Here is a 57,671-nt window from a genome sequence, read left to right as displayed (position 1 = left end):
AGGGCATGTCGGTGCGCGATGCAGAAAAGTTGGCGCAGAACAATATCAGGGCACAATCGGAGCCGCAGCAGCCGGTCCTGCGTCGCGATCAGAAGGATTCGGATACGCTGGCGCTGGAGCGAACGCTTTCCGATGCCCTCGGTCTTGAGGTTGCAATCAATCACAGGAACGGCGGCGGCCAGATCAAGATTGCCTATAAGTCGCTGGAACAGCTCGAGGAAATCTGCCGGCTGCTGGAAAGGCGATGATCAGGTGGATTTGCGGCCGGATTGAAGGGTAGTGGAGAGAAGTGTTTGCATTGCAACGCTGTCTTCCAGCACCTGCCGCCGCCGGCTTTGGAGGATTGCCGCCTGCAGCCGATTGGATTCGCGTGCGATGTTTTCCGCCGACCAATGGCGGAGCGCCTGCTCGATGATCGGCTTGCGGCGAAAATGAAGGTGCCGACCCATCGTCTGCATGATTTGAGGCGCCTGCACCCTTTTTTCTTCCATTTCAGCGCGCATCATGTCCAGAAGCTGGAATTGCTTTAGACAGGCCTGTAGCACCAGAAAGATCGCTGTTTTTGAACTGCTGATCTTTTGCATGGCATGCAGGAAACCGTTGAGATCACCGCTGAGGACGGCATCAACAGCGTCATCAACGGATATCGCGCTGGCGTCGCCAATTATTTCGGAAACGTGATGTTCCTCAACCGTATTGAGGCCGCTGCAATAGAGGGCGAGCTTGCGCACTTCGTTGCGGGAAGCGATGCGATCACCGCCGATCAGTGCGATCAGCGCCTGACGGGCGGCCGGGGTAATGCCAAGCTTCTCCGCCCCGAGTTCAGCGTCGATTAAGCCGTTCAGAGCGCGGCTGTCGTCGGCGTAGGAGGGGATGGTCATGACGGATCGTGCGGCTTCCGCCGTCTTGCGGAGCAGGGATCCTTTTTTCAGATCGCCGGCCTCGACGATCAGGTAAGCGGCTTCGAGCGGCTTTTCGGCCAGCAATGCCAGCGAGTCCACGAGGTATTTTTCGTTGGCTGCACCGCGGATCCAGATGAGTTTCTCGCCGCCGAACAGCCCGATAGACTGTGCCTCGTCAACCAGGCGTCCCGGATCCTTCTGCAGATCGCCGATGTCGAGTTTGGTCAGCGAGAAAGGGTCGTCGAGCGCAACACCGGTCTTGCCGGCGAGCTGACCGGCGCGCTCGGAAACCAGACCCCGATCCGGCCCGTAAATGACGAAAATCCGATAGTTCCCCGCCGATTTCTGCAGGAAAGTCTCGAATTCATGGGACTTGATTTCAGCCACCTCCCCGCCCTCAGCGGCTGAGGGCAGCGGCGAGGTCGGCTCCTACGAATTCCGCTGCCTGGTCGGCCGCGCGGTTTTCGGCATCGCGGATCGCCCTTTGCTTGGCGAATTCCTGCTCGGAGAAATCCACCAGAGCAGTGGTCTGGCGACTGCCGGCCTTGATCACGTGACCGTCGGCTACGGCGCTCAGCGTATAAGTGACGGTGACGGTAACGCGACCGGCGCGCGATGTATCGCCTGATTGACGCAGCAGCGTATCGGCGACGCTCGAGGTAGCACGCATTTGGACGTGATATTGTGGATTTGCCGCTTCGCCGGCGCCGCGCGACGCCAGGAAGATCAAACGATTGCGCACCTGCTGTTCGACGCGGCCTGATGCATCGGAAAAGCCGACCGAGGACAGCTTGTCGACGACGCCGGAACTCTCGGAATAAAGCGGCCGAACCTGGCAGGCCGAAAGAAACGCCGAAGCGGCAAGGATCATGGCGATGCCGGCATTGCGGATGATATCAGACGACAATGTTCACAATCCTTTGGGGAACCACGATGATCTTCTTGGGTGCCTGCCCGTTCAGCGCGTTCTTCACCGCATCCAGATCCAGCACGGCGTTGGTGACGGCATTCTGATCTGCGTCGCGAGAAATTGTCAATTCAGCGCGCTTCTTGCCGTTGATCTGGACGGGCAGAACGACGTCGTTCTCCATCACCAGCGTTTCGTCGTAACGCGGCCAGTCCGTGCGGGCCAGCAGGCCGGCATTGCCGAGCGCGGCCCAGCATTCCTCGGCAAGATGCGGCGTCATCGGTGCGACGAGCTGGATCAGGATCTCGGCAGCGTCACGCACGGCGGCACGATAGGCGATGTCGCCTTCACCCGCCGCAACCCTCGTCAGCGGCGCGGCGAGCGCATTGACGAGCTCATAAATGCGGGCGACGGCCTTGTTGAACCAAAGCTTGTCGTAGTCGTTCTGAACGGCCTTCAGCGTCTTGTGCGCCGCCTGCGAGACTGTCAGAGCCTCCCCTTCGCTTGCCGGTGCGGGGGCAACGGCCGACAGGCAGTCGGCCGCTTCGGAAATCAGACGCCACAGCCGCTGGGTGAAGCGATGGGCACCTTCGACTCCGGCCTCGGACCAGATGACGTCACGCTCCGGCGGCGAATCGGACAGAACGAAGAAGCGGGCAGTATCGGCGCCATAGGAGGCGATAATATCGTCCGGATCGACGACGTTCTTCTTCGACTTCGACATCTTCTCGATCGAACCGATGGCGACTTCCTCATCTGACGCAAGCAAGAAGGCACGGCGTTTACCATCGATCTCTTCGATGCGGATATCGGCGGGAGCCACCCATTCGCGGCTGGCGCCGGCGCCGCGGCTGTATGTCTCATGGACCACCATGCCCTGGGTGAAAAGACCCTTGAAGGGTTCGGTGGCGGCGACATGGCCGGTCTCGCGCATGGCGCGGGTGAAGAAACGGGAATAGAGCAGATGCAGGATCGCATGCTCGATGCCGCCGATATACTGATCGACCGGCAGCCAGCGATTAGCCGCCTCAGGATCGGTCGGCTTGGCTTCCCATGGCGCGGTAAAACGGGTGAAATACCAGCTGGAATCGACAAAAGTGTCCATCGTATCCGTCTCGCGGCGTGCGTCCTTGCCGCAGTTCGGGCAGGCGACATGCCGCCAGGTCGGATGGCGGTCGAGCGGATTGCCGGGCTGGTCGAAGGTTACATCCTCCGGCAGCTTGACCGGCAGGTCCTTCTTCGGCACCGGCACAACGCCGCAGGCGTCGCAATGGATGACCGGGATCGGGCAGCCCCAATAGCGCTGGCGCGAAATGCCCCAGTCGCGCAAGCGGAAATTGATCATCCGCTGGCCCTGGGGCGCATTGCCGAGGGAAGCCGCCGACAGCCGGTCGGCGACAATATTGAAGGCTTCCTCCGTCGTCTTGCCGTCGAGGAAACGCGAATTGATCATGACGCCTTCGCCGTCATAGGCGGTGTCGCCGACGGAAAAACTTGCGGCGTCACCATCCGTCGGCATGACGACCGGCACAACCGGAAGGCCATATTTCCGGGCAAAATCGAGGTCGCGCTGGTCTCCCGACGGGCAGCCGAAGATCGCGCCCGTGCCGTAATCCATCAGCACGAAATTGGCGATGTAGACCGGCAGTTCCCAGGAGGGATCGAGCGGATGCCTGACGCGGATGCCAGTATCCAGGCCCTTCTTTTCGGCGGTCTCGAGCGCGGCAAGCGAGGTTCCGGCACGCCGGCACTCCTCGCAGAAGGCTTCGATCTCAACATTCTTCGCGGCGGCATCCTTGGCCAGAGGATGATCGGCGGCGATCGCCAGGAAGGAGGCGCCGAACAAGGTGTCCGGGCGTGTCGTATAGACCGTGATTTCGGTCTCGCCGGCAGGCGCCGTTTCCGGCACGATCTCCCAGCGGACCGTCAGGCCTTCGGAACGGCCGATCCAGTTCTTCTGCATCAGGCGCACTTTTTCCGGCCACTGGTCGAGCGTATCCAGTGCGTCCAGCAGCTCCTGGCTGAAATCGGTGATCTTGAAGAACCATTGCGTCAGTTCGCGCTGTTCGACCAGCGCGCCGGAGCGCCAGCCGCGGCCGTCGATCACCTGTTCGTTGGCAAGAACGGTATTGTCGACCGGATCCCAGTTCACCTTCGATTGCTTGCGGTAGACCAGGCCCTTTTCCAGGAAGTCCAGGAACAGGTGCTGCTGGTGCTGGTAATAGTCGACGTCGCAAGTGGCGAATTCGCGGCTCCAGTCCAGCGACAGCCCCATAGCCTTCAACTGCGCCTTCATCGAAGCGATGTTCTGGTAGGTCCAGGACGCGGGGTGCACGCCGCGCTCCATCGCGGCGTTTTCCGCCGGCATGCCGAAGGCGTCCCAGCCCATCGGATGCAGAACGTTATAGCCGCGGGCACGCTTGTAACGGGCAACCACGTCGCCCATGGCGTAATTGCGGACATGGCCCATATGGATGCGCCCCGAGGGATAGGGGAACATTTCGAGGACATAATATTTTTCGCGCGGATCCGAATTGTCGGTCTCGAAGACCTTGTCTTCGTTCCATTTCTGCTGCCAGCGAGGCTCAGCGTCGCGCGGATTATAACGTTCGGTAGCCATGGTATTCAAAAATTCCGGAAAATCAGGGGAGTTGGTCGAGACCTTCACCATGAAACCACCGTAGCGTCAAGTTTTGCAGGCGTTGCAAGCGTCCAATCTTCACGCCGCTGAAGCGATTTCGCCAGCGCGGGTCTTGGCAAGCACTGAATGGCTGGCTAGTTCATTGCCAATTCTTTTCACGCTGATATGTCGAGGCAGAATGATGGACCTTCAAGAGCGGTTGAACGACGTGCGCTCGCGGATCGCGGCCGGGGAACGCCAGGCAGGCCGTCCGGCTGGGTCCGTTCAGCTCGTCGCCGTATCGAAGACCTTCGAGGCGGAGGCAATCCGCCCGGCCATCGACGCCGGCCAGCGCATTTTCGGCGAGAACCGGGTGCAGGAAAGCCAGGGCAAATGGCCGGTGCTGAAGGCAGAGAATCCCGATATCGAGCTGCATCTGATCGGACCGCTGCAATCGAACAAGGCGGCGGATGCGGTGGCACTTTTCGACGTGATCGAGACAGTCGACCGCGAAAAGATTGCCCGCGCCCTTGCGGAGGAGATGAAGCGGCAAGACAGGACGCCCCGGCTCTACGTCCAGGTCAATACCGGGCTCGAGCCGCAGAAGGCCGGCATTGCGCCTGACGACACGCCGGCCTTCGTTACGCTTTGCCGCGACGAGCTCGGCCTTTCGATTGAAGGTCTGATGTGCATTCCGCCGGCCGAGGAAAATCCCGGGCCGCATTTTGCCCTGCTGGCAAAGCTCGCGTCGAAATGTGGCGTCGAGAAACTCTCCATGGGCATGTCGGGCGATTACGAGACGGCGATCGCCTTCGGCGCCACCAGCGTTCGCGTCGGGTCGGCAATTTTCGGCGCGCGCTGATACGCTGCTTTGGTCGGGCTTCCCGTTCCCCGCCCCTGTGCCTAGATTAACATCGAGGCTTGCATGTCCTGGGGAGGAGCAGATGCAGAACGGCTACCATCAGACCTATGCGGCCTGGAAAAGCGATCCCGAAGCCTTCTGGCGCGAAGCCGCCGCCGATATCGACTGGTTCAAGCCGCCGGAGCGGGTGTATTCGCCTGATGAGGGTATTTACGGCCGCTGGTTCTCGGGAGCGGAAACCAATACCTGTCACAATTGCCTGGACCGACATGTCAGGGCCGGTCGTGGCGGCGAAACGGCCATCATCTTCGACAGCGCCATGACCGGCGAGAAGCGCCGCTTCTCATATGACGAGGTGCTCGGCGAGGTGAAGGCCATCGCCGAGACGCTGCTGGCGCTCGGCATCGCCAGAGGCGACCGCGTCATCCTCTATATGCCGATGCTGCCACAGGCGGTGTTTTCCATGCTCGCCTGTGCTCGCATTGGCGCGGTCCATTCCGTCGTTTTCGGCGGCTTTGCCGCCAGCGAGCTTGCGGCGCGTATCGACGACAGCGGCGCCAGGCTAGTGATCACCGCGAGCTGCGGGCTGGAGCCAGGCCGCGTCGTCGCCTATAAGCCGCTGGTCGATCAGGCGATCGAAATTGCGCGGATGAAGCCGGAGCGCTGCCTGGTGCTGCAGCGGCCGCAGCTTCGCGCAGAACTTGTTGGCGGCCGCGATGAGGATTTCGAGGCGGCGGTGGCGCCCCACCGCGGCGCCGAGGTAGCCTGTGTTTCCGTCAGGGCGACCGATCCGCTCTACATTCTCTATACCTCCGGCACGACAGGCCAGCCGAAGGGCGTGGTGCGCGACAATGGCGGGCACATGGTCGCGCTGAACTGGTCGATGCGGAACATCTACGGACTGAAACCGGGCGAGGTCTTCTGGACCGCCTCCGATATCGGCTGGGTCGTCGGCCATTCCTATATTGTCTACGCACCGCTGATATCGGGCGTGACGACGTTGATCTTCGAGGGAAAGCCGGTCGGCACGCCGGATGCTGGCGCCTTTTGGCGCATCGTTGCAGAGCACGACGTGCGCGTGCTCTTCACGGCGCCGACCGCCTTTCGCGCCATCAGGCGAGAGGATGGGGACGGCGAACTGATCGCCCGCTACAACATGCCCAATTTGCGGGCGCTGTTTCTCGCCGGCGAGCGGGCGGATCCCGAGACCTTGAAATGGGCCGAACGCATGCTTGCCATCCCCGTTATCGACCACTGGTGGCAGACGGAGACCGGCTGGCCGATCGCCGCAAACCCGCTCGGCCTTGGCGCCCTGCCCGTCAAGCATGGTTCGCCGGCGCAGCCGATGCCGGGATACGAGGTAACGGTGCTCGACGATGCCGGCCATCCGGTCGAGGCGGGGACGCTCGGCAATATCGTCATCAGGTTGCCCCTGCCGCCCGGCTGCCTGCCGACCCTCTGGCATGCGGATGACCGTTTCCGATCGGCCTATCTCGATGAGTTTCCTGGTTATTACAAGACCGCCGATGCCGGCTATGTCGATGAGGACGGCTACCTCTTCATCATGTCGCGGACCGACGACATTATCAATTGTGCCGGTCATCGGCTCTCGACCGGCGCGATGGAGGAAGTCTGCGCGCGACATCCCGATGTCGCCGAATGCGCTGTCATCGGTGTCATCGATGCGCTGAAGGGGCAGGCGCCTTGCGGCTTTCTGGTGCTAAAGCGGCATGTTCTGCGGGAATCGACGGCGATCGAAGCGGAGGTGGTGGCGATGATTCGCGATCAGATCGGGCCTGTCGCCGCCTTCAAGACGGCCATCACCGTGAACCGATTGCCGAAGACGCGATCGGGCAAGATCCTGCGCGGCACCATGCAGAAAATTGCCGACGGCATACCCTGGAAAATGCCTGCGACCATTGATGATCCGGCGATTTTGGAGGAGATCGCCGAGGCCTTGCGCAAGCGCGGTTTCGGCTCGCTGCCAATGTAATAGTTACGTAGTCGATGAGCCTAAATGAGGAATTGTTAACCACGGTGCGCAAGGACTGGTTAACCGCAAAGGCTTGGTAGCAGGCTCTGCATGAAACAGTCGCCATTACCAACAGCAGCTCGGATCAGTCGCCTTCGATTGCCAGCAGCTCGGCACAGAACATCCTCATCCTGTTCCGCAGCTGATCCGGGACAGGCGATCCTCCATCAAAAAACCCCGCCGGGCGGTTCGCTCGGCGTGGTTTTCTTCATGAGGTCGCTGATATCTCAGTATTGATCGTCCTCGTCCTCGTCCTTCGGAGCCGAGCGCAGCGAGCTCAGCTTGCGGAAGACGGCGTCGGCATCGATTTCCTTTTCCTCTTCGCGCTCGTAGCTCGGGGTAAGGCGTTCGGTTTCCTGCGCCGATTGCAGCGTCGCGCCAAGCTCGGCGGCGGTCGGCAGCGGCCGGCCCTTGGAGGCCTTTTCCACTTCCATGTCGAGATCGATCTGGCTGCAGAGGCCGAGCGTCACCGGATCCATCGGCGCCAGGTTGGCGGAGTTCCAGTGGGTGCGCTCGCGGATCTGCTCGATTGTCGATTTCGTCGTGCCGACGAGGCGGGAAATCTGCGCGTCCTTCAGTTCCGGATGATTGCGAACGAGCCAGAGGATGGCGTTCGGTCGGTCCTGACGCTTGGAAACCGGGGTATAACGTGGGCCGCGGCGCTTGGATTCCGGCACCCGCACCTTCGGCTCGGAAAGCTTGAGCTTGTGGTTCGGATTGGCTTCGGCGCGGGCGATTTCGTCGCGGGAAAGCTGTCCCGTCGAGATCGGATCGAGGCCCTTGATGCCCTGCGCCGCTTCGCCGTCGGCGATCGCCTTGACCTCGAGCGGGTGCAGTTTGCAGAACTGCGCGATCTGATCGAAAGACAGCGCCGTATTGTCGACAAGCCAGATGGCGGTCGCCTTCGGCATGAGCAGTGTTTGAGCCATGGATATAGTCCTTCTATCGTCCGCGCCGGTCGCGGTCCGTGGATTGTCACCACAATGTCCGGGAAATATGCCGCTATATAACCGGACTGTCGCAGAATTGCAATTCTTCCGAAATGAAATGACCTTTGTCTAATTGCCGCGACGATGCGACCTGCTATGAATTGCCCTGATTTGAAATCCGGGCCCAATTGCTCGTGGCCCGTCGCATGTCCCATGAGGAGGAGTTACATGTCGGAGAAGATCCATCCGGTGCCGAAGCAGGTGAAGGCGCAGGCCCTCATCGATAAGGAAAAGTACCTGAAATGGTACGAGGAAAGCGTCGAGAACCCGGACAAGTTCTGGGGCAAACACGGCAAGCGGATCGACTGGTTCAAGCCCTATACCAAGGTCAAGAACACCTCCTTTACCGGCAAGGTCTCGATCAAATGGTTCGAGGACGGCCAGACCAACGTTTCCTATAATTGCATCGACCGCCATCTGAAGACGAATGGCGACCAGGTGGCGATCATCTGGGAAGGCGACAACCCCTATATCGACAAGAAAATCACCTATAACGAGCTCTATGAGCACGTCTGCCGAATGGCGAATGTGTTGAAGAAGCACGGCGTCAAGAAGGGCGATCGCGTCACGATCTATATGCCGATGATCCCCGAAGCGGCTTACGCGATGCTCGCCTGCGCCCGCATCGGCGCAGTGCATTCGGTCGTCTTCGGCGGCTTCTCCCCCGAGGCCCTGGCGGGACGTATTGTCGACTGTGAATCCACCTTCGTCATCACCTGCGATGAAGGCGTGCGCGGCGGCAAGCCGGTGCCGCTGAAGGACAACACCGATACGGCAATCCACATCGCCGCCCGCCAGCATGTCAATGTCAGCAAGGTGCTGGTCGTGCGCCGCACCGGCGGCAAGACGGGCTGGGCGCCGGGCCGCGACCTCTGGTATCACCAGGAAGTCGCCACCGTGAAGGCGGAATGCCCGCCGGTGAAGATGAAGGCGGAAGATCCGCTGTTCATTCTCTATACGTCAGGTTCGACCGGCAAGCCGAAGGGCGTGCTACACACGACCGGCGGCTATCTCGTCTATGCCTCGATGACGCATGAATATGTCTTCGACTATCATCATGGCGATATCTACTGGTGCACGGCCGATGTCGGCTGGGTCACCGGCCATTCCTATATCGTCTATGGGCCGCTTTCGAACTGCGCGACGACGCTGATGTTCGAGGGCGTGCCGAATTTCCCCGATCAGGGCCGCTTCTGGGAAGTCATCGACAAGCACAAGGTCAATATCTTCTATACCGCACCGACGGCGATCCGTTCGCTGATGGGCGCTGGCGACGACTTCGTCACGCGCTCCTCCCGCTCGTCGCTGCGCCTGCTCGGCACGGTCGGCGAGCCGATCAACCCCGAAGCCTGGGAGTGGTATTACAATGTCGTCGGCGACAAGCGCTGCCCTGTGATCGATACCTGGTGGCAGACGGAAACCGGCGGCCACATGATCACGCCGCTGCCGGGTGCGATCGATCTGAAACCGGGTTCGGCGACGGTGCCGTTCTTCGGCGTCAAGCCTGAACTGGTCGACAATGAGGGCAAGGTGCTGGAAGGGGCCGCCGACGGCAATCTCTGCATCGCCGACAGCTGGCCCGGCCAGATGCGCACGGTCTATGGCGATCACGAGCGCTTCATCCAGACCTATTTCTCCACTTATAAGGGCAAGTACTTCACCGGCGATGGCTGCCGGCGCGACGAAGACGGCTATTACTGGATCACCGGCCGCGTCGACGACGTTCTCAATGTCTCCGGCCATCGGCTCGGCACCGCGGAGGTGGAATCGGCGCTCGTCTCGCACAATCTGGTTTCGGAAGCCGCGGTCGTCGGTTATCCGCATGCGATCAAGGGCCAGGGGATCTATTGCTATGTGACGCTGATGGCCGGCCACGAAGGAACGGACACGCTTCGCCAGGAACTGGTGAAGCATGTGCGCGCCGAGATCGGCCCGATCGCCTCGCCTGACAAGATCCAGTTCGCCCCCGGCCTGCCGAAGACCCGCTCGGGCAAGATCATGCGCCGCATCCTGCGCAAGATCGCCGAGGACGATTTCGGCGCTCTCGGCGATACCTCGACACTTGCCGATCCCGCGGTCGTCGATGATCTCATCGCCAATCGGCAGAACAAGGCGACGGCCTGACATATCGAGCCGCTCCGAGTACCGGAGCGGCTCATCTCTTCTGGCCGTGGCGCATACTGCAGCGCGCCGCATCACATTTGATTCATGACGCGCTTTAGCCCGTTGTTTTCATCGATGTCTTTGTCCCGGAACCGCTGTGCGCGTTCGGGCGACGTGCATTAGAAATCGATCGCCCGGCCATTGATCTCGTAATCGCCGAAACGGGCCGGCTCGGCTCCGCCGCGGCCGCCGATCTCCGGCGGCAGCTCCAGCGGCTTCTGGTTTTTTCGCCGCTCCTCGGCCTCGGCAAGCGCACGCTGGGCAGCCGCGGACAGCATTTTGCGCGGCGGCTCCGATCCGTTGGCCGTCGGCGGTTGGCTATTGTCGTTATCGGCTTCCTGCATGGCCTTCTCCTGCCGGAAATATTGAAAATGGCGGGTGAATAACCAAATCATAATGCGCGGTCGCCGGGAATGAAAGCTTGCGACGCCGAAATCGGAGTTGGAGATTCGCAATGAACCTCGTTCGCACTGCCATGTTGCTTGCCTTCATGACGGCGCTTTTTATGTTCGTCGGCTTTCTGATCGGCGGTCGGGGCGGCATGATGATCGCCTTTCTCATTGCCGCCGGCATGAATTTCTTCTCCTATTGGAACTCCGATCGCATGGTGCTTGCGGCCTATCGCGCGCATGAGATCGACGAACGGAATGCGCCGGAATTCTTTGCGATCGTGCGCGATCTCGCCCGGAATGCCGGCCTGCCGATGCCGAAGGTCTATCTCTACGACAGCCCGCAGCCGAATGCCTTCGCCACCGGCCGCAATCCCGAAAATGCCGCCGTCGCCGCCTCGACGGGTCTGCTCCAGGCCCTGTCTCCGGAGGAAGTCGCTGGGGTGATGGCGCATGAGCTGGCCCATATTCAGAACCGCGACACGCTGACGATGACGATAACGGCAACGCTTGCCGGGGCGATCTCGATGCTCGGCAATTTCGCCTTCTTCTTCGGCGGTAATCGCGACAACAACAACAATCCGCTCGGCTTCGTCGGCGTCCTTGTCGCAATGATCGTAGCGCCGCTCGCCGCCATGCTGGTGCAGATGGCGATCAGCCGCACGCGTGAATATTCGGCAGACCGCCGTGGCGCCGAAATCTGCGGCAATCCGCTCTGGCTCGCTTCGGCGCTCGGCAAGATCGCCCGTGGCGCGGCCCATGTGCCGAACGAGGATGCCGAGCGCAATCCGGCGACGGCGCATATGTTCATCATCAATCCGCTTTCCGGCGAGCGCATGGACAATCTGTTTTCGACGCATCCGGACACGGAAAACCGCATTGCCGCGCTGCAGGAGATGGCGCAAAGCGGCATGAATGTCTCGACGGGACCGGTTCGTGCTGTTAATCCGACGCGCAAATCGCGCTCTGTTCCGAATACGGGTCGCGGTGGTTCGCAACCGCCAAGAGGTCCGTGGTCTTGAATTCAGACGGCACGAAGAAGCCATTCCGTAAGCAGAAACCCTCCAGCGACCGCCCGACCGGCCGATCGGCGCCTCTTAAGCCCGGCCTGCAGGCCCGGGCCGCGGCCGCAAAAATCCTCGCTGCCGTCGTCGACCGCAAGCTGCCGCTCGACGGCGCTCTCGATCACGAACACGGCAATCCTGCCTACAAGGCGCTCGGTGAAAGCGACCGGGCGCTTGTCCGCGCCATTCTGAACACGACGCTACGCCATCTGCCGCGAATCGATGCGGCCATCGCCTCGCTGCTGGAATCGCCGCTGCCGGAGGGCGCGCGGGCGCTGCATCACGTTCTGGCAATCGGCGCGGCACAGATTCTCTATCTCGACGTGCCCGATCATTCGGCCGTCGATCTTGCCGTCGAGCAGGCCAATCAGGATCCGCGCAATCGCCGTTTCGCCAAGCTGGTCAATGCCGTGCTGCGCCGGCTCGGCCGGGAAAAGGACGAGGTGCTGGCGCGGATCGGCAAGGTCGCGCCGATGCCGTCCTGGTTCCTTGCACGGCTGGAAAAGGCCTATGGCCGCGACGCAGCGCTGGCGATCTCGCAATCGCAGCTCGAACCGGCGGCGATCGACCTGACGGTGAAATCCGACGCCGAAGGCTGGGCAAAGAGGCTGAACGGCGTTGCCCTGCCCACCGGCGGCGTGCGGCTTGCCGCTTTCGATGGCGGCATTCCATCGCTTGAGGGGTTCGATGAAGGCGCGTGGTGGGTGCAGGATGCAGCGGCAAGCATTCCGGCCAGGCTTTTCGGCGATCTCTCCGGCAAACGTGCCGCCGATCTCTGTGCTGCGCCCGGCGGCAAGACGGCACAGCTCATCCTTGCCGGCGGCGCGGTTACCGCCCTCGATCAGTCGGAAAGCCGACTAAGACGACTGCGCTCCAATCTCGACCGGCTCGCCCTGAAGGCGGAAACGGTCGCGGCAGACCTAATGACATTTAAACCGTCAGAAGGCTTCGATGCGATCCTGCTCGACGCCCCCTGCTCTTCCACCGGCACGACGCGCCGGCATCCCGATGTGCTGTGGACCAAGGGGCCGGATGATATCGCCAGGCTGGCGGCGCTGCAGGAGCGGTTGCTGCGCCATGCGCTCACCCTGCTGAAGCCCTTGGGCACGCTGGTGTTTTCGAATTGCTCGCTCGATCCCGCCGAGGGCGAGGAGGTCGTCGCCCGGGTTCTTTCCGATACCAATGCGATCGAGCGCGTTGCAATCAACGCCGGCGACTGGCCCGGTCTCGAAGCGGCGATCACGCCGCTCGGCGAATTCCGCACGCTTCCGACCATGCTGAAAATGCCTGACGGCATCGCCTCCGGTCTCGACGGCTTTTACGCGGCCGTGCTGCGCCGAGCTGGTTGACCAAGCTCAAAGGCCAGCGCAACCATGCGGGAATTCGAAATCCTCGCATCATCGCCACGGTGCGTTGCGAACCGTCGAATGATCTCAACTGAAATTCAGAAATTGCGTATATTCGAACTTTGTCACGAATTAATTCATTGCGGGCGATGAAATCGGCCGCTTTTCACCTATTCTTAACCACGAGGGTCAATAGACAATAGAATATGCAGTCCGGTCGGCGTTTTGCGAGCATGTATGTTCGGGAAGCTTGGCGGCGCGCCTTGCGCCGCGTCGCATTGCTGCGCCTGAAGCTCATTCGCCATTCGATCAAACCGCCCGAGCGTCTGATCGTCGCCCCCACCGATCTTCGCGGCATCGATCCGCATGTGGCCGACGAAATTCTCAATGGACGTTTCCTCCTCGCCGGGCGCATGCTGGAAACCAACGGCAAATCGCCCTTCACCTTCACCCTGCCCTCGCGGCCTTTTGCGAGCCGCTTGCACAGCTTCGGCTGGCTGCGGCACATGCGGGCGCACAAGACGGAACGCAGCGCGGCTGCTGCTCGCGCCATCGTCGACAGCTGGCTTTCCATCCATGCCGGCCGTATGGAAGGAATTGCCTGGGAGACCGACGTCACTGCCCAACGCGTCATCGCCTGGCTGTCGCATTCGCCTGTTGTGCTGCAGAACGCCGATCGTGGCTTCTATCGCCGGTTCATGAAGTCGCTGGCTTTCCAGGTCAGGTTCCTGCATCGCATGGCGCCCTATACGCTCGGTGGCCTGGAGTTGTTCCGGCTGCGCATCGCGCTCGCCATGGCTTCCGTCGCCATGCCGGCCCGCGCATCCACACTTCGAAGAGCGGCGCAGGCGCTCGACCGTCAATTCGATAGCCAGATTCTCCCGGATGGCGGCCACATCTCGCGCAATCCGCGCATCGGTCTGGAACTGCTGCTCGACCTGCTGCCATTGCGGCAGACTTACGTCAATCTTGGCCATGATCTGCCGCAGAAGCTGATCTCCGGCATCGACCGCATGTATCCGGCTTTGCGGTTCTTCCGGCATCAGGACGGGGACCTGGCGCTTTTCAACGGCGCAACCTCCACGCTCGCCAATGAGCTGATGTCGGTGCTCAGATATGACGAGACCGCCGGCCAGCCATTCAAAGCTTTGCCGCAGTCACGTTATCAGAGGCTTTCCGGGGGCAAGACTGTTATCATCGCCGACACCGGCACGCCGCCCTCGGGCGCATTGCGGACCGCGCATGCCGGCAGCCTTTCCTTTGAGATGTCGTCTGGCCGCCATCGCTTCATCGTCAATTCCGGATCGCCGAAATTTGCCGGACACCGTTATGTGCAGATGGCGCGCACGACAGCGGCGCATTCGACCGTGATCCTCAACGACACCTCATCCAGCCGTTTTTCACACTCGCCTTTCCTCGATCACGCGATCACCGAGCCGGTGAAAACCGTCAGCGTCGAACGTGTCGAAACGGACGATGGGCGCGACAGCATCAAGCTCAGCCATGACGGTTATCTCAGGCCGTTCGGCGTGCTGCACGAGCGTGAGCTGACGCTCAATGCCGCAGGTTCGATGGTGACAGGCCACGACCGGCTCATCCGGCGTGAAGGGTACGGAACTGACGAGCCTCCGAAGGCTGTCGCCCGTTTTCATATTCATCCATCCATTGTTCTGCAGCAGAGCGATGGAGAATCCGTGCTGCTGACGGCGCCGGACGGCGAAAGCTGGCTGTTCTCCGCGCCCGGCAACGAAGTGCTGATTTCCGAGGACATCTTCTTTGCCGATAGCTCCGGCATTTGCGGCTCGGACCAGATCGAGATCGATTTCGATCTGGCCGAGAAGACGGAGATCCGCTGGTTTCTCTCCCGTAAAGCCTAGACGGGATTTGCCGGCTCGCCAAATTCCAATCCGGGACTAAATCGAAAGACAGAGCATCAGCGCTGTTTGCGTGGTGTCAAAGCTGTGCTAACGCGGCGACAGCAAGATAACGTCCCTAAGGCAGGATCTCGTCCGAAAAAGCCGCTCACACTTTTCGGCCTCATGCTCTAGCGGATATCTCCCGAAGCCCGAACGGAGAAGGTTCATGGCAGTCATTTCCAAAAAGATCCCCGCCCCGGACAAGGTCGAAATCAAGACCGCGCTCCTCTCCGTTTTCGACAAGACCGGCATCGTCGAGCTCGCCCAGGCATTGTCCGAAAGAGGCGTGCGTCTGCTGTCGACCGGAGGTACCTATAAGGCGATCGCTGCCGCCGGCCTCGCCGTCACCGATGTCTCCGACATCACCGGTTTTCCAGAGATCATGGATGGCCGCGTCAAGACGTTGCACCCGACCGTGCATGGCGGCCTGCTGGCGATCCGCGACGACAACGAGCACCAGGAAGCGATGAAGAAGCACGGCATAGAGGGCATCGATCTGGCCGTCATCAATCTCTATCCCTTCGAAGAGGTGCGCGCGGCCGGCGGCGATTATCCAACGACCGTCGAGAATATCGATATTGGCGGTCCGGCGATGATCCGGGCATCGGCCAAGAACCACGCCTATGTGACAATTCTGACCGATCCCAACGATTATGCCGAGTTCAAGGAGCAGCTTTCGGCCGATGCCGGCAAGACGGCCTATGCCTTCCGCCAGCGCATGGCCGCCAAGGCCTATGCTCGAACCGCGGCCTATGACGCTGCGATTTCCAACTGGTTTGCCGAAGCGCTGTCGATCGACACGCCGCGCCACCGCGTCATCGGCGGCGTGCTGAAGGAAGAGATGCGCTACGGCGAAAACCCGCACCAGAGGGCCGCCTTCTATGTCACGGGCGAGAAACGCCCGGGTGTTTCGACGGCTGTGCTTCTGCAGGGCAAGCAGCTCTCCTATAACAATATCAACGACACTGACGCCGCCTACGAGCTCGTCGCCGAGTTCCTGCCGGAAAGGGCGCCGGCCTGCGCCATTATCAAGCACGCCAATCCGTGCGGCGTCGCCACCGGTTCGAGCCTGATCGAAGCCTATCAGCGGGCGCTTGCCTGCGATTCCGTTTCCGCCTTCGGCGGCATCATCGCGCTCAACCAGATCTTGGACGCCGAAACGGCCGAAGAGATTGTCAAGCTTTTCACCGAGGTGATCATCGCCCCGGATGTCACCGAAGAGGCAAAGGCAATCGTTGCGCGCAAGCCGAACCTCCGGCTCCTCTCGGCCGGCGGCCTGCCCGATCCACGCGTTGCAGGGCTGACGGCGAAAACCGTTTCCGGCGGCCTGCTTGTCCAGAGCCGCGACAACGGTATGGTCGAGGATCTGGAACTGAAGGTCGTCACCAGACGTGCGCCGACGGGCCAAGAGCTCGAGGATATGAAGTTTGCCTTCAAGGTCGGAAAACATGTGAAATCAAACGCCGTGGTCTACGCCAAGGACGGCCAGACGGCCGGGATCGGCGCCGGCCAGATGAGCCGGGTCGATTCTGCGCGCATCGCCGCGCTGAAGGCCGAAGAAGCCGCCAAGGCGCTCGGACTCGCGGTTCCGATGACCAAGGGTTCGGCGGTTGCCTCCGAAGCCTTCCTGCCCTTTGCCGACGGTCTCCTGTCGATGATTGCCGCAGGCGCGACGGCAGTCATCCAGCCGGGCGGCTCGATGCGCGATCAGGAGGTTATCGATGCCGCCAATGAACACGGCATCGCGATGGTCTTCACCGGCATGCGTCACTTCCGGCACTAGAAGAGGATGATTTTAGCCGCGGTCGGCCGGATAGGGCGTGCGGATCAAGAGCACCAGCCCGCCGGCGAGGAACAGGATCAGCGTCGCCATGCCGAACCGCGGTGAGCCGCTCAGGTAGGTCACCAGCGAGAAAAGCAGCGTCGCCATGAAGCTCGTGGCGCGCCCGGAAAGCGCGTAGATGCCGAAATAGCGGCCGGCTTCCTCGAGGCTGACGCTGCGGGCGAGATAGGAGCGCGACGAGGCCTGCACCGGCCCGAAGGCGAGACCGATCAGCAGGCCATAGAGGATATAGGCCTTTTCCGCGGCGGTGCCGAAGAGGTCACCGGAATCGACGGTCGGCAGCGCCATGAGGCCAAACAGGGTATAACCCGGCCCGGTCGAGATGATGCCGATGGTGGCGAGAAGCAGCAGGGTAAGGCTGATGACCACGGTCACCTTCGAACCGACGCCCTTGTCGATCCGGCCGGCGATCAGGCAGCCGAAGATCGCGACGACGGTCAGGATGATGCCGTAGAGGCCGATCTCGATCGTCGCCCAGCCGAACATGCCGGCGGCGAAGACGCCGCCGAGAATCAGCAGGCCGTTGACGCCGTCCTGATAGATCATGCGGGCGACGAGGAATTTCAGAACTCCGCGCCGCTCCTTGAGTTCGCCGAGGGTGTTTCTCAGTTCCCGCAGGCCGGCGCGGATGGCAGTGCCGAAGGGCAGGCCTCTGCCGACATCGGGCGTGAAAAAGAACATCGGCAGGATGAAAATCAGGTACCAGACGGCCGAGATCGGTCCGGTGATGCGCGCATCCTGGCCGTTCTTGGGATCAAGGCCGAAAAGCGGATCGAGGCCGAGAATGGTCTTGCCGCTTTCCGGGCTTGCCGCCAGAAGCGTGACGACAGCAATCAGCACGATCATGCCGCCGAGGTAACCAAGCCCCCAGGCGGTATTGGAGAGCTTGCCGACTTCGTGCTTGGCGACCAGCCGCGGCATCATCGAATCGTTGAAGACGATAGAAAACTCGGCTGAAACCGAGGCGAGGATCATGAAGATCACGGGATAGAGGACAGGCGATCCGGGGGCTGCAAACCACAAGCCGAAAAGACTTGCGATCTTGATTATGGCGAAGAAGCCGATCCAGGGTTTGCGTGCGCCGGACTGGTCGGCGATCGAGCCGAGCACCGGTGAGAGCAGGGCGATGATCACCGAGGAGATCGTCGCCATGTTGCTCCACGTCGTCTGCGCCGACACCGGGTCATCGGTCAGGCGCGAGACGAAATAGGGGCCGAAGATGAAGGTGGTGACCACCGTGAAGAAGGGCTGCGCCGCCCAGTCGAAGAACATCCACCCCCAGATGCCCTTCTCCGTGGCCTTTGGCGGCTGCGTCCCTGTCCAGTCAATGCGATTCAACATCCGCTCCTTTTTGGCGGACTGTCTCACCTCGCCCGGTCTCGCGCAAGATCGGTCAGGATGCCTGCGGCAACGGTAATGCGCGCAAGATTGGGATCGCCGCTGTCGCTGAGGCTCGAAAGTTCCTCGACGATGCGGTTGATGCGGACGCGATCCTGCGCATGCCAGGCCTGGACGGGCAGCTTCTCCTTGCCGTGATCGGAAAGCGCCGAGATGACGATGTCGCGCCGGGCGCTGGCGATCTGGTCGATGCTGCGGGCGAGCGCCAGATTTTCGTAGTGGTCGGAGGTGAGGATTCGGCCGCCTGCCGCCAGCAGCCGGGCGATCCGGAAGGTCTTCGACACCGCAAAATAATTTTCGGCCGCACGCACCAGCGGCTCGCCGGTGCGCTCGGCGATCTGCATGATCTCCGGCACCAGCGCGAAGCTCTGGAGGTTGGCGATCTCGGCAGCGAGCTTTTCGGGCACGCCCGCCTGCACGTACTCCGCCTGGCGTGCGGCGGCATCGGCGGCTGCCTGTTCTGCGAAAGCAGGCCGCAACTTCTTGAGAGCGACCTGCAGCCGGCTAATCACCTCGGCCATGTCCTCCTTGGTCATGGCGGTCTTCAACAGCAGGCGCGTGAGCACGACAAAGCTGTGGCTGATTTCCTCGTAGATGCTGTTCTGCACCCCGCCCGATATCTTGCCGTCGAGCGCATCCGTCTCTGCCCAGAGTCGGGTGAGGTCGAAACCGTCACGCGCAACGATCGCGGCGCGCACCACTTCCGGCGCCGAAGCCGCCGTTGCATCCATCATCGCGACGATGAAGCTCGGCCCGCCGCGGTTGATCGCTTCGTTGGCAAGCACGGTCGCGATGATTTCACGCCGCAGGCGGTGGCGGGCGATATCGCCTGCGTTCGACTTCTGCATCTTGACCGGGAAATAATTAGACAGCGTCGAGGCAAAATAGGGGTCGTCGGGCAGATCGCTTGCGGCGAGCGCGTCGAAGAGCACGATCTTGGCATAGGACACCAGCACGCCGATTTCCGGCCGCGTCAGCGGCTTGCCCGCCGTATAGCGTTCAGCAAGGGTCTGGTCGTCAGGCAAAGTCTCGACCTTGCGGTTCAGCTGACCGGCGGCTTCGAGCACGCTCATGAAGCGGCCGAGCTCCAGTCCATTTGCCGTGCCCTTGCGCTCCGTCAGCGAGATCGCCAGCGACTGGAGATAATTGTTGCGCAGCACGAGAGCCGCCACTTCAGCAGTCATCGACGAAAGAAGCTGATCGCGTTTTGCCCGCGTCAGCCGCCCGTCATGCATGGCGGCCGCCAGCGCGATCTTGATGTTGACCTCGACGTCCGAGGTGTTGACGCCGGCCGAGTTGTCGATGGCGTCGGAATTGCAGCGCCCGCCCCTGAGGCCATAGGCAATGCGGCCCTTCTGCGTGACGCCGAGGTTGGCGCCCTCGCCGATCACCCTGGCGCCCACCTCCGCCGCCGTGATGCGGATCGGGTCATTGGCGCGGTCGCCGACTTCGGTATCGGTTTCGGACGCCGCTTTGACATAGGTGCCGATGCCACCGAACCAGAGCAGATCGACCGGGCTCTTCAGGATCGCCGTCATGATCTCGAAGGGTGTGGCCACGGCTTTGTCGATGCCGATCGCGCTCACCGCTTCCGGCGTCAGCGTCACCGATTTCGCCGAGCGCGAAATGATCATCGCGCCCTTCGAAAGGACGTTCTTATCGAAGTCCTGCCAGCTCGAGCGCGGCAGATTGAAAAGGCGCTGCCGCTCGGCCAGCGTCTTATCCATGTCAGGATCGGGATCGATAATGATGTCGCGGTGATCGAAGGCGGCAACGAGCCGGATCTTCGGGGAGAGCAGCATGCCGTTGCCGAAGACGTCGCCCGACATGTCGCCGACGCCGGCGACGGTAAAGGGTGTCGTCTGGATGTCGATGTCCATCTCGCGGAAATGGCGTTTTACGGTTTCCCAGGCGCCGCGGGCGGTGATGCCCATCTTCTTGTGATCGTAACCGGCCGAGCCACCGGAGGCGAAGGCGTCGTCCAGCCAGAAGCCGGCCTCCTGCGCCAGAGCATTGGCGGTGTCGGAGAAGGTCGCGGTGCCCTTGTCGGCGGCGACGACGAAATAGGGATCGTCGCCATCGAGCCTGATCGTATCCGCCGGCGGCACGACCTCGGCGCCGGAGATGTTGTCGGTGATCGACAGCAGCGTGCGAATATAGGTCTTGTAAGCCTCGCGGCCGGCATTGAAGATCTCGTCGCGGTTGCCGCCCACCGGCAGCTTTTTCGGGTAGAAGCCGCCTTTGGCGCCGACCGGCACGATGACCGCGTTCTTCACCTGCTGTGCTTTGACCAGGCCGAGTACCTCGGTGCGGTAATCCTCGGCGCGGTCCGACCAGCGCAGGCCGCCGCGCGCCACCTTGCCGAAGCGCAGGTGCACGCCTTCGACTTCGACACCGTAGACGAACATCTCGCGGAAGGGTTTCGGTTGCGGCAGCCCGTCGACCAGGTGCGGATCGAGCTTGAACGCCAGCATGGCTTTCGGCGACCCATCGGGGTTCTTCTGGAAATAGTTGGTGCGCAGCGTCGCGTCGACGATGTTGACGTAGCGGCGCAGGATGCGGTCGTCGTCCAGGCTCGGCACGTCGGCAAGCTCGGCCTCGATCGCCTGGTGCAGGTCGGCGATCTTCTTGACTCGGGCCTTGTCGGAAAGCTTTGGATCGAGCGTGTCGTGGAACAGCCGGAAGATCGCTGCGGCCACACCAGGATATTTGTCGAGCGTCGTTGCGATATAGTCCTGCGAATAGGCGATGCCGGCCTGGCGAAGATAACGGGCATAGGCGCGCAGCACATTCGTCTCACGGGCCGAGAGCCCCGCCGAAAGGATCAGCCGGTTGAAGCTGTCATTGTCGATCGTGCCGGCGAAGGCGGCGACGAAGGCTTCCTCGAGCGCAGCGCCATAACGGTGCAGGTCGACGTCGTGGCCGTTGCGGGTCTCGAGCTCCATGTCGTGCAGCACGACGAGTTTGGTTTCGCCGTCGGCGACCGGCACTCCGATATCGAAGGTGCGTTCGCTGACGACATTGAAGCCGAGGTTCTCGAGGAGCGGCACGCGGCGCGACAGCGCCAACTGACCGCCGGCGTGGAAGATCTTCAGCGAGAGGATGCGGCCATGGTCTTCCTGACGATGATAGAACTGGATGCGGAGCGGCTCGCCGGCGGCGCAGGCGCCGATATCGGCGAGATCAGCGACGGTTTCTTCCGGGGTGAAGGAATCCTGGAAGGCCTGATCGACCGATATTTTCGGCGCCTTGGGCCCGGCCAGCGCTTCGAAACGGTCGTCCCAGCGGGCGGTGATTTCGCGGATCGTCTGCTCGAGCTTGGCTTGCGGAATGCGCGGCGTCTTGCCGCCGGAGCGGCCGATGATGAAATGCACGCGGGCGACGCCGCCTTCGGGGAAAGCCGGATAATAAGCGGAGACACGGCCGTCATAGACCGTCTTCAAGTAGGTGCCGATCCGCTCGCGAACGATCGAGTCATATTCCTCACGCGGCACATAGACGATGACCGAGACGAAGCGGTCGAAATGGTCGATGCGCGGCAGGACGCGCACGCGCGGCCGATCGGCGAGATCGTTGATCTGCTCGGCAAAGCTCGCAAGCAGCGTCGTGTCGATCTGGAAAAGGTCATCGCGCGGGTAGGATTCCAGCGTGTTGTCGAGCATGCGGCCGGAATGGCTCATCGGGTCGTAGCCGAAATGCTCCTTCACCTTTTCGATCTTCGACCGCAGCAGCGGGATTTCGGAGGCAGGCGAGGTATAGGCCGTCGAGGTGAAAAGACCGACGATGCGCAGCTCGCCGGTGACGTTGCCCTCGGCATCGAAACGTTTGACGCCGACATAATCCATATAGGCGCGGCGATGGACGATCGATTTTACATTCGCCTTGGTGACGATCAAAAACTCGGGACCCTCGAGGAAGGCGAGGATCTCCGGCGTCGTGGTCACGGCGTCCTTGCCGGTGCGCAGCACGAGAACGTCTGGGTTGGAGAGAATGCCGAGGCCGGCGCCCTTGTCCCGCTCAACCTTGGCGTCGGCGCCCTTGCCGGAATAGACATATTCGCGCATGCCGAGGAAGGTGAAATTCTCGTCGCGCAGCCAGGTCAGGAAGGCCACCGCCTCGGCATGTTCGGCCTTCCTGCGGCCGGCGCCGTTAGCCGAAAGCTCGGTAATCACCCCGTCGAGCTTGGCAAGCATCGGCTTCCAGTCCGAGACCGATAGGCGGACCTGTTCGAGCACGGTCTGGACGCGCTTGACGAGATCGGCAGCCTGGGTGGAGTTCAACGGGGCAATGTGGAGCTGGATATGGCTGACGCGGGCGGCGGGATCGCTCGGGTGGTCGGCGGAATAGAGCGCGGGGGCTTTGCCCTTTTCCATGACGAGGATGGGGTGCACGGCCATGAACAGATCGCGATAGGTGCTCGTCACTTCACCCATGACCGACTCATAAAGGAAAGGCATGTTCTGGTCAGTCACCGACAGCACCGAAACGGCGGTGCCGCCAGGCGTCACCTCGGCAATTGTGTCGATGCTGACGCGGGGCGCCTTGCCGTTCCATGCGGCAAGTTCCTTTGCCGAATGCACGGCAGAGCGCGCCAGCATGTCGGGCGTATAGAGTTCCAGATCGTCATTGCTCGCCCGGCCGAAGAGAATTTCCGGATCGAGATGCGCCTCGTTCATCGCCTTGGCGATCTTGCGCGCAGTTTCGATCTGCTTCTCCCGTTTCGGATTGTTTCTGGCAGCCATGAATCGCCTCCCCGCAATGGACTGATTTTTCGCAAGCTAGCAGAAGATTTCTCGAAAAAATCCCTAAAAGAGAGGCCTCAGGCATTGTTTTGATGCTTTTTTGCCAACGGAAATGGGAAATTGTCAGAGATTTTTTCGTTTTTGAGGCCAAAACGCATTGGCGAGGCCTCTCTTCCGGCTTTGCTTTCGCGGCACATTTCCATGCTCACGTGAAGAATGGTTGACAGCCCCGCGTCAAAAAGATCATCAAACGCCATCATCATTCGGACCACGGTTTCATGTCGGAAAATTCAGCGGGCGCAGTCATCGTTATTTCCAGCCATGTCGTACGTGGCTCGGTTGGCAATCGGGCGGCGGTGTTTGCGCTGGAGACACTCGGCCATCCGGTTTGGGCGCTGCCGACCATCGTCCTGCCCTGGCATCCCGGCCATGGCCGTTCGACGCGGCTGACATTTGCCGAAGCGGATTTCGACGCGGCGATCGACGACCTGATCCGCGCGCCCTGGATCGGCGAAGTCAGGGCGGTGCTTTCGGGCTATTTCGGCAATGCCGCCCAGGCGCGCTCGGTCGCCCGGCTGATCGCTGCGCTCCGGCAAAACAATCCCGAACTGCTTTATGTCTGCGATCCGGTCATGGGCGATCTCGGCGGCCTCTACGTGCCGGAAGCCACAGCCGAGGCCATTCGTGATCATCTCATTCCGCTGGCCTCGCTCGCAACGCCGAACCGGTACGAGCTCGCCTGGCTGTCGGGAGCAGCGCTTGATGACAACAGCGCAATCATGGAGGCAGCGCTGGCGCTCGGGCCGTCGCGTATGCTCGTCACCTCGGCGGTGCCCATGATGGCCGGCGGTACCGGCAATCTCTTCCTTTCCGGCCGCCACGCGCTTCTTGCCGAGCATCGCGTCGTCGACAATCCGCCGAATGGTCTCGGTGACCTGCTGGCCGCCGTTTTCCTGTCGCGCCTGCTGTCCGGGCTCGATGATGAAAAGGCGTTGCAGCTTGCCACCGCCAGCGTGTTCGAAGTGCTTGCGCGTGCGGTCAAGCGCGGCAGCAACGAGTTGATGCTGGCAAGCGACGCGTCCAGCCTGTCGACGCCGATGGCCATGGTGCAGATGCGCCGGCTCGTACACCCGGCGCAGCGGCGGAAAAAATGATGCATTTGTCACATGCGCATTTTGCGGTGCAGCAGTTGATCTTGTCTTCCGCCCGCGCTAATCCAGAGGCATGCAGCGTTTTCCAAACACCCTTCTGGACGGTTACCGCAACTTTATGAACGGGCGTTATGCCGATGCCCGCGACCGGTATCGGCAACTCGCCGAAAACGGCCAGAGCCCGAGCACGTTGGTGATTGCCTGTTCGGATTCACGTGCGGCTCCCGAGCTGATTTTCGATGCCGGTCCGGGCGAGCTTTTCGTTATCCGCAATGTCGCCAATATGGTGCCGCCCTACGAGCCGGACGGTCATTTCCATTCGACATCGGCCGCTCTTGAATTTGCCGTGCAGGCGCTGAAGGTCTCGGATATCGTGGTAATGGGCCATGGCCGCTGCGGCGGCATTCGGGCCGCACTCGACCCGAATGCCGAGCCGTTATCGCCCGGCGATTTCATCGGCCGGTGGATGTCGCTGGTCAAACCCGCAGCCGAGCAGATCCAGAGCAATGACGTGATGACGGAGGCCGAGCGGCAGACGGCGTTGGAGCGTGTCTCTATACGCAATTCGCTCAACAATCTCAGAACCTTCCCGGAAATAAAGGCGCTCGAGGACGCAGGAAAAATGCACCTTCATGGCGCCTGGTTCGATATCTCGACCGGCGAGCTCTGGGTCATGGACGCCGAAACACGCGATTTCATCCGTCCCGAAATCTAGGAGCGTACCGGTTTATCACTTTTTTAAGGATTGCTGCTAAGCTTCTAATCGGCTGCACATGGCCGTCATTTGACCACGTGGCGATTGGCGATGAAGTTTGAAACCATCAAAAAGGTTATCCTGGCCGCCATCCTGCTGCCCTTCGTCTTCATGCTCATTGAAGGCGTCTTCGTCCTTCGAACTTCGATCCTGCAATACAGAGAGCTCGAGAAGGACCGGCAGTTCGCCGACGTACTTGCGCGTGGCGGGTCGATCGCGGCCACGGAAATCCTGAGCGAAATCGATGCCACTCGCCGCTATCTCGCGCATCCCAGCAGCGGGACTGCTGTCGACATGCAGCATAGCCGGCTGACGCTGGATCGCGAACGCCGCGCTTTCTATGCCAGCTTGCCGCCTCACGATACGCTCGATCAAGGGCTTGCAGGTGAATTGTCGGCCCTCAGCCTTGCCTATAGCCGCATCGTCGCCGCGCGAAGCGCCGTCGACCAGGGCCGCTATTCCGGCAGCAATCCCGGTTCCATCTACTGGTATGCGGCTCTCAAGCAGCTTGCGGTCGTCGACGCACTTTCACCGCTGATCAGCGACCCGGTGCTGCTTGAAAAATCCAACCAGCTGATGGGCATCCTGCTGACCTACTACGGCGAAAGATTGATTACCGGAATCGGCACTCGTTACCTCGATCAAGATGTTTCTGCCAGATTTCCGATCGAATTGTTCATTCAAGGCAAGACCATGCTTGGTGCCGGCATGGATCACATGGTCTTCCATTCGACCGCGCCGATCGTGCGCGACATTGTTGCCTATCTCGGTCGCGGCGACCAACTGAAGGCGAATGCGATCACCGACGCCATTCTCGCCGGGTCGCGGCCGTCGCGCCCAATGGGCGACGCCTGGGCGGCCGCACAGCGCGAACGCATGGCTTTCCTTCAGCAAAAGATGGTCGAGGCTGCGAGCGATATTCACGAGACCGGCGAACAGTTTTCCACGCTCTCGCATATACACCTGACACAGATTCTGGCGCTGTGCGCGGGCCTGTTGATTCTCGCCACGCTGGTAATGATGCTGGCGGCAAGAGGACTCCGGCTGATCGACAAGCTCGCTCGGGACCGGGAGACGCTGGTGGGTGAGTTGCGCAACGCTGCTCAAACCGATCTTCTGACGGGGCTCTACAACAGGCGCGGCTTCGACGTCGCTGCCTCGGCGCTCCTTACGCAGGCCGAGCACGGCTCGCACTGGATTTCCGTCGTCCTCTTCGATCTCGATCATTTCAAGAAGATCAACGATATCCACGGCCACGATGCCGGCGATGCCGTGCTGCGGCACGTCGCCGGCGTTGCGCGCCAGAATTTTCGTTCCTTCGATCTCTTGGTGCGGCATGGGGGCGAGGAGTTCCTGGCGCTTTTGCCGGATTCGACGCCCGGCAACGCCGCCATCGTCGCCGAGCGCGTGCGACAGGCGATCGAGGCGGCGGAAATCCCGCTTGCGAGCGGCGATCTCCTCAAGGTCACCGCGAGCTTCGGATGCGCCGGCCGGGCAAACGACGCCGCCAACCGGAACTTCGAGGATCTGGTCAAACGCGCCGATCTGGCGCTCTACGCCGCCAAGGCTTCCGGCCGCAATTGCGTCGTGTCGGGGCCGGTGGTGCCGGCTCCGCCGCAGGAGGAGCGACGCAAGACGGTATCGGGCGGCGGTTTTGATTCCCGCATATGAAAAACGCCGCATTCGCAGCGGCGTTTCCAGCTCGGTATCGTTGTCAATGAAGGCTTATCTGCCGCCGTCGATCTGCTGGCCGATATAGGCGATCGCCTGCTGATAGACGCTGGCGGCGTTCCACCCCTGGATCGCAGTGAAATTTGGCTCTCCCGGCTGATAGCCGGCGCCGGCACGCCAGCCGTGGCCCTTGAGGAAATTTGCGGTCGAGGCCAGCGCATCGGCGCGGGAGCCGACCATGTCGACCCGGCCGTCGCCATCGCCGTCGGCGCCGAAGCGCACGACGTTGCGCGGCAAAAACTGCGTCTGGCCGATTTCACCATGGGCGGCACCCTTGGCCTGCGGGCTCAGATAACCCTCGGAGACCAGCTGGAGCGCAGCATAGAGCTGATCGGTGAAATAGTCCGAACGACGGCAGTCATAGGCAAGGGTCGACACAGCCGAGAGCGTATGCTGGTTGCCCATATAGCTGCCGAAACCGGTTTCCATACCCCAGATTGCGATCAGCGGACCCGCGGGAACGCCGAAGCGGCGTTCGATCGAGGCAAAAAGGGCCTGGTTGGCTGCTTTCATCGACCGGCCGCGGGAAATGACGGCGGCACCGCCGCGCTTCTGCATGAAGGCGTCGAAGGAGAGCTTGAAGCTTTTCTGGCCGCGGTCGGCGGCGATTGTCGGCTTGTTGTAGTTGACGTTGGCGAAGGCGCGGCTGAGCACCGACTGGCTGACTCCATTGGCCGCTGCCGTCTGCTTGAAATCGGCGACCCAAGCGTCGAAGCCGGCGCTGGTATTGCCACATTGCGGTCCTTGCGCGAACGCCGGTACCGCTTGGAGGACGCCCATTGCCGCAGCGGCCGCCAGAAACAACTTTGTCATGCGCATTGAGAAACCCCGCTCTCGATCTGCATAGTTTTTAAGCGGGCAAGAGAATGCCAGCCACTCGCGATTTTGTCACGATCATCGTTTAGCGAGCGCTTATACAGTCGTATTTGCCCCGGAAAAAGCCCCGCTCCACGAGCAGGGCTTTAACATCTTACGGTTTACAAATGGTATCAGGCTGCCTGCTTGCGCGGCTTGACCAGGCCGCGATTGACGAGCAGCTCGGCGATCTGGATGGCGTTCAGCGCCGCGCCCTTGCGGAGGTTATCGGAAACAACCCACATATTGAGGCCGTTTTCGACCGTCGCGTCCTCGCGGATGCGCGAGATATAGGTCGCATCTTCGCCGGCGGATTCATAAGGCGTGATGTAACCGCCGTTCTCGCGCTTGTCGATGACGAGGCAGCCCGGGGCATCGCGCAGGATAGCGCGGGCCTGGTCGGCGGTGATCTCGTTCTCGAATTCGATGTTGACCGATTCCGAATGACCGATGAAGACGGGCACACGCACCGCCGTGCAGGTAACCTTGATCTTCGGGTCGAGCATCTTCTTCGTCTCGGCCAGCACCTTCCATTCTTCCTTGGTGTAGCCGTCTTCCATGAAGCTATCGATGTGCGGGATGACGTTGAAGGCGATGCGCTTGGTGAACTTCTTGTTCTCGATCGGATCGGCGACGAAGACCGCGCGCGTCTGGTTGAACAGCTCATCCATGCCGTCCTTGCCGGCGCCGGAGACCGACTGATAGGTGGAGACGACGACGCGCTTGATCTTGGCGAAGTCGTGCAGCGGCTTCAGCGCCACCACCAGCTGCGCGGTCGAGCAGTTCGGATTGGCAATGATGTTGCGCTTGGTGAACTGTGTGACGGCATCCGGGTTCACTTCCGGCACGATCAGCGGCACGTCGGCGTCATAGCGCCAGGCCGAGGAATTGTCGATGACGACGCAGCCCTGCTGGCCGATCTTGGGCGAGAACTTCTTGGAGACCTCGCCGCCGGCCGACATCAGGCAGATATCGGTATCGGAGAAATCGTAATTCTCCAGATTGGAAACCTTCAGCGTCCGGTCGCCGTAGGACACTTCGGTGCCCTGCGAACGTGCCGAGGCGAGCGCCACGACCTCATCGGCGGGGAAGCCGCGTTCGGAGAGGATGTTGAGCATCTCCCGGCCGACATTTCCGGTCGCTCCCGCAACTGCTACTTTAAAACCCATTTCTCAAGCTCTCTTTCTCTTCTCTCCTCTTGTCCGGTGAGGGGAAAGGCGCGACGGTTCGCGTCTTCCTGTCCCCAGCCGAGCCGGGGAGAGAGCGGCAGGCCAGAGACGTCAGACGGTTTTCGTCGTTGTTTTGGCCTTGGTTTTGGAAGAAACCGGAACGGCAATATCCACCCCGGCAACCCGTGCCCGGTCATCGCATGCGGCAATGGCGTGTTCGTCGCGAACCATGGAGATTCCTTTTCCGCTGTTGCTCTTAGAAGGTTTTCCACAGGAGTCAAGGTTTTTGCGTGAGCAGACAGCAGGTCAAAAGGGGCAGCCGCAAGCCCGGGTGTTTTGTCATGCCGCTGTCATGCCCGGGAGATATCCCAACCCGGTTGTTAATGTCTGCAACGAAAACGGGGGGTTTCCATGCGTATGCTTCTCGCCGCCTTTGCGGCCACTACCATCCTCGCGGGCGCCGCTCAGGCGACGACAGTCTATCCGCTTGATCGCGCGACGATCCTTGCCGGCTCCCCATTCGATTTCAAGGTCGAGCTCAACAAGCAGGTCAAGCCGGAAGATGTGAAGGTCACGGTCAACGGTCAGGATTACAAGACTGTCCTTGGGGGCGAAGCACAGTTCATCGAGCTGGAAAAAGGCAAGGAAGACAAGGCCCTCGGTTCCGCTCTTCTGCTCCGCGGCCTGAAGATCTCCGCACCCGGCGCCTACAAGATCGAGGTCTCCGCAGGCGATGAGACGAAGTCGGTCACCTGGGACGTTTACGAAACAGCCGCTCAGCCGAAGGCCAAGAACATTATCTTCCTGCTCGGCGACGGCCTTTCCGTCGCGCATCGCACCGCCGCCCGCATCATGTCCAAAGGCATGACCGAGGGCAAAGCGAACGGCCGCCTGAACATGGACGATCTCGATCATATGGCTTTCATCGGCGCGTCAGCGACGAATGCCGTTGCCACGGACTCGGCCAACACCATGTCGGCCTTCATGACGGGGCACAAGACGGCCGTTAACGCGCTCGGCGTCTATGCGGACCGGACACCGGCCGCACTCGACGACCCGCGCGTCGAAACCTTTGGCGAGGCCGTTCGCCGCACGACGAAGAAGTCGATCGGCATTGTCGCGACGTCCGAAATCGAGGATGCGACGCCGGCTGCGGTCGTTTCCCATACCCGCAGCCGCAACGAAAAGGCCGACATAGTCGGCATGCTGCTCGAGGTGAAGCCGGAAGTCATTCTCGGCGGCGGCTCGGCCTATTTCCTCGGCAAGGAAGTCGCCGGTTCCAAGCGCAAGGACAACCAGGATTACATCAAGCTGTTCCAGGATGCCGGCTACAAGCTCGCGACCGACAAGAACGAGCTTGCAGCCAATGCATCGGCTGACGGAAATCTCCTCGGTCTCTTCCACACCGGCAACATGGACGTCACGCTTGATCGCGAATTCCTGAAGAAGGGCACCGTCGAGAAGTTCCCGAACCAGCCGGGTCTCGTCGAGATGACCAAGGTTGCGCTCGATCGCCTCTCGAAGAATCCTGACGGCTTCTTCCTGATGGTTGAAGGTTCCTCAATCGACAAGATGTCACATCCGCTCGATTGGGATCGCGCCGTCATCGACACCATCGAATTCGACAAGGCGATCGGCCTCGCCCGCGAATTCCAGAAGGCGCATCCGGATACGCTGATCGTCGTCACCGGCGACCACACCCATGGCGTTTCGATCATCGGCACCGTCGACGACGAGAAGCCCGGCACGGAGATGCGCGAAAAGGTCGGCACCTATGCCGAAGCCGGCTTTCCGAACTACAAGGATGAAAATGGCGACGGTTATCCCGACAAGGTCGACGTCAGCCGCCGCCTATTCCTCAGTGCCAACAACGGCCCGGATCATTATGAGACGTTCCGTCCGAAGCTCGACGGTCCTTTCGTTCCGGCTGTCCAGAACGAGAAGAAGGAATATGTCGCCAACGAACAGTATAAGGATGTTCCCGGCGCCGTCTTCGTCCAGGGCAATCTGCCGAAGAGCAGCGAGAGCGGCGTTCATGCCGTCGATGACGTCGTCCTGCAGTCGGCCGGTCCGGGTGCCGAAGGCTTCCATGGTTATATGGAACAGAGCGACGTCTATCGCGTGCTCGCCGACACCTTCGCCCTCGGCGCCAAGCAAACGAACTGATCTCTAGACGCAAGGCCGCTTGCCGGCCTTGCGTCTTTCGTCGATCATGGTCCCGGCCGTTCACCGGCCGGGATTTGTTTCCTGGAGGTCGCCATGGACATATTCTCTTCGCTGTATCTCAGCCGCCGCCGGCTGATCGGCGCTGCCGTTGCGCTCCCCTTCACCGCTCACGCCGTTCGTGCCGCCGGCGCTTTGCTCTCCTTCGACGAGCTCTATGGCAAGTTCGGCGTGCTCGGTCTTGAGTTCTCCGATAAGGTCAAGCGCCTCGCCGGCCAGGAAATCAGCATGAAGGGCTTCATGGCGCCGCCGCTGAAGGCCGAGGCGCAGTTCTTCGTGCTCACCGAAGTGCCGATGTCGCTCTGCCCCTTCTGCTCTTCCGATGCGGACTGGCCTGACAATATCGTCGTCGTCTATCTCGGGGAGAAGCAGACCTTCGTGCAGCCGCGCCAGACGATCGAAGTGCGCGGCACGCTGGAATATGGTTCCTGGACGGATCCGGAAACCGGTTTCGTCAGCCTGCTGCGCATCCGCCAGGCCGAATATTTCGCCGTGTGAACCCGATGCTCGCGCTCGATATCGAAAACCTTGATGTCACCTTCCCGGGGCTCGCCTCGCCGGCGCTGGCGATCGGCCGCCTGTCGATCGAGGCCGGCAGCAGGGTCGCCATCATGGGAGCATCAGGCTCCGGCAAGAGCACCTTCGTCAATGTCGTCACCGGTCTGGAGCGGACGCGGCAGGGCCAGATCCGCTGGAACGGTGAGGATATTGCCGGCTTTTCCGAAAGCCGGCGCGACCGGTTCCGCGCCGCCAATATCGGCCTTGTCATGCAGGAGTTTCATCTTTTCCCAGGTCTGTCAGCACTTGAAAACGTGCTTCTGCCCGCCCGGCTTGCCGGCGCCGCCACGGCCGCCGCCATTGAGCGGGCGCATGCGCTTTTGAACACGGTCGAACTTTGCCGTCCCGGCCAGAAGATCGAGACCATGTCGCGCGGCGAGATGCAGCGGGTGGCGATCGCCCGCGCGCTGCTGCGCAAACCCGGCGTCATCATCGCCGACGAGCCGACTGCAAGCCTCGACGCCGAAAGCGGCGAGGCCGTCGGCGATCTCATCCTCGATCTTGCCAATGCCGAAGGCAGCACGCTGATCATCGTTTCCCACGATCAGCGGCTCGCCGGCCGTCTCGACCGGCGCATCACGCTCAGCTCCGGTCGAATCAGCAAGGATGCCATTACCGCTGCGGGGGAGGCCGCATGATCCGCTTCATTTGCGCCGATCTTCGCCGCCTGTGGGCGGGATCGCTGGTTGTCGTGCTCCTTGTGGCGTTTGCGACCGCGCTCGGCGTCTCCGTGGTCCTGCAGGAGCGGGCGCTTCGCCTCGGCAGCGCGCGCGCCGCCGATAAGTTCGACCTCGTCATCGGCGCCGGCGGCAGCGAGACGCAGCTCGTGCTCTCCTCCGTCTTCCTGCAGCCCTCGCCCCTGCCGCTGATGCCGGGCGAGGTGCTGGCAAGACTTGCCACCGATCCCCGGGTCGACTGGGCGGCGCCGATCGGCTTCGGCGATTCCTTCTCCGGCTACCCGATGGTCGGCACGACGACAAAAATGTCGAACAAGCTGTCCGGCGACTTTGCTGAAGGCAAGGCTTTCACGCATGAGGGGGAGGCAGTGATCGGCTCCGCGGTCAGGCTTTCGCTCGGCGATGAAATCAAGCCGATGCATGGTTCGGCGGAAGAAGGGGGCGAAACCCATACCGAACTCGCCTACAATGTCGTCGGCCGCTTGCGGCCGACGGATAGTGCCTGGGATCGGGCGATTCTCGTTCCCATTCAGGCGGTCTGGCACATTCACGGGCTGGAAGCAGAGGAGCATGCGGATGGCGCCGAGGAGACCGAAGGCGATCATGATCATGCCGGCGCCGAGCATGACGAGCATGGTCAACACGGCGCGCTCGATCCGGATGCGACGCTGAACGAGACCTGGGCCGCAGATGCTCCAGGCCTTCCGGCGATCCTCGTCAAGCCGAAAACGATCGCCGACGCCTATAAGCTCCGCCAGGACTATCGCAACGGCAACACCATCGCCGTCTTCCCCGGCGAGGTGCTAACCAGTCTTTACGCCACGCTTGGCGATGCCAAGCAAATCCTTGTTGCGGTCGCTTCCGGCGCACAAGCTCTCGTCGCGGCGTCGCTGGTGCTGGTCACAGTCATCCATATCGGCCAGCGCCGTCGCCAGATCGGTGCGCTCAGAGCCTTCGGCGCCCCGCGCGGCGCGATCTTCGGCATCGTCTTCCTTGAATTCTTCTTCCTGGTGGCAGTCGGCATAGCGCTTGGGTTTGCACTCGGTTTCGCCGCGGCGCTGACCTTGTCCGGCTTGCTCTCCCAGACCAGCGGCATCGCCATGCCGGTTGGCTTCGCCCGGGAAGATGCCGGGCTTATGGGAGTGTTGCTTGCCTTTGCCGGCATTCTCGCCGCATTGCCGGCGGTGCTTGCCTACCGGCAATCGCCGGCGCAGGCGCTGAGGGCGTAGCAGGCCCCTTCGCAACCGGCTGAAACCGTCCCGCCGCCAGATGTCATCACCCGGCAGGAGGGCTGAGCCGCGCTCCGATGCGAGTGATGGAACGCGCGCTCGTTAGACTAAAGTCATAATCCCAAAGCATCTCTCTTTGCGGACTGTCTTTTCTGGCACACTCTCGTCAGGCGTGTCGCGGGGGTATGCTTTGAGGAGAGTAGGCCGCGCGCGTTGCTCATCACTCTGTGGAGGACAGACAATGGCAAATGTCGCAAGCATCGACGGCACGAAGGCCGGTCCGATGACGGGCGAGGAGAAGAAGGTCATCTTCGCCTCTTCGCTCGGTACCGTTTTCGAATGGTATGATTTCTATCTCTACGGTTCGCTCGCCACCTATATCGGCGCGACCTACTTCACCCAATATCCCGAGGCGACGCGCAACATCTTCACGCTGCTCGCCTTTGCCGCCGGCTTCCTGGTGCGCCCCTTCGGTGCGCTGGTGTTCGGCCGTCTCGGTGATCTCGTCGGCCGCAAATACACCTTCCTGGTGACGATCCTGATCATGGGCATGTCGACTTTTCTCGTCGGTATCCTGCCGGGAGCCGCCAGCATCGGCATCGCAGCCCCGATCATCCTGATCGGCCTGCGCCTGCTGCAGGGATTGGCGCTCGGCGGTGAATATGGTGGTGCGGCAACCTATGTCGCCGAACATGCGCCGAACGGCCGGCGCGGCTATTTCACCTCATGGATTCAGACGACGGCAACGCTCGGCCTGTTCCTGTCGCTGATCGTCATCATTCTCGTTCAGTCGCTAATGGCTCCGGCTCAATTCGCCGCCTGGGGCTGGCGCATCCCGTTCCTGGTCTCGGTCGTCCTGCTCGGTATTTCCGTCTGGATTCGCCTGAAGATGAACGAATCGCCGGCGTTCCAGCGCATGAAGGCGGAAGGCAAGGGCTCCAAGGCGCCGCTGACCGAAGCTTTCGGGCAGTGGAAGAACGCCAAGATCGCACTCATCGCGCTTCTCGGTGCCACCATGGGCCAGGCGGTCGTCTGGTATGGCGGCCAGTTCTATGCGCTGTTCTTCCTGCAGAACGTGCTGAAGGTCGACCTATTCTCGGCCAATGTCATGGTCGCTATTGCGCTCTTCCTCGGCACGCCATTCTTCGTCATCTTCGGCGGCCTTTCCGACAAGATCGGCCGCAAGCCGATCATCATGGCGGGCCTTCTCATCGCGGCGGTGACCTATAATCCGCTGTTCAAGGCGATGACCTGGACGGCAAACCCGGCACTTGCCGAAGCGCAGGCCTCGATCCGTGCAACAGTTACGGCCGATCCGGCGGACTGCAAGTTCCAGTTCAACCCGACGGGCACGGCGAAGTTCACCAGCTCCTGCGACGTGGCGACGGCGTTCCTGACAAAGAACTCGGTGCCTTATGACGTCGTGCCCGGCCCCGCCGGACAGCCGGCGACGGTGAAGGTCGGTAACGCGACGGTCCCGAGCTTCGACGCCGCTGCCGCCGGCGACAAGGCGAAGGGCATGACCGCCGCTTTCGAAAAGGGCGTCAACATTGCTCTTCACGATGCCGGCTACCCGCTGAAGCGCGGCGTCGCCAAGGTGCCGGATGCCAAGCTCGATGCCTTTATCGCCGCCAATCCGGAACTTGCGCTCAATGCCGAGGCCGTACGCACCGGCGAGAAGGAAATCATGCCGGCAGCCAAGCTGGTCGAAGGCAAGCTGCTGACGGCGGACGAAGCCAATGGCGTCACCGACATGGCGGTCTACAACATCGCCAATGGCGGCACCTTCGCCATGGTCGCCGACCCCGCCCGCGTCAACTGGGTTGGCACGGTTGCGATTCTCTTCGTCCTCGTCCTCTATGTGACGATGGTCTACGGCCCGATTGCAGCCCTTCTGGTCGAGCTCTTCCCGACCCGTATCCGCTATACCGGCATGTCGCTGCCCTATCACATCGGCAACGGCTGGTTCGGCGGTCTGCTGCCGGCGACGGCCTTCGCGATGAGCGCTGCCGCAGGCGATATCTATTACGGTCTCTGGTACCCGATCGTCTTTGCGGCGATCACCCTTGTCATCGGCGTGATCTTCCTGCCGGAGACGAAGAACAGGGATATCCACGCCCTGGATTGATTACGCGATCGAGCTTGAGAAACTCGAAAAAGGCCCGGCGCTCACAAGGCGCCGGGCTTTTCGATGTCGGGGAAAAGGCGTTTTGCGAGTGGCCAGCCATCCGGCGCCAGTTTGAAGAGCAGGCCACAACGGGCATAGACGATCGCCGTTAGCAGCGAAAACCAGCCGCCGAAGGCAAGACCGGCGATGACGTCGCTCGGATAATGGGCGCCGACCATGACACGTGTCATGCCGAGCCAGATGGCGCAGGCGATAAAGGCAACACGGTAGCGCGGAAACAGAAGCGCAAAGGCGGCGAAGAAGGCGCCGACGGTTGTGGAATGGCCGGAGGGAAAACTTTCAAAAGCGGCATGGCCCGAAAAGGGCGTGAAAGAAAACATGCCGTAATCGTGGAAGTGATCGGGACGCGCCCTTCCAATCGCCCGTTTCAGGAGATTGGCGAGAAGTCCGGAGAAGACGACTGTCGTGAAGAGATAGGCGCCGATCCAGCTGACATAAAGCGCCTGCGCCTTGGAGCGCGCCGTCTTCAAAAGCTTGTAACCCGCCTTGCCCTGAAAGAAGAGCAGAATGCTGATGCAGATTAGCCAGGCGGAATCGCCGAAGCCGGTCAGCAGCTCGCCGAGCTCCTTCACCGCCGCAGGGCGTTCGCTGGCGCCGACCGGGGCATCGAAGAGCAGCATGGAAAGAGCCACGGCATTGATGGTGATGAAGAGGCAGGCCTGCCAGCGCAAGGGCGGCATGCCAACGCTGCCGCGGCGCCAGCGCCTATCAAGGGAAGCCCAAAATGCCCGCATCCTGTCGTCCGTTCGATTTGCCGGGTTAAAATTCGGCGCAAAATACACGAGATTGTGGCTGAGAATAGCCCGTTTCGGATATTTCGACCGACCCGGTTGCGGCTGCTCGGCCTCACATGAAAAAGCCCTCCGCACGCGTGACGCGGAGGGCGGCATTGTTTCACGTGAAATATATCAGGCGGAAAGCGCCTTGAACTCGGCGAGGATCGCCTCGCCCATCTCGACGGTGCCGACCTGCCTGCAGCCGTCGGCCATGATGTCGCCGGTGCGGATGCCCTTGTCGAGCACGTTGGCGATCGCCTTTTCCAGGTCGTCGGCTTCCTTGACCATATTGAAGGAGTAACGCAAGCACATGGCGAAGGAGGCGATCATGGCGATCGGATTGGCAATGCCCTTGCCGGCGATGTCGGGGGCCGAGCCGTGCACCGGCTCGTAGAGCGCCTTGCGCTTGCCGGTCTTACCATCCGGCGCACCGAGCGAGGCCGAGGGCAGCATGCCGAGAGAACCGGTCAGCATGGCGGCGACGTCGGAGAGCATGTCGCCGAAAAGATTGTCGGTGACGATGACGTCGAACTGCTTGGGCTGACGCACGAGCTGCATGCCGCCGGCATCGGCCAGCATGTGTTCGAGCTGAACGTCGGAATATTTCGCCTTATGCGTTTCGGTCACCACCTGGTTCCAGAGCACGCCCGACTTCATGACGTTGCGCTTTTCCATGGAGCAGACGCGGTTCTGGCGTGTGCGGGCCATTTCGAAGGCGACGCCGGCGATGCGTTCGATCTCGTAGGTATCGTAGACCTGCGTGTCGATGCCGCGCTTCTGGCCGTTGCCGAGGTCGATGATCTCCTTCGGCTCGCCGAAATAGACACCGCCCGTCAGCTCGCGGATGATCAGGATGTCGAGGCCCTCGACCAGCTCCGGCTTCAGCGAGGAGGCCGAGGCGAGCGCCGGGTAGCAGATGGCGGGACGCAGGTTTGCGAAGAGCTGCAGGTCCTTGCGCAGGCGCAGGAGGCCGGCTTCCGGGCGCACTTCGTAAGGCACGCTATCCCATTTGGGACCACCGACCGCGCCGAAGAGAACGGCGTCGGCGGCAAGCGCCTTCTGCATGTCGGCTTCCGAGATCGCCGCCCCATGGGCATCGTAGGCGCAACCGCCGACAAGGCCTTCGTCGGTGACGAAACCGGCATCCATCGCCTCGTTCATATAGGCGATGATCTTGCGGACTTCGCCCATCGCCTCGGGACCGATGCCGTCACCCGGCAGCAGGAAAAGATTGCGCGCAGTCATGAAACCCTCCTGGAAAAACAAGTTGCGGCTTCTTAGACCCCGGAAATGGGCATTTCAAGCGAGAGAAGGGTTGAATCGGTACGCTTCAATCTCTGCATCGCCCCGATTTTTCGCTCGATGCAGAGATTGAAAGTGTCAGCGCTTTTGCACGTCTGAAGGCACGGGCCATGTAGTCACGATGGTTGCTCCTGTGCGGTCAAACGGATTAGAACAATCGTCTCACTTCATTTCCTGGATGTTCCCATGGCTTCAGCATCCCTGCATCTCGACACGCCCCTGGCTCAGACATCCCCCCGCTATAGCGCCAGCGGCAAAGCGCTCTGGCTGAAGCTCGATGCGCTGCAGCCTTCCGGCAGCTTCAAGCTGCGCGGCGTCGGCCGGCTGTGCCAGCATGAGGTAGAAAATGGCGCGCGCGAGATCTTCTGCGCCTCCGGCGGCAATGCCGGCATTGCCGCGGCCCATGCCGGCCGGGCGCTCGGTGTGCCCGTCACGATCGTCGTGCCGGAGACAACGGCGGTCGATGTGCGGCAGACGATCGCCGCCACCGGCGCGAATGTGCTCGTCCACGGGTCGGTTTTCGATGAAGCCAACGACCACGCGGTCGCCCTCGCCCGCAGCCGCGAGGCGACCTACGTGCACCCCTTCGACCATCCGCTTTTGTGGGATGGCCATGCGACGCTGATCGACGAGGTGGTGGCGAAGGGTGCGGCATTCGATTGCGTCGTTACCAGCGTCGGCGGCGGCGGGCTGCTTGCCGGCATCGTCGCGGGGCTGAGGCGAAACGGCCTTTCCGACGTGCCCGTCATCGCAGTCGAAACCGAAGGGGCAGCTTCATTCCATGCGAGCCTCGAGGCCAATGATCGCATCTCGCTTCCGGCGATCACCTCGATTGCGACGTCGCTTGGCGCGCGGCAGGTGGCGCAGCATGTCTTCGACCTGCCGAAACAGCATCCGATCGAAAGTGTGCTCGTCAGCGATGCCGATGCCGTTGCCGCCTGTCTGAAATTTGCCGATGCGCATCGCATCTTGGTCGAACCGGCCTGCGGGGCGGCGCTTGCCGTTGCCGATGTGCATGCCGGGCTGCTGTCGCGCTTCGATAATCCGCTCATCGAAATCTGCGGCGGCATCGGCGTATCGCTGGAAAAGCTGAGGCTCTGGCAAGAGAAGTTTCTCTGATCTTGATGTCAGAGAAAAAGCCGGGCGAAAGCCCGGCTTGATCAATCGCAATGCGTCAGGCTTTAAGCAGCCCAGGGGTGCGAAGCGGCGTTCTTCTTTTCGAATTCGTCGATCGCCTTGCCCTTTTCCAGGGTCAGGCCGATATCGTCGAGGCCGTTCAGCAGGCAGTGGCGCTTGAACTCGTCGAGATCGAATTTGATCGAGCCGCCGTCGGGGCCGGTGATTTCCAGATTTTCCAGGTCGACGGTCAGGATGGCGTTGGAGCCGCGCGAGGCGTCGTCCATCAGCTTGTCGAGGTTTTCCTGGCTGACCTTGATCGGCAGGATGCCGTTCTTGAAGCAGTTATTGTAGAAAATGTCGGCGAAGCTGGTGGAGATCACGCAGCGAATGCCGAAATCGAGCAGCGCCCAGGGAGCGTGCTCGCGCGAGGAACCGCAGCCGAAATTGTCGCCGGCGACCAGGATCTTGGCATCGCGATAGGCCGGCTTGTTCAACACGAAATCGGGATTCTCGGAACCGTCTTCATTGTAGCGCGCTTCGGCGAACAGGCCCTTGCCGAGACCCGTGCGCTTGATGGTCTTCAGATAGTCCTTCGGAATGATCATGTCGGTGTCGATGTTGACGACCGGCAGGGGCGCTGCAACGCCCGTGAGCTTCACGAATTTATCCATGACCCATGCTCCATTTCAGCAAATGTACTTTCCTGATGTGCATCTAGTCCAGTTTTTTGCCGAAATGAAGGAGAATCTTTCCAAAAGGGCGGCCACGCGGCGTTTCGCGCGGCCCGCCCATGGAATGCGTCTCTTATTTGCTCGGCGCGTTCAAGCCCCAGAGCACCCCGAACGGATCGCGAAGCTGGCCGTAGCGGTCGCCCCAGAACATCAGCTCGACCGGCATGACGACTTCGGCGCCGGCCGCAACCGCGCGGTCCCACCAGAAATCGATGTCATCGGTAACCAGCTGAATGGCGAACCCTTCGTGGCCTTTGAAGGCATGGCCATATTCGGGATAGGCATCAGCCAGCATGAGGGAGCTGCCGTTGATATAGAGATGAATATGCATCGTCCGGCCGCTCTCGTCGACCGGCACCCTGTGGGCCTCTTCGGCGCCGAAGGCCTTCTTGTAGAATTCCGCGGCCTTCACCGCGCCGTCGACTGTGAGATAGGGAAGCAGGCCATTCTTCACTGGCGGCAACTTGGCCGGTTTGTTTTCCGTCGTATCCATGCTCGTCCTCCATCGTTTTTGAGCGCCGGCTGAATGCCCGGCTGCTTCAAAGACGTATCATGGAAGCATGATCCGACAGTGTCGGTGATTTTTTTGAAAGCAGGCCTCAGAGATCGATGATCGTGCCGCGGCCGTCGTTCCAGACGCGCATCTCCGGCTTGCCATTGTTTGCCTTGGCGCGGACCGGAGCGGGCTTCATCTTCATCGAAAGCGCGCGCCCGACCATGAGCACGGTCAAGATGCCGCCGACGGCAAGCGTCACCGAGAAGGTGAGAAGCAGCATGGCGACAAAAAAGGTGGCGCCGGCAAGCATGAAGAAGATGGAGCGAATGTTCTGCATGGTTTGAGACCTTTCTACAGAAAGGAATGTGGTCCTTCCTTTTCCTCTCTGCAAGGCAAGCATGGCTTTTTGTTGTCTTGCCGGGTTTTGCGAAGCTTGGCACTAATGGATGATGAAAGAAAGCAAACCTCTCCGCTCCTCAAGTCTGCGCCGCTCGGTGCTGAGTGTGCCCGCCATCAATCTCCGGGCGCTCGAAAAAAGCCGTTCCCTTGATTGTGATGCGGTTATTTTCGATCTGGAGGATTCCGTCGCTCCTGAGAAGAAGGAAGAAGCGCGGGAAAATCTGAGACGTTTTTTTGCCGGGCCGCCGCTGGAGGGCAAGGAAAGGATCATCCGCATCAATTCTTTGTCGTCCGAATTCGGGCCGGCGGATCTCGATCTGGTCAAGGAAGTTTCGCCCGATGCCGTCCTGCTGCCGAAAGTGGACGAGCCGCAGGATGTCACTGATGTCGGCGACCTGCTGACGGAAGCGGATGCGCAGGAGGAAGTGCGAATCTGGGCGATGATCGAGACGCCGCGCGGCGTGCTGAATGTCGGGGCGATCGCCGAATTCGGCCACACCCCGGGATCGCGGCTCGATTGCCTCGTCGTCGGCCTCAATGATCTGCGCAAGGAAACGGGCGTCCTGCCGCAGCCGGGGCGGACCTATCTCGTGCCGTGGCTGATGCAGGTCATTCTGGCGGTCAAGGCCTATGGACTCGATGCGCTCGACAGCGTCTTCAACGATTTCCGCGATGGCGAAGGCTTCGAGGCGGAATGCGGACAGGGTCGCGCCATGGGCTTTGCCGGCAAGATGCTGATCCATCCCACGCAGATTGCGGCCGCCAACCGGCATTTCGGTCCGAGCGCGGAGGAGATTGCCGAAGCGCAGGCAATCATATCAGCCTTTGCCGATCCGGCTGCCAGGGGCCTCAACGTCATTAATGCGAACGGGCGGATGATCGAGCGGCTGCATCTTGTCCAGGCCGAAGCTCTGGTTCATAAAGCTCGCCTGATTTCTGCAAGAAAGCCCGCCTGATGAAACTCTATCGCTTCCTGACCGGCCCCGACGACGCTTCCTTTTGCCACAAGGTCACTGCCGCCCTGAACAAGGGCTGGTCGCTGGAGGGTTCGCCGACCTATGCCTTCAATGCCGCAACCGGCGCGATGCAGTGCGGCCAGGCCGTCGTCAAGACCGTCGAAGGCAAGGATTACGATCCGGAGATGAAACTCTCCGAGCAGTAAGACTTAATTCCAGGATAGACGTCTAACGCTCCGCGGCTTCTTCGGCGCTGGCCTCGATCCGCTCCATATCATCGTCGCTCAGCCCGAAATGGTGGCCGATCTCGTGGATCAGGACATGGGTGATTATATCGCCCAGCGTCTCGTCATTCTCCGCCCAGTAATCGAGAATGGGGCGCCGGTAGAGGCGGATGCGGTTCGGCATTTCGCCGGTTTCCACGGTAAAACGTTCGGAAATGCCCCTGCCCTCGAAAAGGCCGAGCAGATCGAAAGGGGTTTCGAGCGCCATGTCCTCGAAAACATCGTCATCGGGGAAATCCTCGATCTCGATCGTGAGATTGGTCGTCAGCTGACGGAATTCATCGGGCAGATGGCTATAGGCCTCCATGGCCAGCGACTCGAAAGTGCTGATCGTCGGCGCATGGCGGTCCCGCCAATCATCGCTCTGGTCTATGCGGGCCATGAATGTTCCTTCCTTTGCGGGCCCATATAGAACCTTTATCGCCGATTTTCGAGTGCGGAATCAAAGGCAGGAATAAATTCATAGAAAATGGTGGTTGACTCTTCTTTCTCTCTCTGGAATCCATAAGAACATAACAGGAACAAGACGGATCGGAGTAAACGCCATGGCGCAGAACGCCCTGGCGCGCGAGCGGCTTTTTGCGCTCCGCGAAACCATTGCCAAGCTGGAAGGAAAGCCCGCGCCGGCGCTTGCGGCGGCGGAGCAGGAAGCCTTGGCGGAAGGACGCAAGACACGCCAGCAGCGCAGTCTTCCACTCCTGCAGTTTGGAGTGGAGTTTGTCGATCGGGCGCTGGAAGGCGGCCTGCCTCTCGATGCGATTACCGAATTCCGATCCGCGCTGTCGCGCGATGCCGGCGCGGCAAGCGGACTGGCGATGGCGGTTGCAGCGCGGCTGCAGAAGCAGGAATCAGGTGCCGGCAAGCTTTTGCCGTTGCTCTGGATCGGCGATACGGTCGGCACGCTGGAGGCCGGCCGTCCCTATGCTCCCGGGCTTCGGAATTTCGGGTTGTGTCCGGAGCGATTTCTCCATGCCTCGCCGCGCAAGCTGGACGAAGCGCTCTGGCTGGCGGAGGCGGCGGTGGAAAGCGCTGCTTTCTCGGCCGTCATCTTCGAAGTGCGGGGCAACCCTGCGCATTTCGGTCTGACCGAAAGCCGCAGGCTCAGTCTCAGGGCGCATGCTGCCCGCCGTCCGCTCTTTCTTCTGCGGCAGGCAGGAGCGGAGGAGGCCAGCAGTGCGGCCTTGCGCCTGCATGTCGAACCGGCACCGTCTGGTCTGCGGCCGTTGCCGGATGGATCTAAGCTTGCCGGCAGTATCGGCAATCCGGTTTTCCGTCTCACGCTGGAGAAGAGTCGTAATTCGGCCCCGCTCTCCTTTCTCCTGGAGTGGAATCCTCATGAACGCGAATTTTTCCCTGTCGCCGAACCAAACCTCGTTCGTCCTCCAGGCGAACAGTCAGCGCATGCTGGCGCTCAGCTTCCCGCATCTGCCAACCGACCGTATCGCCCGCAGGCGATGGGGGGCCTCCTGGCGTTCGAAAGGGCGTCCTGAGGCACCATCCATCGTCTGTTCGGGCAAACTCAACAACGCCATGCGGCTGACGGCACTGGACGAATTGGCCGAGCGGCTGGGGTTGAAGAAGGAGCAGGGCGTTGCCGAAGCGCGCGCCATGTATCCGACGCTCGAGGTGGTGGAAGAGGATCCGGCGGCCGACCGCCGGCTGCTGGAGGCAATTGCCGACTGGTGCGACCGGTACACGCCATTGGTGGCGTTCGACGGCGAGGACGGCCTGTTTCTCGACATTACCGGCTGCACGCATCTCTTCGGCGGCGAAAAGGCGCTGCTCAAGGATGTTCTGTCGCGGCTCTTTCATATGGGGATCGATGCGCGCGGTGCGATCTCTTCGTCGCCGGGTCTTTCCTGGGCCGTGTCGCGTTTCGGGCAAAGCGGCGTGATCGAGGACGAGGAGACGGAGCGCGTGCTGATGTCCCTCCCGGTCGCAGCCTTGCGGCTGCAAGGGCAAACCGTCGATGCGCTGAAGAAGCTTGGTCTGAAATATATCGGTGACGTCATCAGTGCGCCGCGGGCACCGCTGACCCGCCGGTTCGGGCCGGAATTGCTTCTGCGTCTCGACCAAGCGCTAGGGCGTGAAGAAGAACCGGTTTCGCCCCGTCGTCCCGTCGCCAGCCTTTCGGCCGAAAGCCGTCTGATCGAACCTATCGGAACGGAGGAGCAGATCCTTGCGGTCACCAGGCAGGTCGCCGTGTCGCTGCAGCCGTCGCTGGAAGCACGAGGCGCCGGCGGACGGGTGTTCGAACTGGTTCTATTCCGTGTCGACGGCAGGGTCTTTCGTATTTCCGTCGGCGCTTCGCAACCGCTTCGCGAACCGAAATTTATCGCCGGGCTTTTTTCCGAGCGACTGCAGGCGGTCTATGATGATCTCGATGCCGGCTATGGTTTCGAGATCGTGCGGCTGAATGTGCTGCGGCACGATCCCTTCAACGAAGCCCAAACTGATTTCGAGGGAGATCGGCAGGGAGAAATTTCGCTTTCGGCTTTCGTCGACCGCGTCTCTGCTCGGCTGGGTGCGGATTGTCTGCAAAGCTTCCAGCTTCGTGAGAGCCATGTGCCGGAACGCGCCGTCATCGCTGTTCCGACGACGGACAAGCTTTCAAGACGGGGGAAGGCCGAACAGGACGGCTCTCTTCCTTTCCGCCAAGAGCGTCCGTTGCGGCTTTTTGCAACGCCGGAGCCTGTCGAGACCGTACTCGCCGAAGTGCCCGATGGTCCGCCACAGATCTTTCGCTGGCGGCGCATGCAGCATCAAGTGGCCAAAAGCGAGGGTCCGGAGCGGATTGCCATGGAGTGGTGGATCGACGGAAGCGACGCGGAGGCGCGTGACTATTTTCGCATCGAGGATGAAGCCGGACATCGTTTCTGGATCTACCGCCGAGGCTTCTATGGTCAGGAGCTTAGCCCTCGATGGTTCATGCACGGGGTCTTTGCATGATGACCGAGCCCGCATTTTTCGAAATTGGCGCCAGGACGAATTTCTCGTTTCTCGAAGGTGCCTCCGGCCCTGAGGAAATGGTCGTACAGGCCGCTCATCTTCGGCTTGGTGGTCTCGGGATCGCGGACCGGAATTCGGTTGCCGGCGTGGTCAGGGCGCATGCGCAGGCGCTGCAGATCGAAGAGAAGTACAAGAACAGACATGAGGCGGATTTTCAGACATGGGAAGGCGAGGAAATCCTCGATCCGATCAGGGTCCAGCCGGGTGCCCGTCTCGTCTTCTCCGATGGAACGCCTGACATTCTCGCCTATCCCAGCAATCGGCGGGGATGGGCAAATCTCTGCCGCCTTCTCAGCGCCGGCAATCTGAAGGAGGAAGCGGTCAAGGGAACCTGCATCCTGACGGAAACGGAATTCATGGAATGGGGAGACGAGATGATGCTTGCTGTCGTTCCCGATCGTACCCTTGTCGATCATCAGCGGGGCCAGTCGGCGCTGGAGGATTATCTGGAACGGTTTCGCAGACGGTTCCGCAAGGCTTTTTTTATGGCGCTGGCGCCAGCCTATGACGGCCGCGACAGGCAGGTCTTTGCGGTGCTTGCCACGCTTGCCGCCCGAAATCGCGTGCCGTTGATTGCCACCAACCAGCCGCTTTACCACCATCCCGAACGCCGGCCGCTTTCGGATGTCGTGATCGCGATCCGAGAGCATGTGCAGATATCGCAAGCTGGATTCCTGCTGGCGCCGAATGCCGAGCGCTACCTCAAGGGTTCACGTGAAATGGTCCGGATCTTCCGTGACTATCCTGGTGCGATCGAAAATACGCAGGCCTTTTTTGGCAGGTTGAGCTTTTCGCTGAAGGAACTGGAGCATAATTATCCGCCTGAAAACGATCCCGGCGAAACACCGCAGGAGACGCTTGAAAGGCTGACGAGAGCGGGAGCAATCAAACGCTATCCCGAGGGTGTGCCGCCCAAGGTGGTAAAGCAGATCGATTATGAACTGAAACTCATCGGCGACAAGAACTACGCTTCATACTTCCTTACGGTTCACAGGATCATCCAGCACGCCCGTTATGACCTCAAGGTTTTGTGCCAGGGACGCGGATCGGCGGCGAATTCGGTCATCTGCTATTGCCTTGAAATAACGGAGGTCAATCCTGAAAAGAGCACGCTGCTTTTCGACCGTTTCATTTCGATGGATCGCGACGAACCGCCGGATATCGACGTCGATTTCGAGCATGACCGCCGTGAAGAGGTCATCCAGTTCATCTATAGAACCTACAAAAGAGAACATGCCGGGCTGACGGCAGGGGTTACCACCTACCGCACCCGTTCGGCCGGTCGCGAGGTCGCCAAAGCCTTCGGCCTGTCGGAGGATGTTCAGTCGGCGATCAGCAGCCTCGTCTGGGGCTGGTCGGAGGACAATCTCTCCGATCGGGATGCCAAGGCGGCCGGTCTCGACGTCAAGGATCCAGTGACGCAGAACGTGTTGAAATATGCCTCCGAGCTTCTCGGCTTTCCGCGTCACCTCACTCAGCATGTCGGCGGCTTCGTCATCACACGGGACCGGCTCGACGAGGTCGTGCCGATCATGAAGACGGCGATGCCGGATCGCTACATGATCGAATGGGACAAGGACGATCTCGACAACGTCAAGATCCTCAAAGTGGATATACTGGCCCTCGGCATGCTGACCTGCCTGCGGAAGGCATTTTCGCTGCTTGAACTGCATTATGATGTCAAGAAGGCGCTCGCAGACCTCGGCAACAGGGAGCATGGGGAGGAGGGCAGGCCGGTCTATGAGATGATGGGCCGGGCCGATACGCTTGGCGTCTTCCAGATCGAAAGCCGGGCGCAGATGAGCATGCTGCCGCGTCTCAAGCCGAAGATATTCTACGACCTCGTTATCGAGGTGGCGATCGTCCGGCCGGGGCCGATCCAGGGCGATATGGTCCATCCCTATTTGAAACGCCGGGAGCAGCGCGCCAGGAACATCCCGATCGACTATCCGAGCAAGGAGCTGGAAGCGGTTCTCGAAAGAACCCTCGGCGTCCCCCTGTTTCAGGAGCAGGCGATGCAGATCGCGATCACCGCTGCAGGATTCAAGCCGGCCGAGGCCGACAAGCTTCGCAGGGCGATGGCGACATTCAAGCGAACCGGTACGATCGGCGATTTCGAGAAGCGGTTCATCGAGGGCATGGTCTCAAAGAACTACGATCCCGAGTTCGCAAAACAATGTTTCAATCAGATCAGAGGCTTCGGTGAATACGGCTTTCCGGAAAGCCATGCCGCCTCCTTCGCACTGCTGGTTTATGCCTCGTCATGGCTCAAGGCCTATTATCCCGATGTCTTCTGTGCGGCGATGCTGAACTCCCAGCCAATGGGCTTTTATGCGCCGGCCCAGCTGGTGCGGGATGCGCGCGAGCATGGGGTAAAGATCCTGCCGGTCGACATCAATGAATCGGACTGGGATTGTACTCTGGAAGAGGCCTCCTTCGACCGGGAGGCCATCGATTTTCGGCATGGCGAGATGGGCGGGATCATCAAGACCCGGCATGCTGTGCGGCTGGGCTTCCGGCAGATCAAGGGTCTCTCGTCGGACGATATGGAACGGCTCGTCGACAATCGAGGTCAAGGATATGGTTCGGTGCGCGATCTTTGGCTGCGGTCCGGTCTGCAGAAGTCCGTCATTGAGCGGCTGGCGGATGCGGATGCGTTCCGATCGATCCATCTGTCGCGCCGCGAAGCGCTTTGGGCTGTGCGGGCACTGGATGTGAAGAGTGCGGCCGAAGAGCTGCCTCTTTTCGAACAGGTCCGTCATCTCGACCTTCAGCCCGAACCCGCGGCGAAGTTGCCCGACATGCTGCCGGGCGAGCAGGTGATCGAGGATTATCGTTATCTTTCCCTGTCTCTGAAAGCGCATCCCGTCTCGTTTCTGCGGGAGGAATTGCGAAAGGCGGGCATTACACGCAATGTCGATCTTCTGACGGTGCCCAACGGGAAAAGGGTGACGATTGCCGGTCTGGTGCTGGTGCGGCAGCGCCCGGGTTCGGCCAAAGGCGTGATCTTCATGACGCTGGAGGACGAGACCGGGGTCGCCAATGCGATCGTCTGGAACAAGATGTTCGACAAATACCGGGCAGTCGTTATGGGAGCCCGGCTCGTGAAAATCCGCGGCAGGCTGCAAAGCCATAGCGGCGTGATCCATACGGTCGTCGAGCATATCGAGGACATGACGCCGGCGCTTGACATCCTGCAACGCGAGGCCCGGCGTTTTGGCGCCTGTGAGCGCGCGGACGAGGTGCTGAGGCCTGGGGTCGACCCACGGCAGAGAAAATTTGCGACTGCGCAGGAGAAGGCGGAATTGGAAAGACGGATGGGTGCGGCGGGCCGTCATGGCGGTGCGGCGGAAACTGCCGAGGTCATGCCGCGCGGGCGGAACTTTCATTGAACACGTCAAACGACCGACCGGGCACACCTGCATCATGCGCTCGCTGCAGAATTTCAGAGAATCTGCAACAGGCCGCGTCCATCGCTTCAATCGATCCGGTCGGGCTCGAATTTTTTCTTGACAGCCACCATCTTCTTTAGCAGAAAACACGATAGTCAGTGTCATGTTTGGAAATGAAGACGTGCTTGTCTGCAGCTGCAATTATATAACCGACAAGGAAATCCGGGAGGTTATCACCAACCTACTCGACGAAGATTGTTGGCAGCTTATCGTGCCTGCGAAGGTCTATCATGCGATGGAAAAGCGCGGTCGCTGCTGCGGCTGCTTCCCCAACGTGGTCGACATCATCATCCAGACGACCGAGGAATATCACGCCCGTCGCCACTCGACGGAGGCCGAAATATTTGATTTCATGTCGCGCTTGAAGCAATTCCATGAGGAAAACAGGAGAGCGGACATTGAAAGGCGACAAAAAGGTCATCGAGCGGCTTAACGAGGCACTGTTCCTCGAACTCGGGGCAGTCAACCAATATTGGGTTCACTATCGTCTTCTCGAGGATTGGGGCTACACCAAGCTCGCCAAGAAGGAACGCGCCGAATCCATCGAAGAGATGCATCATGCCGACCGGCTCGTCGCCCGCATCATCTTCCTCGAAGGCCATCCCAATTTGCAGACTCTGGCCCCTCTGCGTATCGGCCAGAACGTCAAGGAAGTCCTCGAAGCCGATCTCGCCGGCGAGTATGACGCCCGCACGGCCTACAAGAAGTCGCGCGATATTTGTTATGAAGCTGGCGATTATGTGTCGATGAAGCTGTTCGAAGAGCTGCTGGCCGATGAAGAAGGCCATATCGACTTCCTCGAAACGCAGCTCGATCTGCTCGAGAAAATCGGCGAAAGCAAATACGGCCAGCTCAACGCCGATTCCGCCGACGAAGCCGAATAATTCGGATCGGATGCAGGCCGGTTGACGCGGCCTGCATCGTCCTCTTGATCAGTCTTCCGATTGCAGCGCCGCCAAATGCCGGAATTCGGCTATCACCTGGTCATAGACGGCGCGCTTAAAGGGGACAATCAGGCCCGGCAGCTCCTGCATCGGCTTCCATTCCCAGGCATCGAATTCGGGATCGTGGCCGCCGGGCGGCGGATTGATGGCGATCTCGCTCTCGTCGCCCTCGAAGCGGAAGGCGAACCAGCGCTGCGTCTGGCCGCGAAATTTCCCTTTCAGCCCGATGCCGATCAGCGACGGCGGCAGATCGTAATTGATCCAATTGCTTGCTTCGGCGAGCAGCGTCACCGTTCTGATGCCGGTTTCTTCATAGAGCTCGCGGTAGGCGGCATCCAGGGGATTCTCGCCCTTGTCGATGCCCCCCTGGGGCATCTGCCAGAGCTGCGGCGAGCCGTCATATTCGGAATTGCCGTCGGGAATGCGTCGGCCGGCCCAGACCAGGCCATCGCGGTTCAGGATCATCACGCCGACGCATGGGCGATAGGGCAGATCCTCGGCTTTCACGGTCGCCTGGCTCATCTTCTTCTCCGTTGAGGACATCATCTCAGGGGTTTCTGGGGTCCTTCGAAAGCGCCGCAACGCCGACGATCTCGATGCCGCGCATCGAAGCCTCCTCGCTCCACTTGGCAATGGCGTCGACGCTTTCGTCAAAAGCCGAGGCGATGCCGATCGCCTGGCCGTTCTTGCGAGCGACACGCTCGAGCTCGTCGAGTTTTTTCAGGATGGCGTTGACGTCGAGCTGGCCGTCGAGCTGCAGATCGGCAAAGGCATAGGGCAGTTCGGTCCCCTTGGCGACATCAGCCGTTTTCGACTGCGCCGACGTCCCGTCGTCGAGGAAGAGCAGGCCACGTTTGCCGATATCGCGCATGATGGGCTCCATGGCGGCAGGGTCGGAAAGGAAACGGCCGCCGAGATAGTTCAGGATGCCGGTGTAATTGGTGATCTCGCCCATCGCCTTGTGCAGGTTCTCGATGTTGCGGGCGACCGGCTTTGAGGTTAGCAGAGTCTCCGGGCCTGGATCGTTTGCCGGGTAATCAAACGGCTCCAGCGGCACCTGCAGAAGGATTTCATGGCCGCCGCGCCGGGCTTCCTGCATCCAGCGCTGGAGGCTGTTGCCGCTTGCGGCAAAGGCCAGCGTGATCTCCTCGGGCAATTCGGCGATGGCGCGCTGCGTTCCCGTCTGGCTGAGCCCAAGGCCGCTGACGACAATGGCGACGCGTACACCCCGGGCGCCGGACGAGGGACGGGCATACTGATCCATCGGCCGTCGACCGTCGGGGCCGACGATCGGCAGCCTGCCATAGGCCGAATCCTCAAGCAGTGTCTCGTTCGGCAGCGCCGCCATGCGCGGATCCTGGCCGATCTGCATGGCATCGACCAATACCGGTCCGCTGCCGTCGCGGGGGCGGGGGCTGTATTTGGTGACGACAGACCCGTCACCGGTGACCATCTGCTCGACATTGGCGCCCGAACGCGGTTCGGCACGCGGCATGCCATCCGCCGCCTGGCCGGCCGGCGTCTGCGCTGGTTGAGGTGTGCTCGACGAGGGCGCTGCCGCTTGCTCGGTTGCCGGCGGTTTTTTGCGTTCGAGCCCGTCGCCACGAAATGCCGTATAAAGGGAGAAGCCGCCTATCGCAAAAAGACACAGACTGGCGGCGATGCGGCCGAGGCGCAGCACTCCCGGCCGCCGGCTGCCGGTTTTGCGGTTGCGCCCCAAAGGCGCATGCAGGTCCGTTCCCAATTTTCTCGCCCGCTCCAAACCGGGAAACAGCAGAAAGGGTCAAGGCCGGGCGAGTGCCCGGCCTTGCAATGATCGATTACTTGGCGACGACGGCCTTGTCTGGGTTCGGCGGAAAGGCCGGATCGGTCTTCTTGCCGCGCAGAAGGTCGAGCGCGTAGTTCAGCTGAACGTCATCCTTCGGGTCCGGCGGCACATAGGCAACGGAGCCCGAACCTTCGTCGGTTTCGCTCTGGCCCTTGATGTGACCACGCAGGCTGGATTCACCCTCGGTCACCATCTTGCCCTGCAGTTCCTCCGGCAGCGGCTCCTCGACCTTGATGTCGGGGGTGATGCCGGTGCCCTGGATCGAGCGGCCCGACGGCGTGTAATAGAGCGCCGTGGTCAGGCGCAGCGCGCCGTTTTCACCGAGCGGGATGATCGTCTGGACCGAGCCCTTGCCGAAGGAGCGGGTGCCAAGGACGGTGGCGCGGCGCAGATCCTGAAGCGCGCCGGCAACGATTTCCGATGCGGAGGCCGAACCGCCGTTGATCAGCACGATGACCGGTTTGCCGTCGGTCAGGTCGCCCGGGCCGGCATTGAAGCGGCGGGTTTCATCCGGATTGCGGCCACGGGTCGAAACGACCTCGCCACGCTGCAGCAAGGCGTCGGAGACATTGATCGCCTGGTCGAGCAGGCCACCCGGGTTAAGGCGCAGGTCGAGGACGTAACCCTTCAGCTTGTCGGCCGGAACGGTGTCCTTGATCTTCTTGATCGCCTTCTCCATGTCCGGGTAGGTCTTTTCGGTGAAGGAGATGATGCGGAGGTAACCGACATCGTCCTCGACGCGCGACTTGACGGCCTGGACAGCGACGACGTCACGGACGATCGTCAGTTCGATGGGCTTGTCGGCGCCCTTGCGGATCAGCGTCAGCTTGATCGGGGTATTGACGGCGCCGCGCATTTTTTCGACGGCGTCTTCCAGCTTCAGGCCGCGAACGGACTGCCCGTCGATCTCGGAGATGTAGTCGCCGGCGAGAACGCCGGCCTTGGCGGCGGGCGTGTCGTCGATCGGGGTGATGACCTTGACGAGCTCGTCCTCCATCGTGACTTCGATGCCGAGACCGCCGAATTCACCCTTCGTCTGGGTGCGCATGTCTTCGGCGTCCTTCGCATTCATATAGCTTGAATGCGGGTCGAGCGAAGACAGCATGCCGTTGATGGCGTTTTCGATCAGCTTGTCTTCGGCCGGCGGCGTGACATACTGCGCACGCACGCGTTCGAAGACGTCGCCGAATACAGAAAGTTCCTTGTATGTCGAGGATCCGGCCGCTTCTGCCGGCACACCTGCCGAGTAAATGACGCTCATCGCGGTCGCACCCATCAATGCGCCGACCAGAACAAGAGAAGCCCTACGAATCATTGCGTGCCTTTCCAGTGTCCTTGGCGGTCCACCACGGTCGAGAATCGACCGGTTTACCGTCTTTTCGAAATTCAATGTAAAGCGTTGGCCGGTCCGTTTCCAGCGCCAATGCAGTTGCGCTCGCCACTCTTTTCGCTCCCATCACGGCGAGCGGCTCGCCGGCGAAAACGAATTTTCCCTGGCGGGTATTGATCGTATCCATTCCCGAGAGAACCAGGTGATAGCCATCGCCCGCGTCAAGGATGATCATCTGGCCGTAGCTGCGGAAAGCGCCGGCAAAAACCACCAGGCCGTCTGCAGGCGCCGTCACCACTGTCTCCGGGTTGGTGGCGACGGTCATGCCCATGGCTTCATGCCCGGTGCCGTCGGCATCGCCGAACTGGCGCAGGATATCGCCTGCCACGGGCAGTTCCAATTTCGCCCTCAATTCTGCGAAGGGATATGCGGGCGCAATGCGGTTTTTATCGGGCACGCCGCTCTCGGCCAGCGCCTTCGCCTGAGCCCGCTGCTCGTCCGTCAAGAGCCGGCGGTTCTCCTCGGCCTGGCGGGCGGCGGCGGCCGCCTCGCGTACCGAGGCGATCTCGGATTCCATGGAGGCGACGAGGCCCTCGAGGCTGGTCGCCTTGCCCGCCAGTTCCTCGGACCGCTTCTTCTCGGCCTGCAGTTCGGCGGCGCTGCTGCGGCTGAGTTTGTCGTTTTCGGCAAGCAGCAGATCCATGCGCCGCTCTTCCTCGATGCTATCGGTCATCGTCGCCGTCAGCCGAGCCTTCTCGGCGGCGCTTGCCGTCTGCAGGGCGGCCAGGCTTGCGAGATCGGCGGCGAGCTTGTCGGTTTCCTTGCGGATGCCGGGCACGACGGCGCCGAGCAGGATGGCGCTGCGCACGGAAGCAAGCGCGTCGTCGGGCGTGACGAGCAAAGCCGGCGGCGGATTGCGGCCCATGCGCTGGAGTGCCGCCAGCACCTCGGCCAGCAGGCCGCGGCGTTCGTGCAGGGAACGGCGGATGCCATCCTCCTTGACGCCGAGGTCGGCAAGCTTCTTCTCGCTCTCGAGGATCTGTTTTTCCAGCCCCTTGCGGCGTGCGGCGGAATCGATCAGCGCCTGGCGAACGCTCTGCGTGCTCTTTTCCAGATTGCTGATGCTTTGCTGGAGCTCGCTCACCTTGTCCGAGGACAGGCTAATGGTCTTCGACAGGGCTTCGAGTTCGGCGCGGGTCTCATCCCGTTTGGCGGCAAGTTCGGCGGCCGGATCGGGCAGCGGCGCCTCGGCGGGTGGCGGGTTTGAAGATTGCGCCGCTTCCGGGGCGGCATCCTGGGCCCGGACCGAAAACGGGCTTGTCGAGACGAGGATGACCGCAACACCGAAACCGGCCGCAAGTGCCGGCAGAATCATGCGGTGTCGCCTGGTTGGAGTCGTCGTCATGCGTGTCCGGCACTCTGTCAAATTGCGCGGAGACTAAGCTGATTTGGCACGCTTTGCCAGAAAGTTTGCAGGAGAATGGCTGACGCAGCAAAACACGGCTGCGTGACAATGCGACGCAGTGTCAAAGAGATGGGTTCCACGTGGAACGTTCAGACGCGGTGATAGGGATGGCCGGACAAGATGGTGACAGCGCGGTAGAGCTGCTCGGCGATCAGCGTGCGGACCAGCTGGTGCGGCCAGGTCATTTTGCCCAGGCAAAGCGTGGCGTCGGCCCGGTCGTAAAGGGAGGGATCAAGGCCGTCGGCTCCGCCGATCGCAATCGTCAGCTCGCGTTTGCCCTGGTCACGATAGCCGCCGAGCAACTTGGCGAAGGCTTCGCTATCGAGCGCCTTGCCGCGTTCATCGAGAAGGATGAGAACGCTGCCCTCGGCCAGCGATTTCAGTAGCATCGCCGCCTCTTCGCGCTTGCGGGTCTCCGCATTGGAGGCACGGCTTTCGCCGACTTCGGCAACACGGGTGAATTCGAGGCCGACAGCAGAGCCGGCTTTGGCGAAACGATCGAGGTAACGGGCCACAAGATCCTTTTCGGGGCCGGACTTCAGCCGTCCCACCGCAAAAAGGCCGATTCGCATTTCCCCGCTCCTGCTCGTGACGGCATTTCAGGCGCACGATGCACCGCAGCCGGCTTCTTATCTTCCCGGCCAGTCAAATGCCGCATCTCAGACGCCGGACGTTGCCGGTTCGCCTGTCAGTGCCGTGTTTCTTCATCCATATCCGGAGCCGCCCACATCTTTTCGATGTTGTAGAACTCGCGGATTTCGGGGCGGAACACATGCACGATGATGTCACCGGTGTCGATCAGGATCCAGTCGCCGCCTTCCTGACCTTCGACGCGGGCTGAACCGAAGCCTTCGTCCTTGAGATCGGTGAGCAGGTGATCCGAGATCGCCAGGACATGCCTGTTCGAGCGACCGGAGACGACGATCATGTAGTCTCCAAGCGCCGATTTTCCGGCAATGTCGATGGTGACGATATCTTCAGCTTTGGAGTCCTCAAGGCTGGTGAGGACGGCTTCTAAGGCGCGGGCAGCGGCATCGGCGCCACGTTCCGCACTCTTCGGGACAACGGCGAGCGTTTTTCCCTTGGCGTGTACTGTTGTCAGTTTTTTCCCTTTCCTGGAATGACAAACCATGCACAACACGAGATCCGATCACGACCGGATCATGGTTAAGATAGGCATCAAACCACTAATGTTTCAAGACGTGCTAAGGTACAGAGCGGCCGAAAATCCGATCTGGCGCCCGAATTGAAGAATATTGCCGCCCAGGCTGCTTGTGCGGTCGGTGTACAGTTTCGGTACCGCGGCGTAAAGTGCCGCAAATTCCTCGATTTCTCGATTCGATGACCGACCCAGCCGCAAAAACACCTGTTCCCGTCCTGCGAATCAGCTTTCCGAACGAGCATCGTCTCGGTCACGGCAAGATGGAGCTGCTGGAGCATATCTGCGCGACGGGGTCGATCTCGGCGGCCGGGCGGGCGATGGACATGTCCTATCGCCGAGCCTGGCTGCTTGTCAGCGAGATGAACCGGATGTTCTCAGAACAGGTGGTGGAGCCGCAACGCGGCGGACAGAAGGGCGGCGGTGCGGCATTGACGCCATTCGGCGAAGAATTGCTCGCGCGTTTTCGCCGGATGGAAAAGACGGTGCGGGAGAGCCTTGCCGAGGATCTCGCCTGGCTCGAAGCCAAGCGAAATCTGCCGCCTGGCGAGCGCGGCTGATCAGCCTTCCAGGGCAACCGTCTTGATGATGGCGAAGACGGTCTTGCCTGGCCGAAGATCAAGGCGCTCGCAGGAGAGTGCGGTGATACGCGAAAGAATGGCGTCGCCGGCGCAATCGATCCGGATTTCGACCGTTCCGTCCTCGCCCGGCGATATCGCTTCGATCCTGCCTTCGAGAATGTTTAGCGCGCTGAGGCCCTCGGGCCTGGCGGTCGCTAGCATGACGTCGCGCGACGGGATGCGGATGCGCACTGGTCTGCCGGGCGTAAGCACTGCGCTCGGAATATGCAGTTGAGAGGATTTCAGAGTGACGGTCGACAAGCGGTGACGCGCATCGAAGCTTTCGACGGTGCCTTCGAGCAGCGCGCCGGCCTCTTTCCGGTCGGCGGCCGCAGACGGGCGGCTCAATATGTCGACGGCCGGGCCGGTCGCTTGCACCTTGCCGTCGCTGAGGACGACGACCTGATTTGCGAGCCGCGCCACCTCGGCGATCGAATGGCTGACATAGACGATCGGGATTTCGGTCTCATCGCGCAACCGCTCGAGATAGGGCAGGATCTCGGCCTTGCGGGCCTCGTCGAGGGCGGCAAGCGGCTCGTCCATCAGCAGCAGGCGCGGCGAGGAGAGAAGAGCACGGCCGATCGCGACCCGCTGCTTTTCACCGCCGGAAAGCTTTGCGGGGCTGCGTTCCAACAGCGTCTCGATGCCGAGTAGATCAATGATATGATCGAAGCTCTCGCTGCGTCCCGCCTTTGGGGCAAACCAGCGGCCGTAGGAAAGATTGGCGCGGACACTGAGGTGGGGGAACAGCCGCGCCTCCTGGAAGACATAACCGAAACGGCGGCGGTGTTTCGGGACGAAGATGCCAGCTGTCGTTTCGGTGAGGCGCTCGCCGTCAAGGACGACGCGGCCCCCGTCCGGCCGGGCGAGACCGGCAATGATGCGGATCAGCGAGGTCTTGCCGGAGCCGGAGCGCCCAAAAAATGCGGTTACACCGCCTTCGGAGGTGAAGGCGGCATCTAGCGAAAAGGCACCAAGCCTCTGTTTTGCCTCGACGATCAGCGTCATTCCGGATCGATCCTTCGGCCGGCGACACGAGCGAGCAATTCGGAGGCGAGCAGGGCGGCCATGGAAATGACGACGGCGACCAGCGTCAGCCGCAGCGCGCCGGCATCACCGCCCGGCAATTGGGTGAAGGTGTAGATCGCTGCCGGCAGCGTCTGGGTCTCGCCCGGAATATTGGAGACGAAGGTGATCGTCGCGCCGAATTCCCCCATCGCCTTGGCGAAGGAAAGGATCATGCCGGCGATGATGCCGGGCAGGGTCAGCGGCAGGGTGATCGTCAGGAAAACCCAGGCAGGCCCGGCGCCAAGCGTTCCGGCCGCCTCTTCCAGCCTGCGATCGACCGCCTCGATCGACAGGCGGATGCTGCGAACCATCAGCGGAAAGGCCATGACGGCGCAGGCAAGTGCGGCGCCCGTCCAGCGGAAGGAAAAGACGATGCCGAAATATTGCTCGAGCAGGCTGCCGATCGGGCCTCGGCGGCCGAAGAGGATCAAGAGAAGGAAGCCGGTGACGACGGGAGGCAGGATCAGCGGCAGGTGAACGGCGCCGTTCAGCACCGACTTGCCCCAGAAGCGGCCGCGGGCCAAGAGCAAGGCAACGAGGATGCCGAAGGGCAGGCTCGCCACCATGGCGACGATCGAGACGCGCAGGCTGAGCAGGATCGCCGTCCATTCCTCGTTGCTCAGGCCGAATATGTTCAACTGCGATTGTCTCCCTTGAAAATCCGGCATCACCCGACGCCTGCCCCTCATCCGCCTGCCGGCACCGCCGGGGGTCTAGCTACGGGTCTCGACCCGTCCTTCGGACCTCCGCTCGCGGGGCGAAGGGGCATCGCCGCAACCTCTCCGTCCCTCACTAACGTCTCGCAGGGCAACCATCCGCACGAAGTGGGCAGCCAGAATAGTAGGTCAGCAGCCTTGACGCTAAGCTGTCGCCCCTGATTCCGCAATCGTCTCAGCTTCTCAATCACTTCAGGATAGTGAAGCCCTGCGCCGTGAAGAAAGCGGCTGCATCGTCCGATTTCAGGAAATCGAGATAGGCTGCTGCATCCGGGTTCTTGCTGTCGGCAAGAATTGCCACCGAATAGA

The 57,671-nt window shown here is 61.3% G+C and carries 49 protein-coding genes and 2 pseudogenes (2 of these 51 only partly in view); 25 read left to right on the top strand and 26 right to left on the bottom strand.

Going from position 1 to position 57,671, the window contains the following annotated elements; genetic code table 11:
• Window positions 1–248 carry the end of a ParB/RepB/Spo0J family partition protein gene (locus tag RHE_RS21060; protein WP_011427299.1) on the top strand. 634 nt of this gene lie to the left of the window's left edge, so the window shows 248 of its 882 coding nt (coding positions 635–882); the start codon falls outside the window, past its left edge; its stop codon occupies window positions 246–248.
• Here RHE_RS21060 and holA read toward each other — a convergent pair whose 3' ends face one another.
• Genes holA through leuS form a run of 3 tightly spaced genes read right to left on the bottom strand, consistent with a single transcriptional unit; the run spans window position 249 to window position 4,429 of the window.
• Entirely contained in the window at window positions 249–1,289 is a 1,041-nt protein-coding gene (gene holA / locus RHE_RS21055) for a DNA polymerase III subunit delta (RefSeq protein WP_011427298.1), read from the bottom strand. It lies immediately after the preceding gene.
• Between the two features lie 10 nt (window positions 1,290–1,299).
• Complete coding sequence (gene lptE, locus RHE_RS21050) at window positions 1,300–1,809, bottom strand: LPS assembly lipoprotein LptE (protein WP_042119135.1); 510 nt, start codon at window positions 1,807–1,809, stop codon at window positions 1,300–1,302.
• Complete coding sequence (gene leuS, locus RHE_RS21045; RefSeq protein ID WP_011427296.1) at window positions 1,799–4,429, bottom strand: leucine--tRNA ligase; 2,631 nt, start codon at window positions 4,427–4,429, stop codon at window positions 1,799–1,801. Before leuS ends, lptE begins: the two co-directional genes overlap by 11 nt.
• A 202-nt stretch (window positions 4,430–4,631) precedes the next feature.
• Between leuS and RHE_RS21040 the strand changes: the two genes are divergently transcribed.
• Both RHE_RS21040 and RHE_RS21035 read left to right on the top strand, forming a co-directional pair.
• Window positions 4,632–5,291, top strand: a complete 660-nt coding sequence (locus tag RHE_RS21040) for a YggS family pyridoxal phosphate-dependent enzyme (RefSeq protein WP_011427295.1) — start codon at window positions 4,632–4,634, stop codon at window positions 5,289–5,291.
• A gap of 82 nt (window positions 5,292–5,373) precedes the next feature.
• A complete protein-coding gene (locus tag RHE_RS21035; protein ID WP_011427294.1) occupies window positions 5,374–7,284 on the top strand; it encodes a propionyl-CoA synthetase in 1,911 nt (636 codons plus the stop codon).
• Window positions 7,285–7,550: 266 nt separating this feature from the next.
• On the opposite strand, the gene RHE_RS21030 is transcribed toward RHE_RS21035, so the two are convergent.
• Entirely contained in the window at window positions 7,551–8,252 is a 702-nt protein-coding gene (locus RHE_RS21030) for a DUF1013 domain-containing protein (protein WP_010019544.1), read from the bottom strand.
• 228 nt (window positions 8,253–8,480) lie between these two features.
• On the opposite strand from RHE_RS21030, the gene acs reads away from it, so the two are divergent.
• Window positions 8,481–10,436 (top strand): acetate--CoA ligase, encoded by a 1,956-nt coding sequence (gene acs / locus RHE_RS21025; protein WP_011427293.1) that lies wholly within the window; start codon window positions 8,481–8,483, stop codon window positions 10,434–10,436.
• Window positions 10,437–10,594: 158 nt separating this feature from the next.
• Here acs and RHE_RS21020 read toward each other — a convergent pair whose 3' ends face one another.
• On the bottom strand, window positions 10,595–10,819 hold the full coding sequence (locus RHE_RS21020) for a DUF1674 domain-containing protein (RefSeq protein WP_011427292.1): 225 nt from the start codon (window positions 10,817–10,819) through the stop codon (window positions 10,595–10,597).
• Between the two features lie 110 nt (window positions 10,820–10,929).
• On the opposite strand from RHE_RS21020, the gene htpX reads away from it, so the two are divergent.
• The 4 genes from htpX (at window position 10,930) to purH (ending at window position 16,973) form a co-directional block, all read left to right on the top strand.
• Window positions 10,930–11,886: a zinc metalloprotease HtpX gene (gene htpX, locus RHE_RS21015; RefSeq protein WP_011427291.1), complete on the top strand. Its 957-nt coding sequence runs from the start codon at window positions 10,930–10,932 to the stop codon at window positions 11,884–11,886.
• Window positions 11,877–13,277, top strand: a complete 1,401-nt coding sequence (locus RHE_RS21010) for an RsmB/NOP family class I SAM-dependent RNA methyltransferase (protein ID WP_042119132.1) — start codon at window positions 11,877–11,879, stop codon at window positions 13,275–13,277. Before htpX ends, RHE_RS21010 begins: the two co-directional genes overlap by 10 nt.
• 203 nt (window positions 13,278–13,480) lie before the next feature.
• Window positions 13,481–15,151 (top strand): heparinase II/III family protein, encoded by a 1,671-nt coding sequence (locus tag RHE_RS21005; protein WP_042119131.1) that lies wholly within the window; start codon window positions 13,481–13,483, stop codon window positions 15,149–15,151.
• 205 nt (window positions 15,152–15,356) lie between these two features.
• Window positions 15,357–16,973, top strand: a complete 1,617-nt coding sequence (gene purH / locus RHE_RS21000) for a bifunctional phosphoribosylaminoimidazolecarboxamide formyltransferase/IMP cyclohydrolase (RefSeq protein ID WP_011427288.1) — start codon at window positions 15,357–15,359, stop codon at window positions 16,971–16,973.
• Window positions 16,974–16,985: 12 nt separating this feature from the next.
• On the opposite strand, the gene RHE_RS20995 is transcribed toward purH, so the two are convergent.
• The 3 genes from RHE_RS20995 to RHE_RS20985 form a co-directional block, all read right to left on the bottom strand.
• The gene (locus RHE_RS20995) at window positions 16,986–18,374 is read right to left on the bottom strand and encodes an MFS transporter (protein WP_011427287.1); all 1,389 of its coding nucleotides are present in this window, start codon (window positions 18,372–18,374) and stop codon (window positions 16,986–16,988) included.
• 23 nt (window positions 18,375–18,397) lie between these two features.
• Window positions 18,398–23,173, bottom strand: a complete 4,776-nt coding sequence (locus RHE_RS20990; RefSeq protein ID WP_011427286.1) for an NAD-glutamate dehydrogenase — start codon at window positions 23,171–23,173, stop codon at window positions 18,398–18,400.
• 77 nt (window positions 23,174–23,250) lie between these two features.
• Window positions 23,251–23,436, bottom strand: coding sequence for a hypothetical protein (locus RHE_RS20985; RefSeq protein ID WP_063503091.1), 186 nt, complete (start codon window positions 23,434–23,436; stop codon window positions 23,251–23,253).
• 15 nt (window positions 23,437–23,451) lie between these two features.
• On the opposite strand from RHE_RS20985, the gene pdxY reads away from it, so the two are divergent.
• From pdxY to RHE_RS20970, 3 genes are all read left to right on the top strand, one after another.
• Complete coding sequence (pdxY, locus tag RHE_RS20980) at window positions 23,452–24,327, top strand: pyridoxal kinase PdxY (RefSeq protein ID WP_020922623.1); 876 nt, start codon at window positions 23,452–23,454, stop codon at window positions 24,325–24,327.
• Window positions 24,328–24,397: 70 nt separating this feature from the next.
• Entirely contained in the window at window positions 24,398–25,039 is a 642-nt protein-coding gene (locus RHE_RS20975) for a carbonic anhydrase (RefSeq protein WP_011427284.1), read from the top strand.
• 90 nt (window positions 25,040–25,129) lie between these two features.
• Window positions 25,130–26,749: a GGDEF domain-containing protein gene (locus RHE_RS20970; RefSeq protein ID WP_011427283.1), complete on the top strand. Its 1,620-nt coding sequence runs from the start codon at window positions 25,130–25,132 to the stop codon at window positions 26,747–26,749.
• Between the two features lie 54 nt (window positions 26,750–26,803).
• Here the strand turns inward: RHE_RS20970 and RHE_RS20965 are convergent, their stop codons facing one another.
• The 3 genes and pseudogenes from RHE_RS20965 to RHE_RS34150 all read right to left on the bottom strand — a co-directional run.
• A complete protein-coding gene (locus RHE_RS20965) occupies window positions 26,804–27,628 on the bottom strand; it encodes a lytic murein transglycosylase (protein WP_011427282.1) in 825 nt (274 codons plus the stop codon).
• 170 nt (window positions 27,629–27,798) lie between these two features.
• Entirely contained in the window at window positions 27,799–28,833 is a 1,035-nt protein-coding gene (locus RHE_RS20960) for an aspartate-semialdehyde dehydrogenase (protein WP_011427281.1), read from the bottom strand.
• A gap of 111 nt (window positions 28,834–28,944) precedes the next feature.
• A pseudogene (locus RHE_RS34150) lies at window positions 28,945–29,139 on the bottom strand (hypothetical protein); the annotation flags it as partial.
• A 105-nt stretch (window positions 29,140–29,244) separates the two neighbouring features.
• On the opposite strand from RHE_RS34150, the gene RHE_RS20950 reads away from it, so the two are divergent.
• From RHE_RS20950 to RHE_RS20930, 5 genes are all read left to right on the top strand, one after another.
• A complete protein-coding gene (locus RHE_RS20950) occupies window positions 29,245–30,999 on the top strand; it encodes an alkaline phosphatase (protein WP_011427280.1) in 1,755 nt (584 codons plus the stop codon).
• Window positions 31,000–31,092: 93 nt separating this feature from the next.
• Window positions 31,093–31,554: a hypothetical protein gene (locus tag RHE_RS20945; RefSeq protein WP_011427279.1), complete on the top strand. Its 462-nt coding sequence runs from the start codon at window positions 31,093–31,095 to the stop codon at window positions 31,552–31,554.
• Window positions 31,555–31,559: 5 nt separating this feature from the next.
• Complete coding sequence (locus RHE_RS20940) at window positions 31,560–32,252, top strand: ABC transporter ATP-binding protein (protein WP_011427278.1); 693 nt, start codon at window positions 31,560–31,562, stop codon at window positions 32,250–32,252.
• A complete protein-coding gene (locus RHE_RS20935; RefSeq protein WP_011427277.1) occupies window positions 32,249–33,520 on the top strand; it encodes an ABC transporter permease in 1,272 nt (423 codons plus the stop codon). Before RHE_RS20940 ends, RHE_RS20935 begins: the two co-directional genes overlap by 4 nt.
• A 241-nt stretch (window positions 33,521–33,761) precedes the next feature.
• Window positions 33,762–35,648 (top strand): MFS transporter, encoded by a 1,887-nt coding sequence (locus RHE_RS20930; protein WP_011427276.1) that lies wholly within the window; start codon window positions 33,762–33,764, stop codon window positions 35,646–35,648.
• 41 nt (window positions 35,649–35,689) lie between these two features.
• Here the strand turns inward: RHE_RS20930 and lpxE are convergent, their stop codons facing one another.
• Both lpxE and leuB read right to left on the bottom strand, forming a co-directional pair.
• Entirely contained in the window at window positions 35,690–36,442 is a 753-nt protein-coding gene (gene lpxE / locus RHE_RS20925; protein WP_187331703.1) for a lipid A 1-phosphatase LpxE, read from the bottom strand.
• A 174-nt stretch (window positions 36,443–36,616) separates the two neighbouring features.
• The gene (gene leuB, locus RHE_RS20920) at window positions 36,617–37,729 is read right to left on the bottom strand and encodes a 3-isopropylmalate dehydrogenase (RefSeq protein ID WP_011427274.1); all 1,113 of its coding nucleotides are present in this window, start codon (window positions 37,727–37,729) and stop codon (window positions 36,617–36,619) included.
• 243 nt (window positions 37,730–37,972) lie between these two features.
• Between leuB and RHE_RS20915 the strand changes: the two genes are divergently transcribed.
• On the top strand, window positions 37,973–38,905 hold the full coding sequence (locus tag RHE_RS20915; protein WP_011427273.1) for a pyridoxal-phosphate dependent enzyme: 933 nt from the start codon (window positions 37,973–37,975) through the stop codon (window positions 38,903–38,905).
• A 62-nt stretch (window positions 38,906–38,967) separates the two neighbouring features.
• On the opposite strand, the gene leuD is transcribed toward RHE_RS20915, so the two are convergent.
• The 3 genes from leuD to RHE_RS20900 form a co-directional block, all read right to left on the bottom strand.
• Window positions 38,968–39,576, bottom strand: a complete 609-nt coding sequence (leuD, locus tag RHE_RS20910) for a 3-isopropylmalate dehydratase small subunit (RefSeq protein ID WP_011427272.1) — start codon at window positions 39,574–39,576, stop codon at window positions 38,968–38,970.
• Window positions 39,577–39,709: 133 nt separating this feature from the next.
• Window positions 39,710–40,129, bottom strand: a complete 420-nt coding sequence (locus tag RHE_RS20905) for a VOC family protein (RefSeq protein WP_011427271.1) — start codon at window positions 40,127–40,129, stop codon at window positions 39,710–39,712.
• Window positions 40,130–40,235: 106 nt separating this feature from the next.
• Window positions 40,236–40,469 (bottom strand): hypothetical protein, encoded by a 234-nt coding sequence (locus RHE_RS20900; protein ID WP_011427270.1) that lies wholly within the window; start codon window positions 40,467–40,469, stop codon window positions 40,236–40,238.
• Between the two features lie 112 nt (window positions 40,470–40,581).
• Between RHE_RS20900 and RHE_RS20895 the strand changes: the two genes are divergently transcribed.
• On the top strand, window positions 40,582–41,487 hold the full coding sequence (locus tag RHE_RS20895) for an HpcH/HpaI aldolase/citrate lyase family protein (protein ID WP_011427269.1): 906 nt from the start codon (window positions 40,582–40,584) through the stop codon (window positions 41,485–41,487).
• Window positions 41,487–41,693, top strand: a complete 207-nt coding sequence (locus tag RHE_RS20890; protein WP_009996762.1) for a DUF1737 domain-containing protein — start codon at window positions 41,487–41,489, stop codon at window positions 41,691–41,693. Before RHE_RS20895 ends, RHE_RS20890 begins: the two co-directional genes overlap by 1 nt.
• A gap of 22 nt (window positions 41,694–41,715) precedes the next feature.
• Here RHE_RS20890 and RHE_RS20885 read toward each other — a convergent pair whose 3' ends face one another.
• The gene (locus tag RHE_RS20885; RefSeq protein WP_008528622.1) at window positions 41,716–42,153 is read right to left on the bottom strand and encodes a metallopeptidase family protein; all 438 of its coding nucleotides are present in this window, start codon (window positions 42,151–42,153) and stop codon (window positions 41,716–41,718) included.
• 163 nt (window positions 42,154–42,316) lie between these two features.
• Between RHE_RS20885 and RHE_RS34395 the strand changes: the two genes are divergently transcribed.
• The 5 genes and pseudogenes from RHE_RS34395 (at window position 42,317) to bfr (ending at window position 49,116) form a co-directional block, all read left to right on the top strand.
• Window positions 42,317–43,261: an ImuA family protein gene (locus RHE_RS34395; RefSeq protein WP_011427268.1), complete on the top strand. Its 945-nt coding sequence runs from the start codon at window positions 42,317–42,319 to the stop codon at window positions 43,259–43,261.
• Window positions 43,173–44,720, top strand: coding sequence for a Y-family DNA polymerase (locus RHE_RS20875; protein ID WP_276328763.1), 1,548 nt, complete (start codon window positions 43,173–43,175; stop codon window positions 44,718–44,720). Before RHE_RS34395 ends, RHE_RS20875 begins: the two co-directional genes overlap by 89 nt.
• Window positions 44,717–48,172 (top strand): error-prone DNA polymerase, encoded by a 3,456-nt coding sequence (locus tag RHE_RS20870; RefSeq protein WP_042119124.1) that lies wholly within the window; start codon window positions 44,717–44,719, stop codon window positions 48,170–48,172. The genes RHE_RS20875 and RHE_RS20870 overlap by 4 nt, the downstream gene beginning before the upstream one ends.
• 93 nt (window positions 48,173–48,265) lie before the next feature.
• Window positions 48,266–48,665 (top strand): annotated as a pseudogene (locus tag RHE_RS20865) ((2Fe-2S)-binding protein).
• Window positions 48,631–49,116 carry a bacterioferritin gene (gene bfr, locus RHE_RS20860; RefSeq protein ID WP_020922610.1) on the top strand — a complete coding sequence of 162 codons (486 nt, stop codon included), beginning with the start codon at window positions 48,631–48,633 and terminating at the stop codon, window positions 49,114–49,116. Before RHE_RS20865 ends, bfr begins: the two are co-directional and overlap by 35 nt.
• Before the next feature lie 48 nt (window positions 49,117–49,164).
• On the opposite strand, the gene RHE_RS20855 is transcribed toward bfr, so the two are convergent.
• The 6 genes from RHE_RS20855 to rsfS form a co-directional block, all read right to left on the bottom strand.
• A complete protein-coding gene (locus tag RHE_RS20855) occupies window positions 49,165–49,698 on the bottom strand; it encodes an RNA pyrophosphohydrolase (RefSeq protein ID WP_011427263.1) in 534 nt (177 codons plus the stop codon).
• Window positions 49,699–49,723: 25 nt separating this feature from the next.
• Window positions 49,724–50,920, bottom strand: a complete 1,197-nt coding sequence (locus RHE_RS20850; protein WP_042119122.1) for a divergent polysaccharide deacetylase family protein — start codon at window positions 50,918–50,920, stop codon at window positions 49,724–49,726.
• A gap of 76 nt (window positions 50,921–50,996) precedes the next feature.
• Window positions 50,997–52,319: a S41 family peptidase gene (locus RHE_RS20845; protein WP_003543943.1), complete on the bottom strand. Its 1,323-nt coding sequence runs from the start codon at window positions 52,317–52,319 to the stop codon at window positions 50,997–50,999.
• On the bottom strand, window positions 52,309–53,709 hold the full coding sequence (locus RHE_RS20840; RefSeq protein WP_011427260.1) for a murein hydrolase activator EnvC family protein: 1,401 nt from the start codon (window positions 53,707–53,709) through the stop codon (window positions 52,309–52,311). Before RHE_RS20840 ends, RHE_RS20845 begins: the two co-directional genes overlap by 11 nt.
• A gap of 179 nt (window positions 53,710–53,888) precedes the next feature.
• A complete protein-coding gene (gene rlmH / locus RHE_RS20835; RefSeq protein ID WP_011427259.1) occupies window positions 53,889–54,371 on the bottom strand; it encodes a 23S rRNA (pseudouridine(1915)-N(3))-methyltransferase RlmH in 483 nt (160 codons plus the stop codon).
• 116 nt (window positions 54,372–54,487) lie between these two features.
• Window positions 54,488–54,931, bottom strand: a complete 444-nt coding sequence (gene rsfS / locus RHE_RS20830) for a ribosome silencing factor (protein ID WP_042119120.1) — start codon at window positions 54,929–54,931, stop codon at window positions 54,488–54,490.
• A gap of 209 nt (window positions 54,932–55,140) precedes the next feature.
• Here rsfS and RHE_RS20825 point away from each other — a divergent pair, with 209 nt between their 5' ends.
• The gene (locus RHE_RS20825; RefSeq protein ID WP_011427257.1) at window positions 55,141–55,518 is read left to right on the top strand and encodes a winged helix-turn-helix domain-containing protein; all 378 of its coding nucleotides are present in this window, start codon (window positions 55,141–55,143) and stop codon (window positions 55,516–55,518) included.
• Here RHE_RS20825 and modC read toward each other — a convergent pair whose 3' ends face one another.
• The 3 genes from modC to modA all read right to left on the bottom strand — a co-directional run.
• The gene (modC, locus tag RHE_RS20820) at window positions 55,519–56,586 is read right to left on the bottom strand and encodes a molybdenum ABC transporter ATP-binding protein (RefSeq protein WP_011427256.1); all 1,068 of its coding nucleotides are present in this window, start codon (window positions 56,584–56,586) and stop codon (window positions 55,519–55,521) included.
• Window positions 56,583–57,284 (bottom strand): molybdate ABC transporter permease subunit, encoded by a 702-nt coding sequence (gene modB, locus RHE_RS20815; RefSeq protein WP_042119117.1) that lies wholly within the window; start codon window positions 57,282–57,284, stop codon window positions 56,583–56,585. Before modB ends, modC begins: the two co-directional genes overlap by 4 nt.
• A gap of 265 nt (window positions 57,285–57,549) precedes the next feature.
• Window positions 57,550–57,671 carry the 3' end of a molybdate ABC transporter substrate-binding protein gene (gene modA / locus RHE_RS20810; RefSeq protein ID WP_011427254.1) on the bottom strand. Its footprint extends 670 nt past the window's final position, so only the last 122 of its 792 coding nucleotides appear in the window; its start codon lies off the right edge, out of view; the stop codon is at window positions 57,550–57,552.

It is taken from the genome of Rhizobium etli CFN 42 (assembly GCF_000092045.1).
GTDB lineage: Bacteria > Pseudomonadota > Alphaproteobacteria > Rhizobiales > Rhizobiaceae > Rhizobium > Rhizobium etli.
This window is presented reverse-complemented; position numbering and strand designations above follow the sequence as displayed.

Excerpts from the sequence above, each read along its gene's own strand:
- leuS (WP_011427296.1), bottom strand. The coding sequence starts at position 4,429 with ATGGCTACCGAACGTTATAATCCGCGCGACGCTGAGCCTCGCTGGCAG.
- RHE_RS21040 (WP_011427295.1), top strand. The coding sequence starts at position 4,632 with ATGGACCTTCAAGAGCGGTTGAACGACGTGCGCTCGCGGATCGCGGCC.
- RHE_RS21035 (WP_011427294.1), top strand. The coding sequence starts at position 5,374 with ATGCAGAACGGCTACCATCAGACCTATGCGGCCTGGAAAAGCGATCCC.
- RHE_RS21030 (WP_010019544.1), bottom strand. The coding sequence starts at position 8,252 with ATGGCTCAAACACTGCTCATGCCGAAGGCGACCGCCATCTGGCTTGTC.
- acs (WP_011427293.1), top strand. The coding sequence starts at position 8,481 with ATGTCGGAGAAGATCCATCCGGTGCCGAAGCAGGTGAAGGCGCAGGCC.
- RHE_RS21020 (WP_011427292.1), bottom strand. The coding sequence starts at position 10,819 with ATGCAGGAAGCCGATAACGACAATAGCCAACCGCCGACGGCCAACGGA.
- htpX (WP_011427291.1), top strand. The coding sequence starts at position 10,930 with ATGAACCTCGTTCGCACTGCCATGTTGCTTGCCTTCATGACGGCGCTT.
- RHE_RS21005 (WP_042119131.1), top strand. The coding sequence starts at position 13,481 with ATGCAGTCCGGTCGGCGTTTTGCGAGCATGTATGTTCGGGAAGCTTGG.
- purH (WP_011427288.1), top strand. The coding sequence starts at position 15,357 with ATGGCAGTCATTTCCAAAAAGATCCCCGCCCCGGACAAGGTCGAAATC.
- RHE_RS20995 (WP_011427287.1), bottom strand. The coding sequence starts at position 18,374 with ATGTTGAATCGCATTGACTGGACAGGGACGCAGCCGCCAAAGGCCACG.
- RHE_RS20990 (WP_011427286.1), bottom strand. The coding sequence starts at position 23,173 with ATGGCTGCCAGAAACAATCCGAAACGGGAGAAGCAGATCGAAACTGCG.
- RHE_RS20985 (WP_063503091.1), bottom strand. The coding sequence starts at position 23,436 with ATGATGATGGCGTTTGATGATCTTTTTGACGCGGGGCTGTCAACCATT.
- pdxY (WP_020922623.1), top strand. The coding sequence starts at position 23,452 with ATGTCGGAAAATTCAGCGGGCGCAGTCATCGTTATTTCCAGCCATGTC.
- RHE_RS20975 (WP_011427284.1), top strand. The coding sequence starts at position 24,398 with ATGCAGCGTTTTCCAAACACCCTTCTGGACGGTTACCGCAACTTTATG.
- RHE_RS20970 (WP_011427283.1), top strand. The coding sequence starts at position 25,130 with ATGAAGTTTGAAACCATCAAAAAGGTTATCCTGGCCGCCATCCTGCTG.
- RHE_RS20965 (WP_011427282.1), bottom strand. The coding sequence starts at position 27,628 with ATGCGCATGACAAAGTTGTTTCTGGCGGCCGCTGCGGCAATGGGCGTC.
- RHE_RS20960 (WP_011427281.1), bottom strand. The coding sequence starts at position 28,833 with ATGGGTTTTAAAGTAGCAGTTGCGGGAGCGACCGGAAATGTCGGCCGG.
- RHE_RS20950 (WP_011427280.1), top strand. The coding sequence starts at position 29,245 with ATGCGTATGCTTCTCGCCGCCTTTGCGGCCACTACCATCCTCGCGGGC.
- RHE_RS20945 (WP_011427279.1), top strand. The coding sequence starts at position 31,093 with ATGGACATATTCTCTTCGCTGTATCTCAGCCGCCGCCGGCTGATCGGC.
- RHE_RS20940 (WP_011427278.1), top strand. The coding sequence starts at position 31,560 with ATGCTCGCGCTCGATATCGAAAACCTTGATGTCACCTTCCCGGGGCTC.
- RHE_RS20935 (WP_011427277.1), top strand. The coding sequence starts at position 32,249 with ATGATCCGCTTCATTTGCGCCGATCTTCGCCGCCTGTGGGCGGGATCG.
- RHE_RS20930 (WP_011427276.1), top strand. The coding sequence starts at position 33,762 with ATGGCAAATGTCGCAAGCATCGACGGCACGAAGGCCGGTCCGATGACG.
- lpxE (WP_187331703.1), bottom strand. The coding sequence starts at position 36,442 with ATGCGGGCATTTTGGGCTTCCCTTGATAGGCGCTGGCGCCGCGGCAGC.
- leuB (WP_011427274.1), bottom strand. The coding sequence starts at position 37,729 with ATGACTGCGCGCAATCTTTTCCTGCTGCCGGGTGACGGCATCGGTCCC.
- RHE_RS20915 (WP_011427273.1), top strand. The coding sequence starts at position 37,973 with ATGGCTTCAGCATCCCTGCATCTCGACACGCCCCTGGCTCAGACATCC.
- leuD (WP_011427272.1), bottom strand. The coding sequence starts at position 39,576 with ATGGATAAATTCGTGAAGCTCACGGGCGTTGCAGCGCCCCTGCCGGTC.
- RHE_RS20905 (WP_011427271.1), bottom strand. The coding sequence starts at position 40,129 with ATGGATACGACGGAAAACAAACCGGCCAAGTTGCCGCCAGTGAAGAAT.
- RHE_RS20900 (WP_011427270.1), bottom strand. The coding sequence starts at position 40,469 with ATGCAGAACATTCGCTCCATCTTCTTCATGCTTGCCGGCGCCACCTTT.
- RHE_RS20895 (WP_011427269.1), top strand. The coding sequence starts at position 40,582 with ATGAAAGAAAGCAAACCTCTCCGCTCCTCAAGTCTGCGCCGCTCGGTG.
- RHE_RS20890 (WP_009996762.1), top strand. The coding sequence starts at position 41,487 with ATGAAACTCTATCGCTTCCTGACCGGCCCCGACGACGCTTCCTTTTGC.
- RHE_RS20885 (WP_008528622.1), bottom strand. The coding sequence starts at position 42,153 with ATGGCCCGCATAGACCAGAGCGATGATTGGCGGGACCGCCATGCGCCG.
- RHE_RS34395 (WP_011427268.1), top strand. The coding sequence starts at position 42,317 with ATGGCGCAGAACGCCCTGGCGCGCGAGCGGCTTTTTGCGCTCCGCGAA.
- RHE_RS20875 (WP_276328763.1), top strand. The coding sequence starts at position 43,173 with ATGCTGGCGCTCAGCTTCCCGCATCTGCCAACCGACCGTATCGCCCGC.
- RHE_RS20870 (WP_042119124.1), top strand. The coding sequence starts at position 44,717 with ATGATGACCGAGCCCGCATTTTTCGAAATTGGCGCCAGGACGAATTTC.
- RHE_RS20855 (WP_011427263.1), bottom strand. The coding sequence starts at position 49,698 with ATGAGCCAGGCGACCGTGAAAGCCGAGGATCTGCCCTATCGCCCATGC.
- RHE_RS20845 (WP_003543943.1), bottom strand. The coding sequence starts at position 52,319 with ATGATTCGTAGGGCTTCTCTTGTTCTGGTCGGCGCATTGATGGGTGCG.
- RHE_RS20840 (WP_011427260.1), bottom strand. The coding sequence starts at position 53,709 with ATGATTCTGCCGGCACTTGCGGCCGGTTTCGGTGTTGCGGTCATCCTC.
- rlmH (WP_011427259.1), bottom strand. The coding sequence starts at position 54,371 with ATGCGAATCGGCCTTTTTGCGGTGGGACGGCTGAAGTCCGGCCCCGAA.
- rsfS (WP_042119120.1), bottom strand. The coding sequence starts at position 54,931 with ATGGTTTGTCATTCCAGGAAAGGGAAAAAACTGACAACAGTACACGCC.
- RHE_RS20825 (WP_011427257.1), top strand. The coding sequence starts at position 55,141 with ATGACCGACCCAGCCGCAAAAACACCTGTTCCCGTCCTGCGAATCAGC.
- modC (WP_011427256.1), bottom strand. The coding sequence starts at position 56,586 with ATGACGCTGATCGTCGAGGCAAAACAGAGGCTTGGTGCCTTTTCGCTA.